Origin of the sequence: Nitratidesulfovibrio sp. HK-II (assembly GCF_003402415.2) — a bacterium.
GTDB lineage: Bacteria > Desulfobacterota > Desulfovibrionia > Desulfovibrionales > Desulfovibrionaceae > Cupidesulfovibrio.
Genome location: NZ_AP036014.1, coordinates 716,374 through 774,044 on the forward strand (window position 1 = coordinate 716,374; position 57,671 = coordinate 774,044).

The following is a 57,671-nucleotide window of genomic DNA, read 5'->3' on the forward strand; positions in this document are numbered from 1 at the left end:
TGGGAATGGGAAAGGAGAAGATGCGGCCGTGGAAGTCGCCGTCCAGCATCACTTCCAGGAAGGCGCGGTTCAGCATCTCCATTTCCGGCGCGTATTCGCCGTAGACGGAATCCTTGTATTCGCCGCCGATGATGATGGGCTCGGTGGCGATGTGCTTGGGCGGCACCAGGTCGAAGGTCAGGTTGGTGAACGGGCTCTGGCCGCCCCAGCGCGAGGTTGTGTTCAGGTTGAACACGAACTTCTGCATGGCCTGGCGCACCTGCTTGTAGGTCAGGCCGTCGTTGCGCACGAAGGGGGCGAGGTAGGTGTCCACGTTGTTGAAGGCCTGGGCTCCCGCCCATTCGTTCTGCAACGTGCCGAGAAAATTGATCATCTGGCCCATGGCGGTGTCCAGATGCTTGGCGGGCCCGGCGCTGGACCGGTTTTCCAGGTTGAACCCTTCCAGCAACAGGTCGCGCAGGCTCCAGCCGGCGCAGTAGCCCGCAAGGCCAAAGGACAGGTCGTGGATGTGGAAGTAGCCGTGGTCGTGGGCCTGGCGCACTTCTTCCGGGTACTTCTCCAGCGCGTACTTGGCCTGCAGGGTGCCGGAAAGGTGCAGCATCAGGCCCTGGAACGAGTGCGTCATGTTGGCGTTCTCGTTCACGCGCCAGTCGGCTTTGGTGAGGTAGTTGTCGATGGTCTCGGAAATGTCGAGGAAGGCGGCCTTCTGCTCGCGCAGGGTGCGGCGCGTTTCGCGGTAGATGATGTACCGCTTGGCCACGGCGTACAGGCGCGATTCCATCAGCACCTGTTCCACGGTGTCCTGCACCTGTTCCTGCTCGGGAATCTCGCAGTCCGCGAGCTTCAGCTCCACCCTGTGGGCGATGCGCTTGGAGAGCAGCGGGTCCTTAATGCCGTTTGCTTTCAGGGCCTTCAGGATGGCTTCCGCGATGCGGTCCGTGGACCACGTCTCCAGCCGTCCGTCGCGTTTCAGAATCTGCTTCGGCATGCTTCCTCCGGGGGGGCACGTAATCCTGTATCTTCAGGTCGAATCCGGCGGGAAGCTGGCGGCGGGCCGCTTCCACGTCGTCATCGGAAAGCACGGGAACGCGGGTGAGGCGAAACATGAACGCGTCGGGTTGCGCCTGGGCCAGCGCAAAGATGCGCGAAAGCGCGGCGCGGGCCTCGTCCGGGCTGGTGGTCCCGCCGGACAGGCGCGGGTAGAGGGCGAAGGGCCCCTTGACATCGATGGAGAAGGCGTCGGCCAGGCCGTCGCGCAGCAGCAGTTCCACCACGTCGGGGCGCAGGCCGTTGCTGTCCACCTTCACGGGCAGGCCGAAGCGGCGCAGATCGCGGAGCATGTCGGCGAAGCCCTCGACCATGGTCGCTTCCCCCCCGGTCACGACCACGCCGTCCAGCCAGTGGCGGCGGGCTTCGATGTACGCTTCGATGGCGGCGCGCGAAAGCACGGGCAGGGTGTCGGCATGCCAGGCCAGCTGCCAGTTGTGGCAGGTGGGGCAGCGCATGTTGCAGCCGCCCAGAAAGACGACGCAACTGCTGTAGCCGGGCCAGTCGCAGAGGCTCAGGCGCTCGAAGCCATGCACGTGGTTCCATGCGGAGGACATGACGGGAAGTATCCTTGTCCGGGCGGCGAGTGCCCGTGAACATGAATGGCCTTCATGATGACGCGATTGCGGCGTGCGCGGGCGTTTCGGGCCATCATGAAAGTGTCTAGGAAAAATTTAACCCATCGGGTTAGTTCGGTCCGAAGCCTACTGCACCCCTATTTTTTTGTATAGTGGGGTGTTTTGGAAAAGCCAGTCCTTAACCCGTTAGGGGGTGGAATACCGGGCTATTTTTTCCCGGTTTTGGACCTTTGCGTCGCTGTCTGCGAGCCGACATTTTTGTCTTTCCACAGTCTGCGCGCCGCACGTTCCGCATGTGGCGCGCGGATGGTCCGGCATCCCCTGTCGAGCCGCTGTCGCCCGTGAAGAAGGGGTGTGATTATAGGTGGATGGTTTGTTGAAGGCGTGCTGTGAAAAAACGTGCGCCGCCGGAGTGCGGCGGCGCTGTGCACAGCAAGGGGGATGCGGTGTGGACAGGCTGGCTGTGGAAAGCTGCCGTGCGTTCCCGCACGTGGCCGTGGCCTGGCCCCCTGTCCGGTCCTGTTCGACGCTGTCCGCCCTGTAAGGCCCTGTAAGGCCCTGTAAGGCAGGACCGGCGAACTATTCGAAGCAGAACTCCACGGTAAAATCTCCGTGCGGGGTGCCGAAGGGGATGGCGATGATGGGCGCCTTGGTGACGTGGCTGATGGTGTGTCCATCCCCCATGATCACCGAGGGGGTGGCCCCCTGGAAGGTCATGCCCATTTCGGCAAGGCCCGCGCGGGCCTGGCCGGAGATCATGTTGGTGACCTCGCCCACGGCGTCCTTGATGTCCTGCACGATGTCCTGGATGTCGTCGCCCAGCATGGCCTTGACCAGGGCAATGGCGCACTTCTTGGTGAAGGTCACCGAGATGGTGCCGTTCTTGTGCCCGGTGATGCCGATGACGGCAGACACGTCGCCCTTGGCCACGTTGTTCTTCTTCACGTACGGCACGCCAGCCGTGGGGGTGATGCCCGCCATGGTGGACAACACGTTGATGGTGGCCGCGATGAAGGGCTTTGCGACTTCGATGCCGGTGCTCATGGTATGGCTCCTTGGCGGTAGGGCGCGCCCCGCGCAGCGTGGTGTGCGGTGGCGGCGCATTGCACAGACTACTGGAAACGGCCGGGGGCCGTCCAGTGCCAAGGCATGAGATTCACGGCAAAAGCCGGAAAACGCGGCGGGTGCCGCAAGGTAGGTGGGCGGGCTGTAGCGTGGCGCGCGGTGGGTGCATCGCATGTGCGTGAAATGCATCGCAGCGATGCTGAAGGGGCAGCGCGCGCGCGGCCAGAGTGGCGCAATGCGGCATGTGCTGCCGAGTGGATGCGCCAAGGCGTGCCGGGCCAGCCCGGAAGCTGGTGAGTCAGCCGCACGGGCCGGGTGCGGTCGGGTGCGGTCGGACGCGACGGGGGAGCAGAGGGGCGCGACATGCGCCCCCGGATCTACTGCGGGGCTCGTGCGCCAGCTTCGGTGCGGGCGGCGTTCAGGTTGCCCTCAATGGTGGCATAGACGCGGTGCCCGGTGCCTACCTTGGCCTCCAGATGGGCCAGCGCGGCGGAAAAATGGGCCACGGCTTCTTCGGTGCGGCCGCGCAGACGGCAGACCAGCCCGAGATTGTTGCGGATCTTGGCCTCGAAGCCGGACAGTCCCAGGGACATGGCCTGGCGCAACGCCTGCGAGAGCAGGAAGTCCGCGTTGGCGAGGTTGCCTTCCGAAAGGGCCTGCATGCCCTGCCTGTTCAATGCGCCGATGCGGCTTGCTGCGCACATGGTCGTATCCTCGTAGTGGTCAGATGGCGTGATGCGCGGCCTGCGTGCCTGTATTTTGCCGCGCATCACGCTAGTCTGTATGTATCGGGGTACGCTGATCCGTCACGGGGGCGCCGCCGCGATCCCCGGCCGGGATGCGCCGGGCGGGTCGCATCCCTGTGCTTCGCGGGGTGGGCCGGGGGTCGCCAGCGGCGCCTCGTCGTGCCGAAATCTAGTTGGCGGGCTCCAGCGCCTGGCGCAGGGTGGAAACGCCGCAACTGTGCAGCATCTGCACGGGAATGCTGTTGGCCTTGGCGTGCTGCACCACCTCGCGCTTGGCGGCGTGGGATATCTTGTTGGTGAACACGATGACCAGGTCCGCCTGGCCGAGCTTGTCGGCGATGCGGTTTTCCTTGCCGGTGAACACCTTCAGGTCCACGCCGCTGGCAAGGGCGGCATTGATGTAGTCGCGCTTCAGTCTGTCCATTCCGCCGATCAGTGCTGCGCACATGGGAGGCTCCTTCCGACGAGTCTCGCGTCGTTTCGTCCTGTTTAATGAAAACGATTTTCATTGTCAATGATGCGGTGTGATGTTTGGTGCACATGGCCACGGGGGCGGGGGTGTTGTTCAGCTTTCCAGGGGTGCTGCAGGGCGGAAAAAGGAGCGTCTGGAATGGCGACGCGAACAGTCTGTGGCGTGCGGGGCCGCACGGTGGCGTGGCGAGGGAACGGCGAGGGCGGGCGAACGGCGCTGCCCGCGATTACTCGTGTCAGGTCGAACGCATGCGGGCCGCCCGTTCCGGCAAGAAGGGGCGGCCCGGGCGCTAGGCGGAAAAGGGGCAGGGGAGGGAGGCGCGGGGCTATTCCTCACGCCATTCGATACATTCCACCGGGCAGGTGGAGATGGCGTCTTCCACGCACTCCGCGGTGGTGTTCGGGTCGATGACCTCGGCGTATTCGCCCGCGCTGGACATTCTGAACGCCTCGGGGCAAAGTTCGACGCACGATTCGCACGCCATGCATTCGTCCTGATCGAGGTACAGGTATTTCGCCATGGTGGCCTCCTTGGGCTGTTTGCCACATGGTATAGCATGGCCGTAGCGTCGAGCACAACGGGCGGGGGGCGCGGCGTCCCTCGCGGCGGAGGCAACCCGGTGTCACCCAAAGGCGACGCGCGCCAGACGCGCGAATTTCTGGCGCGAGCCAAGGCATATTTCCATCGGCACGACGTGCCGCGCGCACTTGCGGCCACCGCAGCCGGCGTGCAGGGCATTGCGGACGGCGGCATCGTAGGGCGCGACCTGACGGAACTGCACGGCGCGCTGCGCGAGATGGTGCAGTTGCTTTCGCGCGACGAGGACGTGAAGGCCCGCGCCGCGGCCATTTCGCCGCGCGGCCTGGTCTTCGAGAAGGGGGCCGAAAAACAATTGCTGGGCACCCTGGCCCGCATCCTGCGCTCCATGCGCGACGAGCAGGAGCAGGAGTCCTACGAGCAGGCCATCGCCCGCAAGCAGCAGCTCGACAAGCTGCTGCTGCACGGCAGGCGGCTGCTGGAGCACAAGAAGGTGGCCGAGGCCGACGAGGCGTTCACCGAGGCCATGGGCCACTATCGTAACGAACACCGCCTGTTCCTGTTGATGGGCAAGGCCATGCTGGAGGCGGGCGAGCCCAAGCGGGCTCTGCGCCACCTGCGCAAGGCCATGGAAGTGGACCCGGACAAGGAACAGGCCAGGCGAGTGCACGACACGGCGCTGGCCCGCAGCAAGGGCGAACCCGACCCGGCCTGAGGCGCGGCAGGGCCGGACGGCACCCGGGAGGCCGACCCGGCGGGCGCGGGTTGCGCACGGCATGACGCCCTCATCCGCGAGACAGTTTTCGCGGATGAGGGCGTCATGCCGTTGGCGCGCGGGCTGCACCAACCCGTGCGCCCGTCAGGAGTGGGCACGGGCGGGTAGTTCCGGTAGCTGGACAGTCGCCAACCAACCGCCGCGTGGCGGCGCGAGGGGCAGCGAAACCCTTCTTGCGGCCGGAAGCCCGGCCTAGAGGTTCAGCAGGCGGGCCACCCGCTCCGGGTCCAGCGAGCGGTGCGCGTCGCTCGACGGGGCGGACAGCATGTCCATCACGGAGCTGTAGGCCTGGTCGGCCTCGGCGGTGGGAACGGCGACGGCGCTGGTCTGCACGCCCTGCGCGGCCTGTCCTGCCAGCCCGGCCTGTCCGACCTGTCCGGCGGTGTCGAGCGCGCTGCGCTTGGTTTCGGTGGTCTCGCGGGCGCGGGTCAGCAGCGCGTCGATGCGCGAGAAGGAATCCTGCGAAAGGGTGGTGATACCCGTGGTCCCCGTGGTCATGGCGGCCTCCTGGAAGTTTTTTCCGTCTGCCCGCGTCATTCTGCAAGGGCCGTGCAAACGGGCCATGGCGTCGGGATTCCGGCACGGGTGCGCCACCCTCGGGCATGAGGGCGCGCGCGGTCCGGCGGCGCACCCGCTCCGCCCCGCACATCTGCCGCGCGTCCAGTCACCCGCCTAGTCCCCCGCCCGTTCCTGCGGCCCGTTCCTGCCCCCCGTCGGTGTCGCCAGTGCGTGTCGTCCGTCGGTGTCGGTGATCCGGCTGTCCGGGATTGCGGTCCGGGCCGCTTTGGGGTAGGCGAAGCGGCGCGCCACGGTTGCGTTTCCGCCCGAACGCGCTACACTTGCATCCATGTGCGCCCCGTGTGCGTCCTCCTTGTCTCCGGCGCGTGCGGGCAGGCCCTTGCCAGCCCCTGGCCCCGGGCGTTCCGGGGCGGGGCGCGCCACCCTCGCCCTGTTCCTTCCGGAAGCGGCATGACCCAGAATTTCCTGCTGTTCGACATCGGCAACACCAACGTCAAGATCGGCATCGCGGTGGAAAGCGCGGTGCTGACCTCGTACGTGCTGCCCACCGACCCCGGCCAGACGGCCGACTCCATCGGCCTGCGCCTGCTGGAGGTGCTGCGCCACGCCGGGCTTGGTCCGGCCGACATTTCGGCCTGCGTGGCCAGTTCGGTGGTGCCCAGCGTCAATCCGCTGGTCCGCCGCGCCTGCGAACGCTACCTGTACCGCAAGCTGCTGTTCGCGCCCGGCGACGTGGCCATCCCGCTGGAAAACCGCTACGAGCGCCCGGCAGAGGTGGGGGCCGACCGGCTGGTGGCCGCCTATGCCGCCCGGCGGCTGTACCCCGGCCCCCGGTCGCTGGTTTCCGTGGATTTCGGCACCGCCACCACGTTTGACTGCGTGGAGGGCGGCGCGTATCTTGGCGGTTTGATATGTCCCGGCGTGCTTTCGTCCGCCGGGGCGTTGTCGTCGCGCACGGCCAAGCTGCCGCGCATCAGTCTGGAAGTGGCGGAGGATACGCCGGTCATCGGCCGTTCCACCACCACCAGCCTGAACCACGGGTTCATTTTCGGCTTCGCCGCCATGACCGAGGGCGTGCTGGCCCGCCTGGGCGACGTGCTGCCCGGCCCCACCGAGGTGGTGGCCACGGGCGGGTTCGCCCGGGACATCGCGCGGGTGAGCCGCTGTTTCGACCACGTAAGGCCCGACCTGCTGCTGGAAGGCCTGCGGTTGTTGTATCTTGAAAGCGGCACCCGCTAGGGCCACGCCATCGCCCCTCCATTCCGGGCCGGGGCGGGGCCGGGCGCGGGCCGCATCCGACAATAGACATTCCGACGACCGAAACCCGACGAACATGAAAGGACCAAGGAGATGCAGATGAGCACCATCGTATCCGTCTGGGCGAGGGAAATCCTTGACTCCCGCGGGAATCCCACCGTCGAGGTGGAAGTTTCCCTTGAATCGGGCCACACCGGCCGCGCCGCCGTGCCTTCCGGCGCCTCCACCGGCACCCGCGAAGCGCTGGAAATGCGCGACGGCGACAAGGGCCGTTACAAGGGCAAGGGCGTGGAGAAGGCCGTGGACAACGTGATGGGTGAAATCGCCGAGGCCACCGTGGGGCTCGACGCCCTGCGCCAGGTGCAGGTGGACAACACCCTGCTCGACCTCGACGGCACCGACAACAAGTCGCGCCTGGGGGCCAACGCCATGCTGGGCGTATCCCTGGCCACCGCGCGGGCCGCGTCCAGCTTCCTGGGGCTGCCGCTGTACCAGTACCTGGGCGGCGTCAATTCCAAGGTGCTGCCCGTGCCGCTGATGAACATCATCAACGGCGGCGCGCATGCGCCCAACAACCTGGACATTCAGGAATTCATGATCATGCCCATCGGCGCGGCCACCTTCCGCGACGCGCTGCGCATGGGCGCGGAGACCTTCCATACCCTGAAGGCGCTGCTGGCCGCCGACGGCCACGTGACCAGCGTGGGCGACGAGGGCGGCTTTGCCCCCAACCTGAAGAACCACGACGAGGCCTTCCGCTACATCATGAAGGCCATCGAGGAAGCGGGCTACATTCCCGGCGCGGAAATCGCGCTGGCCATCGACGCCGCCGCGTCCGAGTTCCACAAGGACGGCAAGTACGTGCTGGCGGGCGAGGGCAAGAACCTGTCCAATTCCGAGATGGTGGAATGGCTGGGCGAGTTCACCACGCGCTACCCGCTGATCTCCATCGAGGACGGCCTGGCCGAGTCCGACTGGGACGGCTGGCGCGAGCTGACCTACAAGCTGGGCGACACCATCCAGTTGGTGGGCGACGACATCTTCGTGACCAATCCGGACATCCTGGCCGAGGGCATTGACGAGGGCGTGGCCAACTCCATCCTCATCAAGCTGAACCAGATCGGCACGCTGACCGAGACCCTGGACACCATCGAGATGGCCAAGCAGGCCGCGTACACCACGGTGATTTCGCACCGTTCGGGCGAGACCGAGGACCACTTCATCTCCGACCTCGCCGTGGGCCTGAACGCCGGGCAGATCAAGACCGGCTCCCTGTGCCGCAGCGACCGGCTGGCCAAGTACAACCAGCTGCTGCGCATCGAGGAAGACCTGGACGACACGGGCATCTACTTCGGGCCCATGATGAGCGCGCACTTCGGCTTCGAGGAAGAAGGCGAGGACTAGCGCACGCTTGCGCGATGACGGGGAGGGGGTCTGCGAGGCTCCCTCCCTTTTGCTTTCGGGCGGGGGGAGAAAGGCGGGAGGAGGGAAGAGGGAAAGGCGGGGAGAGGCCCTGCCTGTGTCCCAACGCGGGGAATACGCGGCAAAACCCGCTATTCGGGTGCTGGCGGCGTCAGTGGCCATTTTCCCTTGGTCACGTACGGCAGAGCGCGTTGCGGTCGCCATCCGTAATGTTCGCAAGCTCACATAACGGCTGCCGCACGCTCCCTTCGGGAAAACGTCCCCTTCCTTGCCAGCCTCCGCATTTCGTAGTTTCACCCGTCTTTCCCGCACCCGCCGTCCGCGCGGAGGACCGCGCGGAGTATAAGGAAGAAAGGCAGTTCGACAGAAGAAAGACTGGTGGAGACAGGAAGGCACCGTGCTGCGGCGTGGCCCGTCACGGAGAGACGGCGGGCCTTGCGTGTGTGAGCCGGTCTGCCACTGCGATGCCTTTGTAAAGATATTTCAGTTTGAGCCCCACCCTTGAAAGGGGGACCGGGGGAGCGTGCTCCCCCGGCGGGGCACGGGGCAGAGCCCCGACTTCAAAACACTGCCTGCTCTCCCGCGGAGAAACAGGGCAGCGACACATGGCGGATGCGACCGGGACGCACAACAGTGCCGGGCAGCGGAATCAGACAGGCGGCGCGCACGCGCGCCGGATTTCGGGAGGTGGAGACATGGTGCTGCTTGACGGCAAGGCGACGGCTGCGGCCATTCGCGCGGAGCTGAAGGAAGAGGTGGCGGCGGGTCTTGCGGCGGCGGGCCGCGCGCCGGGCCTTGCGGTGATTCTGGTGGGCGACGACGGGGCCTCGCAGGTGTACGTGCGCAACAAGGAGCGCGGCTGCGCCGAGGCGGGCATCCGGTCCGAGGCGTTTCGCCTGCCTGCGGACACCGCGCAGGAGGCGCTGGAGGCGCTCATCGACGACCTGAACGGGCGCGAGGACATCGACGGCATCCTGCTGCAACTGCCGCTGCCCAAGGGGCTGAACAGCCAGCGTTGTCTGGAGCGCATCAGCCCGAAAAAGGATGTGGACGGCTTTCACCCCGAGAACATGGGGCGGCTGGCGCTGGGCCTGCCGGGCTTTCGCCCGTGCACTCCGGCGGGGGTGATGACCCTGCTGGAGCGGTACGACCTTTCGCCTTCGGGCAAGAAGGCCGTGGTGGTGGGGCGCAGCAACATCGTGGGCAAGCCGCTGGCGCTGATGCTGGGCGCGCCCGGCAAGTACGCCAACGCCACGGTGACGGTGTGCCATTCCGGCACGCCGAACCTTGCCGAGGAATGCCGCCGGGCCGATTTCCTGTTCGTGGCGGCGGGGCGGCCCTGCCTGATAACCTCGGACATGGTCAAGCCCGGCGCGGTGGTGGTGGACGTGGGCATTCACCGCACCGAAGAAGGGCTGGTGGGCGACTGCAAGTACGACGACATCAGCTGCATCGCCTCGGCCATGACGCCGGTGCCCGGCGGCGTGGGTCCCATGACCATCGCCCAGTTGCTCGTCAATACCGTGATCTCGTGGAAGGCCCGCACCGGCATGGCCGGGTAACGGGGATTCGGCGCGGGGGTGATGCCGGGGCAGACCGCCCGGCAGGCCCCGCATGCGCGAGGCTCTTTAGGGCCGCGTGGCACAGCCGCGCGGCCCTTTCGCATGCGCGGGCCACCGCCGCAGGGCAGTTCCTGCCGCCTCGCGCCCGTTTTCATGCGCCGACGTCTTTACATTCCGCAATGTTGCGAAATATTGCCCAACGCTGGCACGGCTCGTGCTTTGCGACCCTTCAGGGAAGAATCTTCCCTGGTCCCGCGTGCCCGCCTTCCGCCGGGAAGGCAGGCGAAACGCGGCACGGACCGGGGCATTCCACGCCCGAGGAGACACGCATGTTACGCGCCCTCTATTCCGGCGCCTCCGGCATGAAAACCCTGTCGCAGGGCATGCAGGCGGTGAGCAACAACCTCGCCAACGTCAATACCGTCGGGTTCAAGCAACAGCAGGCGCTGTTCGAGGACCTGCTCAGCCAGTACGCGGGCACGGGCAACTCCGCCACCACGTCCATCAGCCAGGTGGGCCTTGGCTCGAACCTGACCACCATCCGCACCGCGTATGGGCAGGGGCCGTATGAGTCGGGCACCGACATCACCGACCTGTCCATCAACGGCAAGGGGTTCTTTCAGGTTACCCTGGGCAGCGACGTCCACTACACGCGCGCGGGCAACTTCCGGTTCGACAAGGACGGCAACCTGGTGGACCCCAACGGCTACGTGCTCACCGGGCGGGCCATCACCGACGGCGTGGAGGGCGCGACGGGGCCAATCAGCCTGCCGCCGGGGGCAAACGGGCGCAACGTCATGGCTCCCAGGGCCACCACGTCCATCACGGCCCTGAACAACCTGGGTTCGGGCGACAAGTCGTCCGACGCGGCCAACCCCTACTTCTCGCTGCTTTCCAAGTGGAACGGCACGTCGGACACGCCCCTGGGCGATTCCGCCTACAACTACAAGCAGACCATCAAGATCTACGACGCATCGGGCACTGCGCACGACGTGAACGTGTATTTCGACGGCGCGGGGCAAAGCGGCGGCAACAAGTATTTCGAGTTCGTGGTGGCCATGAACCCGGCGCAGGACGGATCGGCCCTGGCGGGCACATCCGGCGCGGGGCTGCTGATGTCCGGCACGCTCACCTTCAATTCCGCCGGGCAGTTGGTGAACATGTCCGCCTACACGCCCACCGGCACGGACGCCACCAACCTCAGCAACTGGGCTCCGGCCTCGTTCGGGGCGGACGGCCTGCCGCAGTTCTCGGCCACCTTCGCCAGCGGCGGGGGCACGCAACTGATCAGCCTGGATCTCGGCCTGTCCTCGTCCACCGGCACGTGGACGGCGGGCGCGGCCACCCCGGCAGCGGTGGGGTCCAATGCCTCCGCCCTGATGGGCATGGGCGGGGCCACCCTGGCCTCGGCCAGCACCACGGCCTATGGGGGCAGTTCGTCCGAGCTGCGCTCGAAGCAGAATGGCTACGCGGAAGGATTTCTGGCCAGCCTGGACATCAGTTCGGACGGCACGGTCATCGGGCGCTACAGCAACGGCCAGAACGATGAACTGTACCGCGTCACCCTGTACCGCTTCACCAGCGAGGACGGCTTGCGCCGCGAGGGGATGAACCACTTTTCGGCCACCAAGGATTCCGGCGCGGCGGAAGAGGGCCTGCCCGACACCGAGAACTTCGGCACCGTGGCAGCCAAGACGCTGGAGCAGTCCAACGTGTCCATGGAGCGCGAGTTCGTGAACATGATCCTCTACCAGCGCGGTTTCCAGACCAACTCCAAGTCGATCATGACCGCCGACTCCATGATCCAGAAGGCGCTGGAACTGAAGCGCACGTAGGGGCCGAACGGCACTGGCATGAGAAAGGCCGCTCCTTTAGGGGGGCGGCCTTTTCGTTGCGGCAGGGGGGGGCGCGCGGCGCGCTAGCCCCCCGCGTCGGGTTCCGGCGCGGCGTCGCTGCGCCGGGTCGCGCCCTTGCCCTGCGACAGCAGCACGCCCACCAGCACCAGTGCGGAGGCCGCGTACTGCTGCGGGGTCAGTTCGTCGCCCAGCAGCACCCGGCCCATGAGCAGGGTGATCACCGGAATCAGGTTGATGAACGCCGAGGCCTGCCCGGCGGGCAGGCGGCTGACGCCGAAATTGTACAGCCCGTATGCCCCCAGCGAGATACATGTGCCAAGGTACACCACGGACAGCGTGGGCAGGATCGGAAAGGCGTCCGGCAGGTGCGTGGTGGGCAGGAACAGCAGCGGCAGAAAGAACGCGCTGCCCGCCAGGGACTGCACGGCGGTGATGAACAGCGGGGGGTAGGTGGCGGACAGCTTCTTGGCGTTGATGACGTACCCGGTGGCGCTGACCATGGCGCACAGTTCCAGCAGGTTGCCCAGCAGCGGATTGGGGGCGTTTTCGCTGCTGGCACCGCCCAGGCTCAACCAGACCACCCCGGCGATGGCCAGGCCGAAGCCGCACCACACCCGGCGGGCCAACCGTTCGCCCAGCATGAACCACGCGGCCACGGCCACGCACAGGGGCATCACCGATACGATCATGCCGGCCTGCGAGGCAGAGGTGTACCGCAGGGCATACGCCTCGAACACGAAATACAGGCAGGGCTCGCAAAGGGCCATGGCTCCCAGGCGCTTCCAGTCGCCCTTGCGGTAGCGCACGTGGCGGAAGTTGCGCCACAGGGCCAGGAACACCGCCGATGAAATGCCCATGCGCCCGAAGACAACCACCATGGGGTCATACCCTTCCAGGGCCACCTTCATGGCGATGAACGAACTGCTCCACAGCAGCATGGCCAACAACAGGGCCAGCGTGGCCGGGGAGGCGGTGGGGATGCGGGGTGCGGGCATGTGCGTTTCTGGGGACGAGGTGTGTGGGGCGGGCGGTGGGCGCACACTAGACGCGCGCCCCCCGCGTGTCCACTGGCACGGGTTGGAGCGGCGCTTCTTCGGGACGGGGGGGCGCAGGGCCGGGCAGGAAGGGAGGCGAAGACATGGAAAGGCACGCGCAGGCCCGCCACCGATGCGGGGAACGCGCGGCGAAACCCGCCATTCGCGCGCTGGCTGAAGTGTACCTGTGCGACCGTTTTCCGCAATGACGACGCCCCGGCGGCAGGTGCCGTCGGGGCGTCGGAAACGTCATGCGTGGCCGACAAGGCGGCGAGCACGAAAGAAGCCGGGGGCGCGGCGCAAGGTCCGCCAGGTGCTACGCCGGTTTGCGGCGCTTCTCCCACAGCTTCATGTCCTTCATCTTCTTGCGGCGCTCGCGCTGCAGCGACTTGCAAACCAGCGGCATGTCCTTGCGGTAGCCGTACTTGTCCCGGTAGCTGTCGGGCGTGAGGTCGTGCGAGGCCAGATGCTTGCGGGTCAGGATCTTGAAGGTCTTTCCACATTCCAGGCAGGTGATGGACTTTTCCTTCAGCGCCTTCGTGGCGTCGGGCAGGGGAGCCTCTGGGGCGGCCTGTTCATCGGCGGGACCGCCCTCGCTGATCTGGCGGATGGCCTGCGCGAGTTTCTGCACCATGGAGCTGATCTCTTCCTCGGCCATGGTGCGAACGCTGGCCTGCGCCTTCACGATGTCGAGGGCCTGCTTGAGATATTCTTCCATTTCGGTACTCCTTTGTGGTGGCGGAGGCGCAACATGGCCGATGGGGCCACGGCGGCCGACATCGTCGCACTCCGTATGCGGGGCGTGGCGCACGCCGCTGCATGGGCCGCCGTGAAACCGGGGTACATCATGCGCGGTCAAGGCCGCAATGCGCATGTGCACTGCATTAGCACCTCTTGTGGCGTAATTCCATTATTTTCTTGCATGCAACAAGATGTACCGGCGGGTGCATGGCCGAATGAAAAAACGCAACACCGCTCCCGACATGGCCAGGGAGCGGTGAAACGGCTGTGCGCGGTCCGCAGGTGGGCTGCACGCGCAGTGCATGTGCATGCGGAAAAAGGCGGGGCGTCCTGTGTGACGCCGGATGTGCGGTTGCGCACTCCGGCCGGGCGTCATGAACGGCCGGGCTTCGGCGTATCCCAGGCGTTGCGTTTGATGCGCAGGAAGTCGTCGCCTTCGCCGGGGTACACCCTGCGGTCGGCGGCGGGGGTGGGCGCGGTTACGGGCGGCCAGTGGCCGGGCACGGGGTCCGGGCCCTCCATGGCGGCGGGCGCGGGGTGGGTGTCGGTCATGCGGGGGGCGGCGCGCACGTCCACGCCGGGCGCCGGGGCGGAAAATTCTATGGCAAGGCCGTTGGGGTCGAAACTGTACAGCGAATGGATGAAGCCGTGGTTCACCAGTTCGGAACACCAGAATCCGGCGGCTTCCAGCCTGTCCTTCAGTTCCCACAGGTCGTCGTCCGAGGCCACGCCCACGGACACATGGTCGAACACCACGGCCCCGCGCACGGGCGCGCCGTGGTCCTTTTCCTCCACCGGGGTCACGCCGTCCCACTCGAAGAAGGCGATCATGTCGGTGGGCGATACCTCGAAAAAATACTGGCGGTATCCGGGGTGGCCAAGCCCCGCCACGATGCGCATGCCGAGCAGGTCGCGCCAGAAGCGCACGGTGGTCTCCATGTCGCCGGTGACCATGGCGAGGTGGTTGAAGCCGGTGTAGCGGGGCATTGGTGCTCCTGACGCGGTTGAACGGCGTGCGGGTGGGCTAGGGGGCGGGCAGCGCATCCAGCGCCCGCAGGATGATGTCCAGCGGGGGGCGCTTGTTGATGTCCGAGACGTGAATGTGCCGGATGACGCCCTGCCTGTCGATGACGAACAGGGCGCGCTCCGCCATGCCGTCGCCGCGCAGCACCCCGTAGGACGCGGCCACGGCCCCGTGCGGCCAGAAGTCGGACAGCACCGGAAACCACAGCCCGGCAGGGTCGCCGGGTGCGGCGGCGGAAGACGCCCGCGCCTTGCCTGGCGGCGGTGAGGCCTGCGGGCCGCTGCTGCCTGCGTCATGCCCGGTGTCGGCGCCGGGTGAGTTCTCGACCATTTCGCGGGTCCAGGCGTACAGCGAGGGCAGGTTGTCGGTGGTGATGCCCAGCAGCACCGCGCCGCGCCGTTCGAATTCCTCGCGGGCGATGTTGTAGCCAGGCCACTGCCCGGAACAGACCGGCGTGAACGCGGCGGGCACAAACGAAAGGACCACCGCGCGCTTGCCGCGGTAGTCGGACAGCCGGACCATGCCATCGCCAGGGCTGCCGCCCTGCACGGCCAAAGCGGCCGGAGAGGGCAGCGCGGGCAGGGCGAAGTCGGGCGCGGGGTCGCCCACGGCCACCTTCAGCGCGCTGTCCACGGGCTTGCGGGGCGCTTCCTGATACAGCAGATCCTGGAGCCCCGCTGCGGGGCAGGCGGCAGGCGCAGCCCCCAGCAGGGCGAGAAGGGCCAACGCGAACAGCAGGGCGCGCGGCAGCGTCCCGGTGATGATCCGGGTGACGGCCAGTGTCCGGATGGCAGCCTGAGCCAGGGTGATGGCCAGCCCTCGGACCGGGCGTGGCCCGGTGCTGGTCGGCGCGGTGAATTCTTTTCCGTTCATGTCGGCTACCTCGCGTGGGTCCGTCTTGTTCGGCTGCATCGGGTGGTCTGGCGGTGTCAGTTGGCGCGCTTCGCGATGGCGGCAAGCTCGTCCAGGAAGGACTGTGGCGAGGCCATGCGCCCGGTGCGCGAAAACAGCGTGGCCGGTGCCGTGCGGTTTTTCAGCGAAACCAGGAAGAAATGCGGCGTTCCGGGTTCGCCCACCTGTTCATGCACGGCCAGGTCCGGGTCGGCGAACAGGGGAATGGTCACCCCGTAACGCTCGCGGAACAGGTCCACCTCCATGCGGGTGTTGCCCGCGCCCACCCCGATGACGGCGATGCGGTCCTTCAGCGGGGACGCGGCCAGCAGTTCGGCGAAGCGGTTCATGTGCGGGGCCTCGCGCTGGCAGTGCGGGCAGTACATGCTGAAAATCTCGATGAGCACCAGCGGTGCCTTGCCCGCGTTCTTCATGCCGGGCGGGCGGATGTCCGAAAGTTTCCACGGCCCCTGGCCGGAAAGGCCCAGCGCGGCCAACTGGTCGGGCGACGCGGCGTTTTCCAGGGGGATGTCCGGAAAAGGGGTGCTGGCTGGTACCGGCTCCGCCAGCGTGGGCGTGGCGCAGGCGGGCAGCAGCGCCAGCAGGGCGGCCAGCAGGATGATGCGCAATAGCGTGGCGGGCTGGGGGGCGGTGTCACGGCAGGGAACAGTGGCTGGCCGGGCGGCGGGCTGGAACGCTTGCGGGGCGTGGTGCGGGTGCATGGCGGTCTCCGGTGCTTGCGGTGCGTACTGCCATAAATCATACAACAGGAATCCGGTTTGCGCAAAGGTGCGGCCCATTGCATCCGGTCCTGCACCGTGCGCAGGGGGCCGCAAACATTGGCATGCCCCCACGGCGGTGCTAGTACATCCGGCAGGAGGCGCACATGACCACCCCTCGTGACAGTTCCGCGGGCGATGCCGCCACGGCGTCCGGCATGCCCGCCGGAGCGCGTACCGACCAGCGCAAGGCGTATCTTTACGGCATCGCCACGGTGGCCATCTGGTCCACGGTGGCCACGGCCTTCAAGCTGGCCCTGCGCCAGTTGGACCCGTTGCAGTTGCTGCTGGTGTCCACAGGGGTTTCGCTGCTGGTGCTGGCCGCCATCCTGCTGTGCCGTCACGGCGCGCGGGGGGTTGCCCGCGAACTGGCTGCCGTGCCCCGGCGAGAGCTGCTGCGCGCCGGGTTGCTGGGCGTGCTGAACCCCTTCGTCTACTACATCGTGCTGTTCAAGGCGTATGCCCTGCTGCCCGCGCAGGTGGCCCAGCCGGTGAACTACACCTGGGCCATCACCCTGACGCTGCTGTCCGTGCCGCTGCTGGGGCACAGGGTGACCCGGCGCGAGTTGCTGGCCGTGGCGGTGAGCTATGCGGGGGTGGTGGTCATCGCCACGCGGGGCGACGTGGCCGCGCTGGCCGGGGGCAACGTGGGGGGCGTGGCGCTGGCGCTGGTGAGCACGGTGATCTGGGCGCTCTACTGGATCGGCAATGCGCGCAGCCCGCTGGAGCCGGTGCTGGGGCTGTTCTGCAATTTCGCGGCGGGGCTGCCGCTGGTGCTGGCGGCCACGTGCATTTTTTCGACGTTGCCGTTCCGGGCGGAGTTGGGGCAGGGGCTTGCCGCCGCCGCGTACGTGGGCGCGTTCGAGATGGGCATTGCCTTCGTGTTCTGGCTGAAGGCCATGCGGTTGACGGAGTCGGCGGCGCGCATCGGCAACCTGATCTTCTTTTCGCCGTTTCTGTCGCTGGTGTTCATTGCGCTGCTGCTGGGCGAGCGGATATTGCCCACCACGCTGGCGGGGTTGGTGCTCATCGTGGCGGGCAACCTGCTGCAACGCCGGGGGTAGCGCCGGGCGGATTGAGAAGGCAGGGGGAGGCGGCGCAGGCCCTGCAACGCCGGGAAGGCGACGCAAAAACAGCCTTTTTCCCGCTGGCGTCGTCAGTGCGCGTTTCGCCTTGGTCGAGTATGCATATACACTCCCTGCGGCGAAACGCGCCCTTCCTCGCCAGCGGAAAAAACTCTTATTTTCACGCCGCCCTCCCGACACCAGCCCCCCGTGCGCGCAAGGTCGCGCACGGGTTTAAAGGAAGGGGATCGGGATAGCATCGGGGTGTAGGGAAAGGGAACAGGGCAGGATTGGGAAACCCCTGCCGGGGATACCACTTGCCTTTTGGGTGGCGGGCAACGACAACGCCCCGTGCGTAGAAGCATATGCCGCCGGACTTTGGCGGCGGCATATGCGTCGCAACGGGGGCGTCGGGAAGTCTCCCGAGTGGCGGTGTGGCTGCGGGAGCTTCGCGCACATGCGCATTCCGCCGGACAGATCGCCCGAAGGCGCTGTGCGCCGCAGGGAAGCTGACCGGCGAGAGAATGCGGTGCATGAGGACACGGGGTTCCAAGGGGCGGAGCCCCTGGAACGCGGGGGTACAGGGGGTGTTCGTTGCAACCCCCCCTGTCCGCCGGAGGCATAACGAAATCGAGCGTGTTCAAAGGGGCTGGCGTGTCTTCGTAGAAGCCGCATCCAACAAGGCACTACGCCGTTCCACCTCCACCCATCGGCGCGTCGCGCCTACCCCTCCAACCCCATTCCCTTCTCCATCACCCGCCCGGACAGCGTGGTCTCGTACCCGCCCATTTCTTCCACCCGTTTCAGGAATTGCCTGTCCCGCAGCAGCGCCAGCACGGCCTGCACCCGCGCGTCCTCCATGTGCCCGACGGGGATGACCAGGTCGTACCGCTCGCGCGCCAGCGGCACGAAGTCCAGCCCCAGCGCCCGCGCGGCGGCGTGGATGCCCAGGCCGCAGTCGGCCGCGCCGGTCAGCACGTTCACGGCCACGGCCATGTGGGTGTGCTCTTCCTTGTCGTACCCTTGCACCCGCGAGGGGGCGATGCCCGCCTGCCCCAGATGCCAGTCGAGCAGGATGCGCGTGCCCGCGCCGCGCTGGCGGTTGATGAACCGCACGTCGCTGCGCGCCAGGTCTTCCACGCCGTGGATATGCTTGGGGTTGCCCTTGCCCACGATGAGACCCTGATGCCGGATGGCCAGATTCACCACCCGCACCTCCATGTCGGGCAGGTACTTGGCCAGGAACGGGAAGTTGAAGTCACCGGTTTCCGGGTCGAACAGGTGCGCCCCCGCGAAATGGCACGAGCCGCCGCGCAGCGCGGTGATGCCGCCCATGCTGCCCACGTGGGTGGAGACGAGCCGGAACGGCCGCTCGCCGCCCATCAGTTCGTCGGCCAGCAGGTCCAGGGTGTTGTCGTGGCTGCCCACGCAGACCAGAATGGAGTCCAGCACCGCCTCGGGCACGGTCAGCCGTGCGCGCAGCACGTCGTGCTCGGCCGCGCCCTCGGACAGGGCGGGCACGCGGGCCACGGCCTGGGCGCGCGACAGGGTGGTGATGTTGCCCGCGCCGCGCCCCAGCGGCGTGCCCACCAGGCGGTTGCCCACGCGTCCCACGGCCAGGCGCACGAATTCCTCCACCCCCAGCTTGGAGGGCACCTTGCGCGTCAGGTGCACGTCGGCGGATGGGCGGTCGGCGGGCACGGTGCGGCCCATCCAGGCCACCAGCGGGGCCACCAACTCGTCGAAGCAGACCACCGCGCTGACGGGGTAGCCGGGCGCGCCCACCACCAGCCGCCCGCGACATTCGCCAAGCAGCGAAGGCTTGCCGGGCATGGCCTGGATGCCGTGCACCAGCACCCGCCCTTCCGATTCGATGATCTGGCGGGTGAAATCCTTGCTGCCGGCGGACGAGCCCGCGCACAGCACGGTGACGTGCAAGCCGTCCTCCAGGCTGCGGGCCAGCGCCGCGCGCAGGGCCTCCGGGTTGTCCGGCACCGGGGGGATGCGCTCCACCATGCAGCCCATGTCGCGGGCCATGGCCGACAGCACCTGCGAGTTGGATTCCACCACCTGCCCCGCGCCCGGTTCCGGCCGGGTGGTGAAATCGAGCACCTCGTCGCCGGTGGGGATGATGCGCATGCGCACCCGTTCCCACACCTTCACCTCCCAGATGCCGCCGGAGAGCAGCGCGCCCACGTCGCAGGCGGCCAGCCGGTGGTTGCGCGGGAACAGCAGTTCGGTGGCCACGATGTCCTCGCCGATGCGCCGCACATGCTGCCACGGAAAGGCCGGGGCCTCGATTTCCACGGTGTCCGCGTCCAGTTGGGCCACGTGCTCGATCATCACCACGGCGTCGCACCCTTCGGGCATGGGGTGCCCGGTGTTGACCGGGTGGTAGGTTTCGCCCCGGCGCAGGGCCACGGGGCTGCCCTCGCGCGCGGCAAAGGTGTCGGCCGCGCGCACGGCAATGCCGTCCATGGCCGCGCTGTGCATGGTGGGCGAGGAATAGCGCGCGTACACCGCCTCGGACAGCACCCGTCCGGCGGCCTCGTGCGAGCCCACGGTTTCGGCGTGGACCAGCGCGGCGCGGTCCAGCGCGGCGCGGGCGCGGTCCACGGCCTCCGCGATGGGCAGGGTTTCGAGGTAGATGTTGCGGGTGGACACGGTGGCGGAGGTATCGGGATGGGACATGGCGTGCCTCTTGGTGCTGACGGTGTGCGCGCGGTGCGGTGAGGTGCGGTGTGGTGCCAACTGGTTACGGGCGGTTACGGTTCCATATCCTGCCGGTGGCGGCGGTACAAGCCGCGGAACTGATCATAGGACAGTCCCAGCAGTTCGGCCGCCACGCGGCGGTTGTGCCGGGCGCGGGCCAGGGCGGCGCGCAGGGCGGAAAGCTCCAGTTGGCGCACGGCCTCTGGCAGGGGCACGCTGGGCAGGAGTGATTCCGGATGCGGCGCGCCGGTGTGGACGGGGAGGAGACTGCCCGGCGCGGCGGCTGGCGGCGTGGCTTCGCGCGGGGGAAAGGCCGCGCCATCGGGCGGTACGGTGCCGGGACCGCGCCTTGGCCCGGCACCGTCCGCCATGGCCCCCGTGGAGGGTGGGGGCTGCGCGGCCGGGGCGGGATGGGGGACTGCCGGTCCCGTCCGCCACGGCCGCGCGAAAGGATCAAGGTCGAAATGCTCGATGCGCGGGGCGCGGCCCGTCGGTCTCGTGCTGCCTCGCCGTACATCGCCCGCCCGCATGCCGCCGCCAGCCAGCCGGGCCACGGCCCGTTCCACCGCGTTGCGCAGTTCGCGCACGTTGCCCGGCCAGGGGTGGGCCAGCAGTTGGGCCAAGGCGGCGGGGGCCAGGCCCGGCGTTTCCGGCAGGTCCAGTTCCGCCGCCATGCTGGCCGCGAAGTGGCGGGCCAGCAGCGCCACGTCGTCGCCGCGCTCGCGCAGGGGCGGCGCGGCCAGCACCTCGAAGCTCAGGCGGTCCAGCAGGTCGGCGCGAAAGCGCCCCTGCGCCACCATGGCGGGCAGGTCTGCGTTGGTGGCGGCCACCACGCGCACGTCCACCCGCACAGGTTGCGTGCCGCCCACCCGTTCCAGCATGCCGTATTCCACCACGCGCAGCAGCTTGTCCTGCACCCCGGCGGGGATGTTGCCCACCTCGTCCAGGAACAGCGTGCCGCCGTCGGCCCGCTCGAAACGCCCGGCCCGGCGCGCCCCGGCCCCGGTGAAGGCCCCGGCCTCGTGGCCGAACAACTCGGCCTCGGCCAGGCTGGGGGCCAGCGCCGCGCAATCCAGCACCACCAGCGGCCCCTGCCAGCGCGGGGAAAGATAGTGCAGCCGCGCGGCGGCCAGTTCCTTGCCGGTGCCGCGCTCGCCGACCAGCAGCACGGGCCGTTCCACGCGCGCCACGCGCGAAAGCGCCTCCTGAAAGGCGAGAAAGGCGTCCGACTGACCGATGGCCTCGGCCAGCGCGGGCGACGCGGCGGCAGTGCGCGTGCGATCGTGCATGGGAAGTTCAACCATATTTTGGTGATTTTCGCCAGCAATTGGTGTAAATGCATTTTTGCGGGCGGTGCGCGCCGCCCGGCATGTTGAGGTCATTCCCAGTGATTGCTCATGGTTGCCTCCTGCGGGTGGGCTGGCACGGTTGCTGCTTTCCCGCAGGCACCAAGGCACGACGCACCGCAGGAGGCGATCATGGGTATCTTTTCGCGATTCAAGGACATCGTCAGTTCCAACATCAGCGCCATGCTGGACAAGGCCGAGGACCCGGAAAAGCTGGTCCGGCTGATGATCCGCGAGATGGAGGAAACGCTGGTGGAACTGAAGGCCGGGTGCGCCGCCAGCATGGCCGAGGCGCGCCGGGTGCGCCGCGAACTGGACGGCGTGCTGGACCAGGTGGACCGCTGGGACCGCCGGGCCGAACTGGCCGTGGCCTCCGGCCGCGAAGACCTTGCGCGCGAGGCGCTGCTGGAACGCCGCCGCGAGAACGAACGCGCCGACGCGCTGCGCCGCGAACTGGACGAGATCGACGCGCTGGTGGCCCGCACGCAGGGCGACATGGACGTGCTGGACGAGAAGCTGGCCGCGGCGCGCGAGAAGCAGCGCATGCTGGTGCAGCGCCACGTGCACGCCCGGGTGCGCCGCCAGGCCCGCGAGGACGTGCGCCGCGCCGCCTCGCTGGAGGTGATGCACCGGTTCGAGGAACTGGAGCGCCGCGTGGAGCACATGGAGGCCGAGGCCGACGCCGTGCGCATGCCCTCGGGCGGCCGCAATGGTCTGGATGCCGCCTTCGCGGACCTGGAAACGCACGACGAATTGGAGCGCGAACTGGCCGCCCTGCGCGCCCGCGTGGGCGAGCGCAAGGCAGGTGCCGGCAAGGGCGAAGACGCCCCGCGCCACGGCGAAGTTTCCGGCGCTGCGGAGTAACCGCCTTGCGCCCGCAGGTTGCAGAGGCTAGGCTGGATGCCCGCGCGGCATCGCCTTTGCGGAAACCGGTTGTGCGCCGACCCGCATTGGGCCGCGCTGCCCGCGCCACTTGCGCCGCGCGTGTTGACGTCCGCGATTCCATCCGGGCTTGCCACCCCGCTGTCCGCGCCATGGGCCACGCCCCGGCGCACGGCAGCACGACAGTTCGAGGCCACGCATGCATGAGCCGTACATGTTCGAGGAAATGTTCGCCGTCATGGCGCAATTGGGGCCGGTCATGATGTTCTGGTTCATGGTGCTGCCCGCGCTGGTGGCCGTGCTGTTGCTGGCCATCCTGTACCGCCTGCTGCGCACCCGCGAGGGGGCCACCCCGGCCCACGACGACGAGGCCCGGATGATCCAGGAGATGTACCGGGCCATGGGCCGCATGGAGGAGCGGGTGGAGGCGCTGGAAACGCTGCTGCTCGACCCCGACGGCACGGCGGGGCGTGGCCGGTCCGGTGAGCGCGCCGCGCCGCGCGGGCCGGGGAGGGAATGACCATGAGCGAATACGGCGACAGGTTCGACGGGCGCTCCGGCCGGGGCCGGAGCGGGCGGCATTGCCCGAACGGGCATGACCGGCATGACCGGCAGGACCGTGACGGGCGCGGATTCGACCGTGACGGCGGGTGTCGGGCCGGGTGGCAGGGCGATGGTTTTCGCCGCGACGGCACCCATCAGGAAGACGCCTGGGACGGCCTGCGCGGCGGGCGCGATGCCGGACCGCGCACCCTGTACCGCGCCCGTGACGGCAAGCTGATGGGGGTGTGTAAAGGGCTTGCGCAACATTTCGGAATGTCGGTATTCATGGTGCGCGCGCTGTTCGTGGCGGCGGCCCTGTTCACCGGGTTCTGGCCCGTGGTGGGGCTGTACGTGCTGGCCGGGCTGGTGATGAAGCCGCGCCCGGTGCTGCAACCGGCCGACGCGGGCGAGCGTGACTTCTACGGCAGCTACGTGTCCTCGCGGGCCGAGGCGCTGCGCAGGCTGAAGGAGAAGTTCGACCGGCTGGAAGGCCGCATCCGCCGCATGGAGGATGTGGTCACGAGACGGGATTTCGACTGGGACCGCAGGTTTGGCGCACAGCGATAGCGCCGGGCGCGGGAAAGGCGGAAACGCGAGAGGCGTTGCCGCGCAGGACTCCGCGCGGGCCGGACGGTTCCGGACACCATAGTCCTTCGGGATGGAGAGGCGTCTCCGGACGGGGGCGAGGACGAACGTTCTCGCTCCCGTCGTATTTTTGGGGCGAATGGGTGCTGTGCCTTGTTGGACACGGCCTCTACGAAGGCAGTCGTGCGCTGTTGGCCACGCTCGATCTCGTTATGCCTCCGGCGGGCAAGGGGCCGCAGAGCGGCGGCCCCTTGCATCCCCGCGCTCCGGGGGGCGCTGCCCCCCTGGTCCCCCCCAACGTATCCTGCGCCGCATTCTGACGCCGGGCAGCTTCCCTGCGGCGCTGGCGCGCCTCGGGCGATCTGCCCGTCTGAATGCGATGCGCACAAGGCTCCCGGCGCATTGGCGTAGCTGCGGTGCCTTTATTCCCATTCATCCCGCACCGCATTCCTGTGCCGGGCAGCTTCCCTTCGGCGCAAGGCGCCTTCGGGTGATCTGCCCGGCGGAATGCGCATGTGCGCAAGGCTCTCGTCGGTCTGGCCGAGCGAGTGTCCCCTTTCCACACATTGTTTGCGGTACGCATCCGCGACGCCGAAGCTTCCGCCTCGCGAGCCCTCGGCGGTGATCTTCGGCTGCGGACGCGTATCGCCGCACACAGGTAGCCCTCACCTCAACGAGACGAGTTGTGCTTTCGACAGTGGCAGGTTCTCTTTACTGCACGAATTCGGCACGGGTGGCATCTAACGCCGTGACTCGCCGGTCAAAGGAACGTGACACGCGTCGCAACGAGGTCGGTGGAATGGCTCAGAAAGTGAAGCCAAGGCTGCGGGAGAGAGGGGCACATCGCATTCCCATCGCCAGATCACCCGAAGGCGCGAAGCGCCGCAGGGAAGCTGCCCGGCGTCAGAATGCGGCGCAGGATACGCCGGGGTTCCAAGTGGCGGAGCCCCTGGAGCGCTGGGATGCAAGGGGCCATCGCTCAATGGCCCCTTGCCCGCCGGAGGCATAGCGAAATCGAGCGAGTTCAACCGCGCGCGACTGTCTTCGTGGAAGCCGCGTCCAACAGGGCGCGCCACCGCTCCCCACCCGCCGGAGGCATAGCGAAATCGAGCGTGTTCAAAAGGGCTGGCGTGCCTTCGTAGAAAACGTGTTCAACGAGGCACGCCAGCCGTTACTTCTTATGCAGGGCACGTCCGACAGGGCATTACACCCGCTCCGCCACCAGATTCCCCATGCTCACGGTGCCCACCAGCGTCTTGCCTTCCTCCATGATGTCGCCGGTGCGGTACCCTTCGCGCAGCACGCCGCTGACGGCCTGCTCGATGGCCACGGCTTCCTTCTCCAGGCCGAAGGTGTAGCGCAGCATCATGGCCACGGACAGAATGGTGGCCACGGGGTTGGCCTTGTTCTGCCCGGCGATGTCCGGGGCGGAACCGTGGATGGGCTCGAAGATGCCGGGGCCGCTGGCCCCCAGCGAGGCCGAGGGCAGCATGCCGATGGACCCGGTGATCACCGCCGCCTCGTCGGACAGGATGTCACCGAACAGGTTCTCGGTGACGATGACGTCGAACTGGGCGGGCCAGCGCACCAGCTGCATGGCCGCGTTGTCCACGTACATGTGGGTCAGCTCCACGTCGGGGTATTCCTTGGCCACCTCGATAACCACGGCGCGCCACAGGCGCGACACGGCCAGCACGTTGGCCTTGTCCACCGAGCAGACCTTCTTGCTGCGCTTGCGGGCCGCCTCGAAGGCCACGCGGGCGATGCGGCGCACTTCTTCTTCATTGTAGATCATGGTGTTGTAACTGGTGCGCAGGCCGTCGCGCAGTTCTTCCTCGCACACCGGCTCGCCGAAGTAGACGCCGCCGGTCAGCTCGCGCACCACCATCACGTCCAGGCCCTGCGCGGCGATGTCGGCGCGCAGCAGGCAGGCCCCGGCCAGTTCGGGCAGCAGGGTGGCCGGGCGCAGGTTGGCGAACAGCCCCAGCGCCTTGCGGATGCCCAGCAGCCCCTTTTCCGGGCGGATGGCGGTGGGCAGCGTGTCCCACTTGGGGCCGCCCACGGCGCCCAGCAGCACGGCGTCGGCCGCCTTGCACGCGGCCACGGTGTCGTCCGGCAGGGGCCCGCCCGTGGCGTCGATGGCCGCGCCGCCGATGAGCGCGTTGGTGTAGCTGACGGTGTGGCCGAACTTCTTCGCCACCTTGTCCAGTACCTTCACGGCCTGTTCCACGATTTCCGGGCCGATGCCGTCGCCCGGCATCAGGCAGATCTTCATGTCCATCTGGATATCCCTTTTCGATGACCGATGCGCGCTATGGGTGGTGCGGCGGCGGGACGGTGGTCCGGCCCGCCGCCGGAATGGTCAGGATTGGCTTCTTTCGCTTCCGCCTTTTCCCTCGCGCCTGCAAAACCGGCATTCGAGGGATTTTGTTCTCCGGCGAGGAAGAGGCGTCTTTCGCGGAGGGAGCGTACTCTTATCGTACGTGACCGGAGCGAAAGACGCATCTGACGAAGCCGGAGGGCAAAAGACCCGAATGCTAGCCTATACGCTCCTTGACGTAGGGGACGAGTCCGCCCTTATCCAGCAACTCCCGCATCGACGCGGGCAGCGGCGGGCAGGTGATGGTGGCCCCGGTGGTGCGGTTGGTGATCAGCCCCTTGGCCGCGTCCACCTCCACGGTGTCGCCATCGGCGATCTTGTCCACCTCTTCGCCCACTTCCAGCAGCAACAGCCCCATGTTGAAGGCGTTGCGGTAGAAGATGCGCGCGAAGCTGTGCGCGATGACCACGGGCATGCCCGCGCCCAGGATGGCGATGGGCGCGTGCTCGCGCGACGAACCGCAACCGAAGTTGCGCCCCGCCACCATCACGTCGCCGGGCTTCACCCGCTTCACCCAGCCTTCTTCAAGGCCAGCCATGCAGTTTTCACCCAGCTTCTTGGTGTCGGTGGTCACCAGGAAGCGCGCGGGGATGATGGCGTCGGTATCGATATGCTCGCCCACCTTGTGGGCGGTGCCGGTGTAACTCATGGTGCGTAAACCTCCGTAAATGGCGTGTAACGGTCCCTGGCCGACAGGGGGCGACAGGGGCCTACAGGCTGCCGGGGTGGGCGATGACGCCCGCCACGGCGGACGCGGCGGCCACGGCCGGGCTTGCCAGATAGACTTCGGACTCCAGGCTGCCCATGCGCCCGCGGAAGTTGCGGTTGGTGGTGGCGATGGCGCGCTCGCCGTCGGCCAGGATGCCCATGTGCCCGCCAAGGCACGGCCCGCAGGTGGCTGGGCCCACGATGCAGCCCGATTCCATGAAGGTCTCGATCAGCCCTTCCTTCAGTGCCTCCTTCCACACGCCGGGGGTGGCGGGCAGCACGATGCAGCGCACGCCCTTGGCCACCTTGCGGCCCTTCAGCACTTCCGCCGCCTCGCGCATGTCGCTGATGCGGCCGTTGGTGCACGAGCCGATGACCACCTGGTCCAAGGTCACGCCCTGCACCTCGCCCACGGGCTTCACGTTTTCCGGCAGGTGCGGGCAGGCAACCACCGGGTCCATGCCGGACACGTCGAAGGTCAGCTCGCGTTCGTAGATGGCACCGGGGTCGGCGGACAGGGGTGCGTCCTTGCGGCCGCGCGCGGCGGTGTAGGCCAGGGTCTTGGCGTCGGCGGCGAACAGGCCCACCTTGCCGCCCGCCTCGATGGCCATGTTGGCGATGGTCATGCGGCCTTCCACGGACAGGGCCTCGATGGCCGCGCCGTCGAATTCCAGCGCGCGGTACAGCGCGCCGTCCACGCCGATCTCGCCGATGAGGCGCAGGATCAGGTCTTTCGCGCCCACCCACTTGGGCAGGGCGCCGGTGAAGGTGGCCCGGATGGTGGGCGGCACCTTGAACCACGTTTCACCCAGGGCCATGGCCCCGGCAACGTCGGTGGACCCAAGGCCGGTCGCAAAAGCGCCTAAGCCTCCGTACGTGCAGGTGTGGCTGTCGGCCCCCACCACCACGTCGCCGGGGCCGACCAGCCCCAGTTCGGGCAACAGGGCGTGCTCCACGCCGCAGTCGCCGCCCTCGTAGTAGTGGGTGACGCCCATTTCCCTGGCGAATTCGCGGGTCAGCTTCACCTGCTGCGCCGAATCGATGTCCTTCTGCGGGGTGAAGTGGTCCATGACCAGCGCCACCTTGTCGCGATCGAACACCTTTTTCGCCCCCATGGCCCGGAAGGACTTGATGGCGAGCGGAGCGGTGATGTCGTTTGCCAGAGCCAGCGAGACGCGACAGCGGACGATCTGCCCAGCGGCCGTGATCGCCTCGTCGGTGTGCGCCTGCAGGATCTTCTGCGCAAGCGTGTGTGCCATCTAGATGCCCTCCTTCTCTTGCTCTTCTTCTTTCTTTGCCAGGCGGTTCAGCGCGTTCACGTACGCGCGGGCGCTGGCCAGTATGATGTCGGGGTCGGACCCGCGTCCGACCGCGCTGCTGCCGTTCTGCCGCAGGCGTACGGTAACCTCGCCCTGGGCGTCGGTGCCGCCCGTGATGGCGGTGACCGAGTAGCGTTCAAGGGTGGGGGTGCGGCCCACGATGTCGCCGATGACGTTGAATACCGCGTCGATGGGCCCAACGCCGAACCCGGCGGAGCGCTTCACCTCGCCCATGACGTCCATGACCACGGCGGCCGTGGGCGGCATGCCGGTGTCGCTGCACTGCACGGAAAGGTTCACCAGCCGGTACTGGTCGGGCAGGCGGTAGACCTCTTCAAGCACCAGGGCTTCGATGTCCTCGTCATAAATCTGCTTCTTCTTGTCCGCCAGCTTCTTTACCGCCTCGAACACGGTGACCAGCTGGTCTTCCTCCAGCCGGTAGCCAAGCTCCTCCAGCTTGTTCTTCACGGCGTTGCGGCCGGAATGCTTGCCGATGACAAGGTCGGTCTTGGTCTTGCCGATGGATTCCGGCGTCATGATTTCGTACGTTTCGCGGTTCTTGAGCATGCCGTCCTGATGGATGCCCGATTCGTGCGCGAAGGCGTTGGCGCCCACGATGGCCTTGTTGGGCGGGATGGGCTGGCCGATGATCATGGACAGCAGGCGGCAGGTGGGAAAGAGCTGCTCGGTCACCACGCCGCAATCCAGCTGGTAGAAGTCGCGCCGGGTGTGCAGGGCCATGACGATTTCCTCGAGCGAGGCGTTGCCCGCCCGTTCGCCGATGCCGCTGATGGTCACTTCCGCCTGGCGCGCGCCCGCCTTCAGCGCGGCCAGGGTGTTGGCCACGCCAAGGCCGAGGTCGTTATGGCAGTGCACGCTGAACACTGCCTTGTGGCTGTTCGGCGTGTTCTCGATGACGTACTTGATGAGCCGCCCGAATTCCTCGGGCTGGGCGTAGCCCACGGTATCCGGCACGTTGATGGTGGTGGCCCCGGCGTTGATCACCGCCTCGAACACCCGCACCAGGAAGTCGGGGTTGGAGCGCGATGCATCCTCGGCCGAAAATTCCACGTTGCTGGTGTATTTGGCCGCGTGGCGCACGGCGGCCACGGCCATCTCCACCACCTGGTCCGGTTCCTTGCGCAGCTTGTACTGCATGTGCACCGGCGAGGTGGCCAGAAAGGTGTGGATGCGCGGGTTCTCGCCAACCTTCACGGCGTCCCAGGCGCGGTCGATGTCGGCGGGCATGGCGCGGCACAGGCCCGCCACTTCCACGCCCTTCACGGCGCGGGCGATGGCCTGCACGGCCTCGAAGTCGCCCTGGCTGGAGGCGGGGAACCCGGCTTCCATGATGTCCACGCCAAGGATTTCCAACTGGCGGGCCAGGCGGATCTTTTCCTTGAGGTTCATGGTGGCGCCGGGCGACTGTTCGCCGTCGCGCAGGGTGGTGTCGAAAATGCGGATGCGACCGGATTCGATGGTCATGGTTCGTGCTCCTCTGGCTGCGGTCCGCGCCCGTTGTGGTTGGGGGCGGGACCATGGCGCTGATGCGCGGTCGTCACGAGCGGCGTGTGCGCCTGACGGATTGCTGCATCTGTTCGTTAGCTGCGCGCCGGCCCGGGAGACGGGACTCTGGCTGAGAGGAGGGTACACGTCCGCCCGGGAACGGCGGGCGTTCCTGATACGGAGGTACGGGGCGCTGCTACGACAACCCTAGGATAGGCTGCGTAGTAGCTTGTGATTGCGGCGGGGAATGATGACGAAGGTGTACACGGGACCAGAGATGAGGTAGCCCGCGAACACCAGGAAACCCAAGAGCTTGGGTTCGGAGGAGACGAGTACGAACAGCAGGATGGCGGTAACCATCGAGCTGAACGGATGGGCCTTGATGAGCCCGTATTCCTTGAAGGAGGCGTAGCGCACGCGGCTCACCATGAGGAAGGCGAGCACGAAGGCGAGCGCAAGGCAGAAGCGCGGGAAAAAGCCCGCGAACTGGTCGGGCACGTAGGGGCTGAACAGCACCAGCGTGGCCACGGCGCAACCGGCCGCCGGAATGGGCAGGCCGATGAAGAACTTCTTGGAGGTGGTGGCGGTGGAGATGTTGAACCGGGCAAGGCGCAACGCCCCGCACACCGCGAACAGGAAGGCGGCGGCGATGCCGAGGCGGCCGTACTGGTGCAGCTGCCACTGGTACATCATGAAGCCGGGGGCCACGCCGAAGGCCACCAGATCGCACAGCGAGTCGTACTGGACGCCGAATTCGCTGGCGGTGTTGGTGAGGCGGGCCACCTTGCCGTCCAGGCCGTCCATGAGGGCGCTGAACAGAATGGCCATGGCGCAGTCTTCGTACCGCCCGGAAACGGCCCACAACATCGCCAGGAAGCCTGCGAAAAGGCTTGCCGTGGTGAAGAGGTTCGGGAGGATGTACACTCCCTTGTGGATCGGGCGGGCGGGCTGTTCCATGGCCTTGCGGCTGTCCTGTGCCTTCTTGCGGTAAGTGAATCCAGATGGTTAGGCGTTGCGGCGCGCCACAATGGTCTGCCCGGCAAACACCTGTTCACCCACGTTCACGGCCGGAGAATAGTCGTCCGGCAGGTAAAGGTCAACCCGCGAGCCGAAGCGGATCATGCCGAACCGCTCGCCGCGGGCCAGCGAATCGCCCTCGTCGGTGCGGCACACGATGCGCCGGGCGATGAGCCCCGCGATCTGCACGAAGGTCCACGACGAGCCGTCGTCGCCGGTCATGCGGTAGGCGCAGCGCTCGTTGTCGGTGGAGGCCTTGTCCCACGCCGCGTTCAGGAGCTTGCCGGGATGATAGGCGATGTCGGTCACGGTGCCCGCCACCGGGGCGCGGTTCACGTGCACGCTGAACACGTTCATGAAGATGCACACCGTGGTGCGCGGCTGGCCGGTGAAGGGGTCGGGCATGGTCTGCACGCGCACCACCTTGCCGTCTGCGGGGCTGATGCCAAGGCCGTCGGCGGTGGGGGTGACCCGTTCCGGGTCGCGGAAGAAGTGGCAGCAGAACCAGGTCAGCAGCATGAACACGAAGCTGCCGGTGGCGCAGCCGAGCATGGCGAGGGAAAGCGTGACGAGGGCGCACAGGCCGATGGCCGGGACGCCTTCGGGGGTGATGCCGATGGAGGCTTTGCGCATGTGGGGTGCCGTTGGTTGCGGTGGTGGCCATGGCGCGCGGCGCGGACCGTGCGCGGGCAATGTGGCGGGAGTGTAGGCAAAAGCCGCCGCGCTGGCAACCGGGCAGGGGCGGGCAGGGCTGGAGGCGGGCGGACGGCGGGAACGGGGGCGCGGGGGGACCCGATCCGGACTGCCCGGCCCGTGCGACCCGTGCGGCCCGTGCGGGAATTATTCGGGCTGTTCCGGGGCGGTGGCATCGGCGGCGGCGCGGTGAACGGCGCACCGCCGGGCCTCCAGCATGCGCGCCGCACGGCGCAGCGCAAGGGGAGCCACGGCCAGCAGGCACAGGGCAAGCCCGGTGCGCAACGAGATGATGTCGCCAAGATGGCGGATGCGGCCAAGCTCCGCCCCGGCGTGCACGTAGATGGCGTTCAGCGGCAGCATGCCGAACAGCGAGACCGTGGCGAAGGTGGAAGGCCGCATGGCGGTTACCCCGAACAGCAGGTTCACCAGCCAGTAGGGCATCACCGCCACGCAGCGCAGCCCCAGCAGGCACAGCGCGCCGGGGGAGGCAAGGCCGGACAGGGCGGGGCCGGACGGGGCGGGTCCGGACGGGGCGGGGCCGCACGGGGGGCCGCCCGGCAGCCCTTGGGCCATGGCCGCGTCGATGCGGGCAAGCTGGCCGGGCCACAGGCGGCGCACCGTATCGCGCAGCAGGTGCCGGGCGCAGAGAAAGGCCACGCAGGCCCCGGCGGTGCTGGCCGCGCTGACGGCGGCCAGGGCCACGCCGAATCCGAACACCGCCCCGCCGGTCAGGGTCAGGAACACCGCGCCGGGGATGGAGCACGAGGTCATCAGCACATAGCCCGCCACGTACGCGGCCACGCTGGCCAGGGGATGGCGGGCGTGCAGGGCCAGCAGCCGGTCGCGCAGGGCCAGCGCCTGGTCGGGCCCCACGGCCGGAAAGTGGCCGGTAAGCGCCAGCGCCGCCAGCAGGATGGCCAGCGCCAGGGCGGCCAGCACGGCGGGGGGCAGGGGCAGGCGGCGAGTTGGAGCGGCAGGGCCACTCGGTTTCAAGACGGCAGGCCCGCCCCGTGCCGGGTCGCGGGGGGGGTGGGCCGGGGGGGCGATGGGACGGGGAGTGCGCACGGGCGGGCCTGCCTGCCGGAGGATGGACGACCCTTCGCGAGGAGAAAAAGGCCGCCACGCGCAGCATGGGGCCTGCGCGTGGCGGAATGATGATGGCCGGGTGACGGAACACGGTCGGGTATAGTCGGGCACCGTCCGGTGTGGTCGGCGGCGCTATTCCGGCCAGCCGTCTGGCCAGCCTTCCGGCAGGTTCACCTGCGGGGCCAGCGCGGCCAGGTCGGCGCGGAAGGCTGCCCGGTCGGTGAACAGCCGGGCGTGGATGCCCAGCGCCGTGGCCCGGCCGATGTGCCCGGCGTTGTCGTCGAAGAACGCCGCGCGCGCGGGGTCCACGCCCATGATGGTCGCGGCGTGGGTGAAGAAGCCGGGGTCGCGCTTGTTCAGCCCCTCGCGGAACGAATTGAACACCCGGTCGAAGTGGCGGTACACGCCGTGCGCCGCGTCGATTTCCTCCAGCCAGTTGGTGTGGTCGCTGAGGATGGCCGTGCGCAGCCCGGCGGCGCGCACCGCGTCGGCGGCGCGCAGCATGTCCGGCCGCACGGTGAAGCGGGTCATGATTTCGGCGCGCAGGGCGGCGTCGCTGCCGGTCATGCCGGTGGCCGCGCGCACCGCGTTCCACCACGCGGCCTCGTCGGTGCGGCCGTTGACGTAGCCGGTGGCGTAGCACAGGTCGGTGGCCGTGCGCATGGTGGCTTCGGGGTCCAGGCCCTGGGCCCGGCCGAGGGCCCTCAGGCCCTCGATGAATCCTTCCTCGGCCAGCACGCCGCTGAAGTCGAAGAAGATGACGTCGATGATGGGGGCGGCATTGCCGCGCGAGTGTGTCATGGGCTATCCTTGGTGTCTGCGGGGCCTCGCTGCCGACATGCGGCGCGGTGATGTTCCCCGTTTCTGCAAGCCGCCGGGCTCCCGGATGGGGCCGGATGGGGAGCGGATGGGGCGCGGGCGGCAACCCGTTCAGGATAACCACGCGGAGGCAAAGCGCAATGGAAGAATCCTCGCGGCCGACACCGGCCGGGCATTCCGGGCTGTCGCACGATGCGGGCCAACTTCCCCTCTCCGGTTCCGACGACCGGCTGCGGGTGGGCATCAGTTCGTGCCTTTTGGGCAACAAGGTTCGCTTCGACGGCGGGCACAAGCATGACCCGTACATCACCGGCACCCTGGGCCAGTACATGGACTTCGTGCCCGTGTGCCCAGAGGTGGAATGCGGCATGCCCATCCCGCGCGAGGCGTTGCGGCTGGTGGGCGACCCGGCCAACCCCCGGCTGGTCACGGTGAAGGGCTACGAGGACTGGACGGAGCGCATGTGCGCCTTTGCCCTGCGCCGGGTGGAACAACTGGCCGCCGAGCGGCTGGACGGGTTCATCTTCAAGCGGGCCTCGCCCTCCAGCGGCATGGAGCGGGTGAAGGTGTACGCCGACCACGACCCCCGCGACGTTCCGGAAGGCGCGGGCCGCATCAATCTGGGCCCGCCGCAGGAAAAGGGCGTGGGTCTCTTTGCCCGGGCGTTCATGGACCGCTTTCCCCTGCTGCCAACGGAAGAGGAAGGCCGCCTGAACGACCCGCGTCTGCGCGAGAACTTCATCGAGCGGCTGTTCGTCATGCGCCGCTGGCGTGCGCTGGCCGAGGCCGGGATGACGCGCGGCGGGCTGGTGGACTTTCATACCCGGCACAAGCTGCTGCTCATGTCGCACTCGGTGGAGCACTACCGCTCGCTGGGCAGGCTGGTGGCCCATGCGGCCGCCCACGCGCCCGAAGACCTGGCCCGCGACTACCTGACCGGGCTCATGGACGGGCTGCGCCTGCCCGCCACCACGGCCAAGCACGCCAACGTGCTGCAACACTGCATGGGCTATTTCAAGCGGGTGCTGACGCCGGACGAAAAGCTGGAAATGCTGGAGGTCATCCAGCGCTACCGCAAGTTGCAGGTGCCGCTGGTGGTGCCGGTGACCCTGCTGAACCACTACGTGCGCAAGTACGGCGAACCGTACCTGGCCGGGCAGTTCTACCTGAACCCGCACCCGGTGGAGCTGAAGCTGCGCAACCATGCGTGAGCGCTTTCGCACCTGGCCCGGCTGGTGTGTGAAGCCGGGCGATGCTGTGTGTAGTGCCTTTACGCTTTGGAATAATAGGTAATATTTCTTTGGATGCGCAGTGCTGCATGGATGCGTCCCGCACGAAGCGGCACGTCGCCCCTATGCGTCGACACGTATGTGCAGGGCGGTTATGGTGCCCCCAAACCGTGAGGAGGCACGCATGATCAGACGCTGGTTGATGAAAATATTTCCGAAACTGCTCGACGTGGGCTTCGTGCTGGGGTTGATCGGGGCGGTGGCGTTCGCTGTGGGCGCCGGAATACTGGACAAGAAGGGCGAAGGATTCGCGTACCTTCCGTTCTTTTCGTTGCTGTTCGTCGGGTTGTCGGGGGTGGTCATCTCTTTCGGACCGCTCTACCTGCTGCTTGAGGTGCGCGACCTGGTCCGGGAATTCGTGCGGCAGGAAAGCAGCCGCAACCGCGAGCACACCGAATCCTGACGGGTGGCCATGGCGGCGGACGCCGTGGCGTACCGCGCACATTGCGACGATGAGCGGACGGGTTGCCAGGCCGCCCGTCCGCTTCGCCGTTCCGAAAGACGCCGCGCCCGATGGCGACCGCCAGGCGGATACGGGCAGGGCGGCCCCGCCACGGCCCCAATTCTCCGCTTCCTCCCGCATCGACTCCCATCGCCCCGGGTTCCTCCGTCCCCCGCATCGCCCGCCATGCCGCGCGACCCCCGTGCCCCATCCGGTCCCGCCTCCCCATCTTGCCATCCGCCGTCCCGATGACGATATATCCGGGGCAAGACCCTGTCCGGTTGCCGCCGGTGCGTTCCGGCCCGCCCTGCGGGCGGCTGCCCGGCGTAGTGCGTCCCGAGCCCGTTCGTTCCCGTTCACCCTCGTCCGTCCCGGTTCGTGCATCTGCCATCCCGCCGCGCCCGCGCCGCCTCTTTCCCCTCTCCGTTCCGTCCGTTCCATCCGCGCCCGCGCGCCACGCACGCATCCCCTACGATTCCCACGGAGGTCGCCCCATGGACCCGGTAACCCATCTCGCCAGCGGCGCGCTTGTCGCCATGACCCTGCCCGGAACCCGGCGCAGCCGCTGGTTCATGCCCTTTGCCCTGATCTGCGCGGTGCTGCCCGACGTGGACGTGTTCTTCGGCTCCACGCCGCTGGCCTACCTTACGGTGCACCGCGGCATCACCCATTCCTTCCTGGGCGGAGCTGGCATGGCCCTGCTGATGGCGCTGTTGTTCCTGCCGCTGCTGCGGCGCGCGCCCCAAGGCCCGCCAGAAGCCGGTTCCGGCCCGCCCGGCGGCGTGCATGCGTGGGGCTATGCCCGGTACGCCCTGGCCGCCTATGCGTTGATACTGCTGCACATCTTTCTGGATTGCATCACCACCTACGGCACGCAGGTGTTCCTGCCCTTTTCGGACTACCGGGTGGCGCTGCCCGCCGTGTTCATCATCGACCCGGTGATGACCATCGCCATGCTGGCGTTCATCGTGGCGGCCATGGGCCGGACGCACCGGCGCGCCTTCGCGGCGGCGGGCCTTGCCTGGACGCTGCTGTGGCCCGGCGCGTCGCTGGCCGTGCAGCGCCACGTGCACGATACCGTGGCCGCCCGGCTGGCCGCCCAGCCCATGCCCCCGCAGTCCGTCGCGGTGATCCCCGAGGCGCTGGCCCCGTTCAACTGGAAGGTGGTGACCGACGATGGCCGCCGTTACGGCATGGCCCGCTATCAGTTGCTGCACCCCGATGCCCCGCTGGCCTTCGAGCTGTTCGAGAAGGCGGACCCGGTGCTGTACCGCCGCCTTTCCGAGGCAGAGGAGCTGTTCCGCGTCTACGGCCGCTTCGCCATGTTCATGACCCAGGAAACCCGGCAGGAGAACGGCGCGCCCGTGGTGGCCTACCGCGACCTGCGCTTTGCCTCCACGGTGCCCTTCATGCGCATGCTGCGCGGCGAGGGCGTGCCCTTTCAGCTGTTCGCCCGCCTTTCGGCCGACGGGCAACTGGAGGGCTTCCGCTTCGTGCAGGGGCGCAGCGCTGGCGGGCCTGGCGCGGAGGGCGGCTGGGTGCCGGTGGTGCGGTAGGCGCGGCATGACGTTGCGCACCTGCCGATGAAATACGCCTACCCCCCTTGTCACGCCGTGGTGGAGACGATATTAATGGAATATTGGGGAAAAGGGCGCTGACGCTGCTGCGGCAAAGGCCGCGACGATCGGCGTGTCCCTTTTCCGCAGTGCCGGAAAGGCATGGCGGCAGAGTGTCGGGCATGCGCACAACATACCGGCAGAAATCATGTTTCGCACACGGTGTCGTCGCATCGGGGTTCCGGGGCGCGGTGGAGGCTCCGCAGCACACGACATGCCCCGCACGGCCCAGGAATGCCATGTCCGACGGAGGTCCACGTGAACAAGAGCGAACTGGTACGAGCGCTTGCCGAAGAGCATGAACTGCCTGTAGAGGACGCCACCACGGTGGTGAACACCTTCTTCGACTGCGTGCGCGACGCGTTGCTGGAAGGGGACCGCGTGGAGATACGCGGCTTCGGTTCGTTCAAGATCAAGGGGTACCGGGGCTACAAGGGCCGCAACCCCAAGACCGGCGATTCCGTGGCGGTGCCGCCCAAGCGGCTGCCCGTGTTCCGTGCCGGGAAGGAACTGAAGGACATCCTGAACCCGTAACGGACAGGGTTTCCGGGCTTCATCGCGTTTCCGTGTGATGGTTGGGCGGCGCGTGGTGCGCCGCCGCGGGCGGTTGCGCTGCCGGTCGGGGGGCTGGCCGCGCGAGCGCTCGCGTTTGGTTTGGGGCCGGACGGGGCCAGGACATTCATGACGTATCGGGATGCGTGCCGCCCGCGTGGCGGCACAGGGGGGAGAGATGGACGAGGGCACGGACGACACACTCTACGGGCGCGGGGCATGCCCCATACCGGCCGTCATGCCGCGCGAACTGGCGGAGGAACGGCTGCGCCATCTGCACCTGCGCATCGGCGAGGGCATCGTGGCGCGGCGTCCGGCCATCATCGCCACGGTGCTCGGCTCGTGCGTGTCCGTCACGTTCTTTCACCGGCCCAGCGGCCTTGCGGGCATCTTTCACGCCATGCTGCCCACGGCCGAAGGCAGCCGCGACTACGACTGCAATCCCTGCAAGTACGTGGATACCGCCGTGGAGGCGGTGCTTGGCCACTTCACCCGCAAGGGCGTGCCCATCATCGAGATAGAGACCAAGCTGTTTGGCGGCGCGTTCAGCATGAACACCGAGGAAAAGTCGCAGGTGCGTTCGCTGGTGGACGTGGGCGGCCGCAACGTGCAGGTTGCCCGCGAGTTGCTGCGCACCAAGGGGCTGGTATTGTCCAGCGAGCACGTGATGGGCGAGCGCGGCCGCAAGCTGCTGTTCCACGCGGGCACCGGCGAGGTGTGGGTGAAGCTGCTGCGCCGCAGCCTGGCCGAACAGGCACGGGGCGCGGGGCGCAACGGCAGGGGAGCCAGGCCAGAACCGTCGGCGTGGTCGTATGACGCCCAGCCGGACCCGTGGACCGACCCCTTCGGGGTTGGCGAATCGGGCGGCTCGGGCGAGCGGGGCGGCCAGTCCGGCTGATGCCGCCGGGGCGCCATTTGGCCGCGCGCCCGCGCACGCTGGCCTTGCCACCGGAAATGGGCTACGAGCGGGGCAGGAACCCCATCCCCATGCACCCGCACGCCGGACGCTCCGCCGCATGAAGATCGTCTTCTGCATCGACGACAACCCCCGCTATCTGCTGATGATGCGTGCCGCCGTGCGTTCGCTGCGGCGTCTGCACGCCGACGCGCGCTGCGTGTGCGTGTACGGCGGTGCCAGCCCGGCGGTCATGGACGGGGTGCTGGCGGAGGGTGTGCAGCTTGTGCGGCACACCCCGGTCATCGGCGTGCATAACGCCCCGCGCGAATTCCACCGCTGCATCGGCGCGTTTCTGAAGCTGGAACTGGCCCTGCTGCCGGAACTGGCCGACGACGAGTACGTGCTGTACTGCGATTCCGACGTCTACTTCCATCAGCCCATTCTGGGCGATGCCGACGGCGCGGAGCACATCCGCCCGCCATACATGGCCATGGCACGCGAGGCCACCGCCCCCTTCCACCACGCCCACGAGCAGTTGGACTACGAATGGCGCGGCCGCCGCTACGTGGTGCCGCTGCCGTTTCCCATCTGGACCTTCAGCAGTGGGGTGGTGGTGTTCAACCTTGCCCGGCTGCGCAAGCACGACCACGTGCACAACTTTCTGGCCTTCTGCGTGCAGAACCTGCACCGCATCGGCAACCTGGACCAGTCGCTGCTGAACTACTTCTTCGGCAAGCGCATGACCAAGCTGGACCCTTCGTGGAACTGTCCGCCCTACCGGGCCGACGCGCTGGAGCGGGCGCGCATCGTGCACTTTCACGGGCCGAAGCCGTGGGACACCAGGCCGGCGCTGTGGAAGGACCTGCGCATCAACCACTACATGGAATTCCGCCGCCGCTGGCTGGAACTGCTGACCCCGGAAGAGCGCGAACTGGCCGCCGCGTGGGAGGCGGCGGGGTAGCATCCCACAGGGGACCTGCACGCGCGGAGCCGCATCATGCCGACCAGGCACGAAGTCGTCGCCCGGCAGGTCAGGCGATTCCCCCGATTTCAGGCTGCCCGTCCCGGTGCCTGGCCGCACGCCCCGGCGTCAGGTTGCATCTTCAAACGTCCCCCCCTGGCGTCTCGCCGTCCTGCCCGAACTTGCCGTCATTCGGGCAGGTGCCGGTACCACACGTTCATGCTTTCCAGCCCGCCGCCGATGTTGGTGTTGTTGTGCAGGGTGCCCGCCAGGGTGTACCCCGCCCGCGCGAACACCACGTTCATGGCGTGGCTTTCGGCACGGGCGATGGTGTAGGCGGTAAGGATGTCCATGCGGCGTACCCGCTCTTCCATGTGCCGCAACAGGCGCAGGGCGGCTCCCCGTCCGCGCGTCTCGGGCCGGGTGGCAAAGTCGGTCATCTCGGCGCAGCGCCACGCCATGTCCACCTCCGCCGAGGCGGCGGCCAGCAGATCGCCCCCTCCGGTCGGTCCGCAATCATGCCCGGGCAGGGCACCGTCGTCCGCAATGCCGTGGAACAGCACCCCTTCGGCCATGGATCGGGCAAGGTACGCCGGGTCGTGTACGGGAAAGGGATAGGTGGCGAAGGTGCCCGCGTACAGGCGGGCCAGCGCGGGGGCGTGGTTCGGACCCAATTCGACCACCCGCCACGTGTCCGGCTGCGTCCCCGGCGTTCCGCTGGCGGCGTCGGAAGGCGTACCGCCGTGCCGGGCGCAAGCCGCGCCTTGTTCCAGCCCGGCTCTCTTGGCATTGGCCAGGGCCAGCACCTCGCACAGCAGTCCGGGGCGGCGCGGCACGGCACGCGCGTCCCACAGGTGTCGTCCCATGAAGCATCCGGCCGTACGCCCACGGCACATTCCCGGCACGTAGGCCTCCACGGCAAAGCCTCGCTCCAGAAAACGATGCGCCGCGTGCTCCGGAACCCGCGCGAACAGCCGGGTGTAGCCGTGGCGTGCCGCCAGTTCCTCCATCCGGTCGATGACGCAGGCCATGCCGGAGAGGTCGGACTCATCCAGTTGCATCAGATAGACCCGGTCATTGAGCGGCCCGTGCTGGAGCAGCGAGCGCCCGTGGCGGATCACCTCGTCGGGCCGCGCCCTGTCCGGAACAGCCGTGTCCGGTGCCGCTCTGTCCGGGTGTGCCCGGACGGAATCCGCCGCATCACGATGCATCACGCCTGCGCTCCATGCGTTCGTTGTCGGACGGGGTCAGGCTGCGGGTGTCGTCCCAGTCGGAGAGCAGCTTTTCCACGCCTACGGCATGACCGGGCACGTCCCCGGCGTGCAGTTGCAGGGCGCAGTCGCCGCACCGCAGGTCACAGCGGGTCGGGGTGTAGTCGTCCGGTTCGTGATAGGTGGTGATGACCCCTTCGTAGTTGCGCAGCACCACCTTGCCCGCGCCCCAGGCCACCACGTAGTTGGGCATGACCGGTATCTTGCCGCCCCCGCCGGGGGCGTCCACAACGTAGGTGGGCACGGAAAAGCCGCTGCAATGGCCGCGCAGGCTTTCCATGATCTCTATGCCCTTGCCCACCGGGGTGCGGAAATGGGCCAGCCCTTCGGAAAGGTCGCACTGGTACAGGTAGTAGGGGCGCACCCGGTTGCGCACCAGCTTCAGGTTCAGGGCGCGGATAATCCGGGGGCAGTCGTTCACCCCGGCCAGCAGCACGGTCTGGTTGCCGAGCGGGATGCCCGCGTCGGCCAGGCGGCGCAGGGCGCGGCTGGCGTCGGGGGTGATTTCTCGCGGGTGATTGAAGTGGGTGTTCAGCCACAACGGGTGATGGGTGCGCAGCATGTCCACGAGGTCGCTGGTGATGCGGAAGGGTAGCACCACCGGCATGCGGGTGCCGATGCGCACCACCTCCACATGGTCGATGGATTCCACTTCGGTCAGCAGCCAGTCGAGCATGTCGTCGGACAGCATCAGCGGGTCGCCGCCGGACAGCAGCACGTCGCGCACCTGCGGGGTGTTGCGGATGTACTCCAGCCCCTGTTCCAGGTCGCCGCGCGAGGGAATGGAGTCCACGTCGCCCACCTTGCGTTTGCGGGTGCAGTGGCGGCAGTACATGGAGCAGGTGTTGCTGACGTGGAACAGCACCCGGTCCGGGTAGCGGTGGGTGATGCCGGGTGCCGGACTGTCGCTGTCCTCGTGCAAGGGGTCGGCCATGTCGTGGGGCCCCACCACCAGCTCGCCGGACGAGGGGAAGGATTGCAGGAACACCGGGTCGGTTGCGTGGTGTTCCGTGTCGATGAGCGACAGGTAGTAGGGCGTCACCGACATGGGAAAGCGTTCCAGCGTGCGTTGGTGCAACTGCCGCTGCTCGGGCGTGAAGCGTATGCCCAGAGCGCGCTCGAAATCGGCCACGTTGCGCACGGCGTTGCGGATGTGCCAGCGCCAGTCGTGCCAGCGCGGGTCGTCGGTCATGTCGGCAAGCTGGGTCGCCGGGGCGGTTCGCAGAGTGCCGGGGTGGTGGTGTAACGCGGGTATGTTCAAGGAAGCCTCCTTTGCCAGGGGTGAATGAGCCGGATGCGCCCGATGTGCCCCGCCCGGAGTACGTGAGTCCATGGCCTGCTGCGGATGCGCCCGATGCATGGGGCCGGGCCGGGGCGTGACGGGCGGGCCGGGTGCAAGGCCGGGTGCTAAAAGGGCCAGCTAAAGGATCTGCCCCAGAAAGCGGCGGGTGCGTTCCATGGCGGGTTCGTCGAATATCTGCTCGGGCGGCCCCATCTCCACGATGGCCCCTTCGTCCATGTAGGCAACAACGTCCGCCACCTCCCGCGCGAAGCCCATTTCGTGGGTCACCACCATCATGGTGGTGCCTTCGTCGGCCAGCCCGCGCATGACGGCCAGCACCTCGCCCACCAGTTCCGGGTCCAGGGCCGATGTGGGTTCGTCGAACAGCATCACCTCGGGCTGCATGGCCAGCGCGCGGGCAATGGCCACGCGCTGCTTCTGCCCGCCGGAAAGGGTTGCGGGATAGGCGTCGGCCTTGTCGGCCAGCCCCACGCGGTCCAGTAGTCCCAGCGCCATGTCGGTGGCCTGTGCCGGGGGCATGCCGCGCACCTGGGTTGGACCCTCCATGACGTTGCCAAGTGCGGTCATGTGCGGGAACAGGTGAAAGTGCTGGAACACCATGCCCACGCGGGCACGCAGGGCGTTGATGTAGCGTTCGTCGCCGCGCACGGGTTCGCCCGAGATGCGGATATCGCCTTCGTCATGGGTTTCCAGGCGGTTCACGCAGCGCAGCAGGGTGCTTTTGCCGGAGCCGCTGGCGCCGATCAGCACCACCACGTCGGACGGCATGACCTGCAGGTCCACGCCGCGCAGTACGTGGGTGTCGCCGAACCACTTGTGCAGCCCCTGAATGTCGATGACGGGCGTTGTGCCGGTTATGCTCGATGGGTCTGATGTGGCGGTATCGTTCATGGTGCCTCCTTTCGGGGCCTGCGCCGTGTCGTGTGCGAGGGGGGCGGATGCGGCATCGCCGGATGCCGCCTCAGGCCCCGGACACGCCAAGACGCGCCTCCAGCCTGCCCAGCAGCCAGCTGAACAGGGCAGTGTAGAACAGGTAGAACATGGCGGCCACGGCCAGCATTTCCATCATCAGGAAGTTGGACGAGGCCAGCTGTTGCGCCTTCAGCAAGAGTTCGTTGATGGTGATGGTGCTGGCCAGCGACGAATCCTTGAGGGCAATGATGAACTGGTTGCCCAGCGCGGGAATGGCCCGCCGCAGCGCCTGCGGCAGCACGATGCGCACCATGGCCCGGTGCCGGGTCATGCCCAGGCTGCGGGCGGCCTCCATCTGCCCGGCGGCAATGGAGATTATGGACCCCCGGAAGATTTCGGCCACGTAAGCCCCGTTATGGATGCCCAGCGCCAGCACGGCAGAGGTCAGCGCGCTGAAGCCCGCCAGTCCGCGCAGGCCGAAGTAGATGAACAGCAGTTGCAGCAGCAGCGGCGTGCCCCGGATAAGGTAGATGTAGGCGCGCATGGGCAGTTGCAGCCACCACCGGCCGGACAGGCGCAGCAGTGCGGCGGCCAGCCCCAGTGCCGTGCCCAGCAGGATGCCCAGCACGGTGATTTCGATGGTCATCCACGCGGCGGGCAGGAAGTAGGGCAGGTAATGGGCCACTGCGTTCAGGTCGAAGTTCATGGTTCCTGCCTCCCGTATCCGGCGGTTGCGGCATCAGGGATGGTGGGGATGGGGCGAGCGGGGCGGGGAACGCGGGCCGCGGCGTCGCGCCGGGGGTGACGCCAGCCATGGTGATGGTCATGGGGCCGACCGTCCCGTCGGACGCCACGGCGCGCGCGCTCCGCCCGGCCTACCGTTTGGTGATGTCGCTGTGCAGCCATTTTTCGCTGAGCTTCGTCAGGGTTCCATCGGCGTGCATGGCGGCAAGGATGCGGTCCACTTCTGCCCGCAGGGTGTCGTCGCCCTTGCGGAAGGCCACGGCGATGTCCTCGCTGCGCAGCGGCGAACCCAGCGCCACCACGTCGAACTTGCCGCCCTGCATGGCGGTGACGCCCACCACGCGGTCGGTGATCACCCCGTCCACCACGCCGGTGGAAAGTTCCATCAGGGTCTGGTTGTCGTCCTTGTACAGGCGCACCTCACCCGCGCCGAGGGCCTTGGCGTCGTCGGCGAAGGTGGTGCCGGTGACCACCCCGATGGTCTTGCCAGCAAGGCCGGCGGGCGTGGCGAACGGCGCGCCCTTGCGCACCATGAGTTGCGCGCCCGAGTAGTAGTAGGGCGTGGAGAAATCGACGACCTTGCCGCGCTCTGCCGTCACGGCCATGCTGCCCAGAATGCCGTCGTACGCGCCGGAGCGCAGCCCCTCGATGATGCCGCTCCAATCCGTGGTGACCGGGGCCGAGGTGACGCCAAGGCGTTTGGCCACCTCGGCGGCCACGTCCACGTCGAAGCCGGTAAGGGTGTTGGTGGTGTCGTAGAAGTTGAAGGGCGGATAGCCGCCGCTCATGGCGAAGCTGATCTTTCCTGCCTTTTTTACCCGTTCCAGCCCGGTGGGCGGGGGGCTGGAACAGGCCGTGAGGGCCAGCACCAGCAGGGCCAGCAGCGAGATCAGGGAGAACAGTCGCGGCAGCGGCGATGGGCCGGGCCGCAGGAGCGCCGCCTGGGTGGGAATGTTCATGAATGCTCCTTTGTTGATGGTGATTGGATGGTTGGAGCGGAAATGGCGTGTGTGATGCACGCAGTGCCGCATTGATGGCGTGGTAATGACGATGGCATGGACTGCATAGCCGCGACGCACGTTTGCCGGATGGTCACCGATGCTTGGTTGCAGCGTGCGTATTTGTGGGAATTTTTTCTGAGTGCTGCGGCGTGAATGGAGAACAGTGTCGCATCATGTCGCAATGCTGGCATGGTGCGACATGATGGGCAAGAGGGGGATATGGGTTACGTGTCGGGTATGGCGGCGTACCCGATGGGGAGGGTGCTTTCGCTGCTGCGGGGGCATGTGCGACGGAAGGCCGGGGGGATTTAGCCGGACGGAGCGGACGGGGAAGGGGCGTGGGCCGGAGCGGGACAGGCGGGACAGGGCGGGCGGGGTGTGGCGCAGCGGGCGCACCGGTCCTGGTGGGCGTGCCCGCTTTGTCAGTCTTGCCAGTCTTGCCGGTTTGGTCAGTCTGGCCAGTCGGGGCGGGCGCAACAGACGCCAGGTAAGGGAGGGGCAGCGGCGTGAGGGACCCGGCCTCAAAGCAGCGACGGCCCCTGTTGCAAGTGGGTTTGCAGCGACGTGGTGCTGCCGCGCAGTCCCAGCTTTTTGCGGATGTTCTTGCGGTGGGTCTGGGCTGTTTCGAACGAGATGCCCAGCAGGTCGGCTATTTCCTTCCCGCTGCGGCCAAGCTGGATCAGGCGGCACACTTCCAGTTCGCGCGGGGTCAGGCCCAGCAGTGCGGGGTCGTTTCCGCCGTCCGCCCCGCCCGGTCCATTTGACCCGTCCGGCTCGCCCACCATCCCCGCCAGTTGTTCGGCGAGCAGGTTGCGGTAGCCTTCGCGTACCTCTGCGGTTTCGGCGCGGGCAATCTTGTCCAGCGCGGGCAGCATGCGCCGCTTCATGCGGGTGTGCAGGGTGCGCAGCATTTCCTGCCGTTCTTCTTCCACGGACCGCAAGACCTGGCGCAGGGCGATATTCATTTCCTTTACCTCGGCCATGCGGTCGCGCAGCGAATCCTGCAATTCCACGCGTTCGGACAGGTCGTGCAGGATAAGCTGGAACAGGCTGCCGCCCTGAAAGGCGATGCGGCGCAGGGTGGCCTCTGCCGGAAAGGTGGCGCCTTCGGCGTCGCGGGCGGCAAGCGTGCGTGTCCACTGCCCGTTGGGACGCAACGCGCGCATGGCCTTGCGCACCATGGGGCGTGCCCGCCGCGCCAGCAACGCGTCCACGGCGGTGCCCGCGAATTCCGCCCCGTCTGTTTCGTCTGGTCTGGCTGATCCGGCTGGTCTGGTTGGTGCTGGTCCGTCTGGCCCTGCGGGTCCTGTTGGCGTGTCCCCGGCGTGCCTGCGCAGGGCGGCCGGGTTGGCGGCAATGATCACGCCCGCCTCGTTCATCAGGAAGGTGGCGTCCTTGGCGGTGTCGAACAGCGCGTTGAACAGGGTGACCGAATCAGCCCAGGCCGAGATGTGGTCGTGCAGGCGCTGTTCGTAGCGCCGGTAGAGCGCGTGCATGGAGTGGTTGTCCGTGGCCACGACCACCAGCCCGCCCCGGGGGGCGATGGCCGGGGGCAGGGGCATGATGCGCAGCAGAAAGGTGCGCCCGGCGCGGTGGATTTCGTGGATGGACAACGGGGGGTAGCGGCGCAGGGCGTCGTCCGTCGAGCGGCCGCCAAGTCCCAGGGCCTTCCAGAACGACTGGCCGGGACGAGGCGTGCTGCCCGCGCAGGCAATGGGATGCCCGCGTACTTCCATGATGATGCCGCGCGCATCGGTGAACAGGATAAGGTCTTTCCATGCATCGACGACATGCCCAGGCGTGGCAGGGGCTATATGGCGCGACGTGGATGGAGATTTTCGGGTAGTGCTGTGCATTGTGCAGTGTGGTACTACCGGATGTGAAGTTTTGCAAGTTGCGATGATGCGGTGGCGTTGCGTGGCTGTATTGCTTCAAAACAGATATTGTTATGGCATTGCGGTGTGTTGCTTGTGGGGCGGGGGCTGCTGATGCCTGCCCCGCGCTCTGTTTCCTTCTTCCTCATTCTCATCGCCCGCCCGCCTTCCCTGCTGCCATCGGTGCGCAAGCCTGCTATGTTGGCAGCGCATGGCCTCCATGGCCGCTTCCACACCGTTCGCCGCCCCGCAGCCCGGCCCGCCGCCGGATGAAGGAGTTTCGCATGTCGTCCCAGCCGACCGTCTCAACCGCGGGCTCTTCTGCCGCCAGCCCTGCCGCCGTCCATACCCCCGAAAGCCTGCGCGCGCTGTTTCCCGTGGCCGGGCAGCCCCTGCCGGAAGCCGCCCACGCCTTTGCGCCCATAGAGCAGCGCACCTGCCTCATCGGCGGCAAGCTGGAGGAATGGCCCGGCGAGATGCAGCAGGTGTTCTCGCCCATCGGCGAGATTGACGGGACTGGCGGCACGGGCGGCTTCACCCCGCGCCTGCTGGGCCGCTGCCCCATCCTTGACGAGGCCGCCTCCCTGCGCGCCGTGGACGCCGCCGACCGCGCCTGGGCCGACGGCATGGGCGCATGGCCCACCATGGGCGTGGCCGAGCGCATCCGCCACGTGGAGGATTTTGCCCGGCGCATGGCGGCGCGGCGCACCGAGGTGGTGCGCATCATGATGTGGGAAATCTGCAAGTCGTGGCAGGACGCCAGCGGCGAATTCGACCGCACCATGGAGTACCTGCGCGACACCATCGACGCGCTGAAGGATCTGGACCGCGCCTCGTCGCGCTTCGTCATCGAGAAAGGCATCTACGCGCAGATACGCCGCGCGCCGTTGGGGCCGGTGCTGTGCATGGGGCCGTACAACTACCCGCTGAACGAAACCTTCTGCACGCTGATGCCCGCGCTGATCATGGGCAACCCGGTCATCGTGAAAACGCCGCGCCTGGGGCGGCTGCTGTATTCGCCGCTGATGGAAGCCTTCCGCGACGCCTTTCCCGCCGGGGTGGTGAACATCCTGCATGGCGACCGGCGCATCGTGAAGCCCATCATGGCGTCGGGCCGCATCAACGTGCTGGCGTTCATCGGGTCCAGCACGGCGGCGGACGCGCTGCGCCTTGCCCACCCGCACCCGCACCGGCTGCGCTGCGTGCTGGGGCTGGACGCCAAGAACGCGGGCATCGTGCTGGACTGCGCGGACATGGACCTGACCGTGGCCGAGGCGCTGCAAGGCTCGTTCTCGTTCAACGGGCAGCGCTGCACCGCGCTGAAGATGCTGTTCGTGCATGAAAAACGGCTGGAGGAGTTTCTGGCCCGCATGGACGAGGGCATCCGCAAGCTGCGCATCGGCATGCCGTGGGACGAGGGGGTGCGCATCACCCCGCTGCCGGTGCCCGGCAAGTCGGCCTATCTGGACGACCTGGTGCGGGACGCCGCCGCCCACGGCGGCAAGGTGGCCAACAGCGGCGGCGGCACCCACGCCGAAACCCTGTACCACCCCACGGTGGTCTGCCCGGCCACGCCGCAGATGCGCGTGTACCACGAGGAGCAGTTTGGCCCGGTGATACCCGTCATCCCCTTCACGGACATAGAAACGCCGGTGCGCTACGTGGTGGGGTCGCAGTACGGGCAGCAGCTGAGCATTTTCGGCAACGACCCGGACGACGTGGCCCGGCTGATCGACCCCATGGTCAACCAGGTGTGCCGGGTGAACATCAACAGCCAGTGCCAGCGCGGGCCGGACACCTTTCCCTTTACCGGCCGCAAGGATTCCGCCGAGGGCACCCTTTCGGTCAGCGATGCGCTGCGCTGCTTCTCCATCCGCACGCTGGTGGCGGCCAAGGGCAGCGACGCCAACAAGGAGATTCTGACCAGCATCATCCGGGACAGGCGGTCGAACTTTTTATCGAACGATTTTATACTGTAAGGCAAGAGAAGCTGCAGAAACAGAAAAGTCCGCTGATTTCGGCGGACTTTTCTGTTTCTCTTGAAAATATTATGGTATAAAGGTTTGTCGATGGTGGTGAGCGATTAAAGAAAGGGGGAATGGCCACTATAGTTGTGTGCACTATGGTTGTGTTTGGATAGCTGTGTGGATGTGTTGAAGTTTTGTTGATGGTGGTTTTTGTGGTGTTTTGGTGATTTTAGGCGATATGTTTTTATTCTGTGCAATGACACAGGGGTGTGATGAAATGTATAGAATAGCATGCGGTATTGTTGCCGGACTGTTTTGCTTACTGTCGGTGCATGATGCAGCAGCATTGAGCGTTACAAAAAAATCTATGATTGGGGTTGCGCAGGCGTATGGCTTTTTGGTGAGTCAAGATGCATATCTTGATGCGGTGGCTGAAAAATTTCCAGACATGCAAAAAGATGCAAAGATTGCAGCGTTAGAATTTGAAGTCACATTTCCAGAGGTGAAAAAGAATATCGAGAGTGAGCTTGATAACATGGGGGGGAGTGAGGGGCTGAGGGCGAGGTCTATCGACGCCAAAAGGCAAATACGTGATGCTGTATTCAGTGGGAACTTTTCAAGAAGCGATGCGCAAGCGTTCATAGAAGAGGTTAAGGGTAGGGCGAATGGCAACATATACAGCCCCGTGTTGGAGTATATGCTTGCCGTGCAGTATGCAAAAAACCCTGTGGGTGAATTTGTGGATGGTTTCAAGCAGGCGTATAACACAAAAGATCATGCCAAGGCTCATGGAACAAGATTGCGGATGAATTTGCCGATATCGTGGGCTGCTTTTGACGGTGACAGGCCTCATATTGTGCAGAAATGGGTGAGTGAAAACGGTGATGGATTGAATATGATTACGCTTGTAATCAAGAATGCAGATGGTTTTAGCCCAGAAAAGCATGAAATAGAGAGCTTTGTTGAATCCGGAAGAATAAAGGATGCCCTCGAGGAAGGCGCGCGATATATTTCGGCAGGAACATTTACTATAGAAGGTATTCCAGGCTTCTGGGTGATGCAAGATGTCCGGATGGAACGTGCGGGGATGACGTATATGCAACGGATGTTGGAGTATCAATTTTTTCCCTACGGGAATTTCGTCCAGCTGACGTGCCACGCTGGTGGCGTTGAGAATGCGCGGGGTATACAAGCAGAGTTTGAAAAAATCGCGCCGCTGTGCAGGGCAGTTTTGAACAGTTTCGTACTCGAAAATCCGGATGAGTAGGCGTGGTACGGAGGATGGCGCAGGGGCGGGCTGTTATTCGCCTTCCCCCTTCCCATCCTCCAACGGCAAGTCCAGCTGCCAGATGTCCTCGTCGTAGTCCTTGCTGACGATGAATCCGACCGACCGTGCCAGTTCGGCCATGGACTTGTTGTCGCCAAGGGCAGCGCCCACAATGCGCTTGGTGCCGCGCGCCTTGCAGTAGCGGATGATCTTCTGCATCAGCAGCTTGCCCAGGCCCTGCCGTTTCAGGTCGGACCGCACGGCCACGGCGAATTCCGCCTCGCTGTTGTCGGTGCTCACCATGGCCCGCACCACGCCCAGCGTGCGCGTCACCCCTTCGTTGTCCGGCCCCTTGGCGATGAATGCCATTTCGCGGTCGTAGTCGATCTGGGTCAGCTTCACCATCTCGGCGCGGGGCAGCTTGGCCACGTTGCCGAAGAAGCGGAACCGCTTGTCTTCAGCCGATAGACTCTCCACGAATTCCCAGTGCTCCGGCTCGTCTTCCGGGCGGATGGGCAAAAGGTCCACGTGCCGCCCGTCGCGCAGGGTCACGCATTCCTCAAGCTCGCGCGGGTAGGGGCGGATGGCCAGCTGGTCCGTGCCGGTGGTGGTGGACCAGGCAATGCGCATGTGCGCATCCAGCGCCACCACGCCGTCGCCGTCCACGAACAGCGGGTCTATCTCCATCTCGAAGATTTCGGGAATGTCGATGATCAGCTGCGACACCTTGCACAGCAGCAGGCGCACGGCGTCCAGATTCACGTGGGCCTTGTGGCCGCTGCCGCGCAGCAGGCGGTACACCCGCGTGCGCGACACCAGTTCCTGCGCAAGGCCCATGTTTAGCGGCGGCAGGGCGGTCTGGCGGTCGGCCAGCACCTCTGCCATGGACCCGCCCTGGCCAAAGCGGATGATGGGGCCGAACACCGGGTCGGTGGCGGTTTCCACGGCCAGTTCGTGCGCCTCGGCCAGACGGCACATGCGCTGCACGGCATAGCCTTCCATGCGCGCGCCGGGCACCTGGTCGCACACGTTGTTGGCGGTGGACAGGGCGGCGTCCATCACTTCTTCGTCGCTGGAAAGATTGAGGGCAACGCCCCCGGCCAGCGAGGTGCGCGGCACGTCGGGCGATTCCACCTTCAGCGCCACGGGGTAGCCGATCTCGGCGGCGGCGGCCACGGCCTCGCGCGGGGTCTTCACATGGCGCGTCTCGGCCACGGGTATGCCATAGGCGGTGAGCACGGCGTGGGCCTCTGCCGGGGTCAGCAGCATGCGCTTGGCCTCCAGCGCGTCGTTCACCACCATGCGCGCCGCCGTCACGTCGGGGTTGAAGGCCTCGGGCAGCGAGGGCGGCGTTTCCATCAGGGTGTCCTGGTTGCGCCGGTACTCCACCATGTTCAGGAAGGCGCGCACCGCGTTGTCCGGCGTGAAGTGGCTGGGCACCCCGGCGGCGGCGAACTTGCGGCGGGCCTCCGCCGCGTCGTCTATGCCCAGCCAGCTTGTCAGCACCGGCTTGCGCCCGCGCCGGGCCACTTCTATGACCGCGCCCGCCACCTCGTCGCTGGGCACGGAAAAGGTGGGCACGTGCATCGCCAGCACGGCGTCCACGCCCCTGTCGTCCAGCAATATCTGTAGCGCCTTGGCGTACATGGCCCCGTCGGCGGAGCTGCGCACGATCAGCGGGTTCCAGTACGACCAGTCGCGCCCCAGCTCGTTGTCCAGCGCCTGGCAGGTCTGGTCGGAAAGTTCGGACAGCTTGCCGCGCCCCTGCAACAGGGCGTCGGTGGCCAGAAAGCCGGGGCTGCCGCCGTTGGTCAGGATGGCCAGCCGGTCGCCCTTCAGGGGCTTGGCCAGGGCCAGCGTTTCCACCGTGTCGAACATGGCGTCGATGTCGGCCACCCGCAGCATGCCCGCCCGGCGAAAGGCGGCGTCGTACACCTCGTCCGCGCCCAGCAGCATGCCGGAATGCGCGGCCGCAGCCATGGCCGCCGCCTCTGACCGGCCCGCCTTTATCACCAGCACCGGCTTGTTGCGGGCCAGCGCGCGCGCGGCCGACATGAAGCGCCGGGCGCTGTCGATGGTCTCTATGTACAGCAGCACGGCGCGGGTGTTCACGTCGCTGTTCAGGTAGTCCAGCACGTCGTGAAAGTGCACGTCGTAGCGGTCGCCCAGGGCGATGAAGTGCGAAAAGCCGATGCCCTTGGACGTGGCCCAGTCCAGAACGGACGTGAACAGCGAGTCGGACTGCGAGAGGAAGGCCACCTTGCCGGGCAGCGCCTCTCGCGGGGCAAGGCTGGCGTTCACCCCCACCGATGGCGTGATGAACCCCAGGCAGTTCGGCCCCAGCACCCGCACGCCCCAGCGCCGCGCGGCCTGCAACAGGGCGGCCTTTTGCACTTCGCGCCGTTCGCGGTCAAAGCGGAAGAACCCCCGGCTCATGATCACGGCGGCGCGGGTGCCGCGCTTGCCCAGCTCTTCTATGTAGCCGGGAATGGTTTCGGGCGGGGAGCAGATGATGGCGAGGTCGGGCGTCAGCGGCAGGGTGTCGATGGCGGTGTGGCCAGGCATGCCCGCCACGGCCTCGCCCGTTTCGTTCACCGGCAGCACCGGCCCCAGAAAGGTGCCGGACATCAGGTTGTTCATGATGATGCAGCCCGGCTCGCCCGGCGTGGACGTGGCCCCGATGACGGCCACGGAATTGGGCTTGAACATCTGCTCAAGGGACGATTGCGTGGACACCGTGCGAACCCCCTTCCGTCGTGCCGCCGCGTGCGGGCAGGTGCGGGCGCGCCGGGCGGATGCCCGGCGACGTGGCGGTGCGCGTTGGCGGCGGCAGTGCGGGCGGAAAGAGCAGGGCCGCGCGGTGTGCGGTCATGCCGCCGCGCCGCTCCGGCGTGCCGTCCCCGTCCGGTGACGGGCCGTCATGCGCCGTTCATGGGGCGCACCATTCAGGGCATTCTTTCCGTCCACCGGCAAAAAGTCAATTTCACCGGCGCGGGATGACCGTTCACCGAAAAGGGGGTGGCGCGCCCTTTCGCATGGTCACTGCACGGGGCTAGACAAGGGCCGTGGGCCACGCCCCGCCGCAAGAACGGGCAGGGCCGCCACGAAAAGACCGGAACACCGGCATACCGCCAAACGAACGGGAGGCACCGGCCATGAGCCAGAACAAGTCCGACAAGATCGAAAGCATGATGGACGAAAAGCGCCACTTCGCGCCGCCCGCCGCGCCTTCCGGTGATCGCCGCCGCCCGCACGTGAACGGCATGGACGAATACCTCGCCCACCGCGAACGCGCCGACAAGGACCCCGAAGGCTTCTGGGGCGACCGGGCAAAGCAGCTGCTGGACTGGTTCACCCCGTGGGACAAGGTGATGGACGCGGACATGCACGCCCCGCGCATCGAATGGTTCACGGGCGCGAAGCTGAACGTGGCGTACAACTGCCTGGACCGCCATCTGGTCAACGGCCGCCGCAACAAGGCCGCCATCATCTGGCAGGGCGAGCCGGAAGACGACGTGCGCGTGCTGACCTACCAGATGCTCTACGACGAGGTGTGCCGGTTTTCGTCCGTGCTGCGCAACCTTGGCGTGCAGAAGGGCGACCGCGTTGCGCTGTACATGCCCATGATTCCCGAGCTGGCCGTGGCCATGCTGGCCTGCGCGCGCATCGGGGCGGTGCATTCCATAGTTTTCGCCGGGTTCTCGGCCGTCAGCCTGCAGAACCGCATCCAGGACTGCGAGGCCAGGGTGGTGGTCACGGCGGACGCCGTGCTGCGCGCGGGCCGGTCCATCCCGCTCAAGGTCAACGTGGACGAGGCCCTGAAGGACTGCCCCAGCGTGGAAAAGGTGGTGGTGGTCGACCGCGCGCACTCGGGCTGCGCCATGCGCGAAGGCCGCGACCTGTGGTGGCACGAGGTGATGGCCGACCGCACCCTTGATTCCGCCTGCCCGTGCGCCAAGATGGACAGCGAGGACATGCTGTTCATCCTGTACACCAGCGGTTCCACCGGCAAGCCCAAGGGCGTGGTGCACACCACCGGCGGCTACCTTACCTACGCGGCCCACACCACCCAGTGGGTGTTCGACCTGCATGACGACGACGTGTACTGGTGCACCGCCGACATCGGCTGGATCACCGGGCACAGCTACATCGTGTACGGCCCGCTGGCCCTTGGCGGCACCACGCTGATGTTCGAGGGCGTGCCCTCGTGGCCGGGGCCGGACCGGTTCTGGCACATCGTGGAAAAGTTCCGGGTCAACATCTTCTACACCGCGCCCACGGTCATCCGCGCCCTGATGCGCGAAGGCGCGCACTGGACGCAGAAGCACGACCTGTCCTCGCTGCGCATTCTTGGTTCGGTGGGCGAACCCATCAACCCCGAAGCGTGGATGTGGTACCACGAGCACATCGGCCATAACCGCCTGCCCATCGTGGACACCTGGTGGCAGACCGAGACCGGCGGCATCATGATTTCCGCGCTGCCCTACGCCACCACGCTCAAGCCCGGCTCGGCCACCATGCCCCTGCCCGGCGTGGACGCGGCGGTGGTGAAGCCCGACGGCACCCCCTGCGGCCCCAACGAGGGCGGGCACCTGGTCATCCGCAAGCCGTGGCCCGGCATGCTGCGCGGGGTGTTCGGGTCGCCCGAGCGGTACAAGTCCACCTACTTTGAACGCTTCCCCGGCATGTACGAATCGGGCGACGGCGCGCGCACCGACGAGGAAGGCTACACCTGGGTCATGGGGCGGCTGGACGACGTCATCAACGTTTCCGGGCACCGCATGGGCACGGCGGAAGTGGAATCGGCACTGGTTTCGCACCCCTCGGTGGCCGAGGCCGCCGTGGTGGGCATGCCCCACGCCATCAAGGGCGAGGCCATCTACGCCTACGTCACCCTGGCGGCGGGCACCGAAGAGACCGAGGAACTGCGCGCGGCCCTGCGCACCTGGGTGCGCAAGGAAATCGGCCCCATCGCCACGCCGGAAGTCATCCAGTTCGCCGAAGGGCTGCCCAAGACCCGCAGCGGCAAGATCATGCGGCGCATCCTGCGCAAGATCGCCTCGGGCGCGGGTTCCGACTTCGGCGACACCTCTACCCTGGCCGACCCGGGGGTGGTGCAGGATCTCATCGAGGGGCGCGTGCAACTTACCGGACATTAGTCATAGCAAGGCAGGGCGGCCCGTTTGGCGGCGGACCGCCCTGCCCGCCGGCAACCACACCCGCGCCGGACGTGCGGCGATGTCCGGCGCGGGTGGCCGGCCACTGGACAACCGGCCTTGGTTCAGCATCACAAAACGTTCTCTCCCCCCTTCCCGCAAAGGAGGCGGACCGGGCACCCGGTCCGCCTCCGCCGTTTTCGGGGCGCGCAACGCCCTGCCGCCGCGCGCGGGGCAGGCGGGCCGCCTTCTCCTATGGGGTCACCAGCCCGCGTGCCCGCAAGTCGCGGTCCATGTATTCCACTATCTTGCGGCGCGCCATGCCGCGCAAAAAGGGCCACGCGGCGGCCATGAACAGCCGCGCGGGCCAGCAGGTCTTGCGGCCCAGGCGGGCCACCATGGTGTTCAGGCGCGGCTGCATGGCCCTGCCGATGGCGGCAAGCTCGTCGGCGGGCAGCCTGGGCCAGGCGGGCAGGGGAATCTCGGCGCTCACGGAGGGCATCAGCGGGATGATGGGCACATGGTCCCTGGCCCCGCCGGTGGTCCGGGCCACCAGGTGGCCGCCCAGCGCGCCCTTGGCCGCATAGAGCGACCGGCTGGGCTCGAACCGGCTGTTGGCGAGGGGCAGGGTGAAGTGCATGCGCAGGAACTGCTGTGCGTTGCGTCGGCCAAGCTGGTAGTCGTGCTCGCGAAAGGCCAGCGACAGGAAACCGGCGAAGGCCCCCAGCCCCGCCCCGGCAAGGGCGTCGTCGCCGTAGACGGTTCCGCGCGCGTTGCTGCCGGTTGGGGCCACGAGATACCGGGAATAGATGGCCGAGTCGGCGGCAAGGGCCAGTTCCTCGGGCTTGAAGCGGCATTGCTGCTTCATGGCGGACAGCAGGGGGGCCACCACCTCCGTCACGTCGGGGCGCAGCTGGCACTGCCGTTGATAGACCTGCGCATCGAAGGGCGAGGGAAAGGGATCCACCAGCACCACGGCGGAATGGGCCGCTTCGCCCGTGCGCGGCAGGCGCGTGCAGATGTCGTCCGCCAGTGCGCGCCGGGCCAGCTCGAAGGGTTCGTTGTTGGCCATGCCCCCGTCCACCGCCGGAAAGCGCAGCGTGTCGCCGGTGGGCAGCTGGGTGGGGGCGCGCACCGGCGTACAGCGTCCGTCCTGGTCGAGGCCGGGCCACATGCGCGCTTCGTAGACCTCGCGCGAGGTGTACAGGAAGCGCGGCGCAAGCCCCACGGGAAAGGCGGAACTGGCCAGCGCCCACGTGACCAGGGTGTTCCACCCGGTGGGGCCGTGCGGGTCCACGTGGGTAACGCCCGGCTTGTCCGGTGGGGCAAGCGAGAACTGGAACGTGCCGTGGTCGCCATGCTGGAACATGTCGTGCCCGGATTCCGGGCCGGACCCCTGCATGGCGATGCGGTAGGGCACGCCGGGCAGGTTGGTGACGCACAGGATGACGCGCAGCGTCTCGGACAGCCATGGGGGCGGCGAGAAGCGCGGGTCCCACGGGGAGCCGAAGGCCTCGTCCGCGATGGCGTCCAGCCGGTGGGAATTGAGCAGCGAGGGAATGGCGTCGCCGGGGTCCTGCATGTCCGACAGGCCCAGGAAACCGCGCGAGGTGCCGTCGTCGTGCCGCAGGTCCAGGCTGTCCACCCACACCTGTCGCAGCAGGGACGGGGTGTGCCCGCCCGCGGTGCGCCTGCCCCGGATCACCGCCGCCGGAAACAGCCCGGCGGCCACGGCCCCGGCCGAGGTGCCGGACACGGCGTCGATGCGCACGTCGTGGTCGGGCACGGGGTCGCCGCGCGCCTTGGCCGCGTACCAGGCGTCCAGCGCCTCGATGATGAAGTCGATGACCCCGGCGGAATAGGGGCCGCCGGATACGGCCCCGGCCGACGTGAGCGCGATGTGGAACGGCTCTGCCATGGGTGCCCCCGGTGGATCGGAGGTTGCGGACGGCCGGTTGACCGCCCCGATGCGGTGCGGCGGGCATGGCCCGTCACCTGCTGCGAACGGCGACGGAGGGAGATGGCGTGGCGGAAGGTGGCGGCGCGGCGGGGGGGGGGAGAGGGCGGTGGCGGCGCGGAGGGGGTGTGGAAGGAGATGCAGGGATGTTCGCACATGCCGCCCCCCGTGGGAAGGAAATTGTGCGCGGCGCGGCATGGTCGCAAAGGGAAACTAGCCCGGTTGCCGCACGCGCCGGAAAGGTGCTATGTTGTCGTATGGTTCCGGGCCTCGTCCGGGATTGCCCCTTTGGCCGTGCCACCCCGTTTCGCGACACCACCAGGAGGTTTCCATGCCCGCATTGCCCCCGCGTTCCGTCCGTAGCGTGGCCCGGCCCCGCCCGGCGCTGCTGTTGCTGGTTCTGTTGCTTGCGTTGTTGCTGGCGGGGTGCGCGTGCAGGCAGCCCCCCGCGCAGGGGGATGCCAAGGCGGCCGCGCCAGCGGCGGAAAGCGCGCCGCTCCTGCTGGAACACCCCACCACCGGGGGCATGCTCTACGCGCGTGAGCCGGAACTGCTGCGGCGGTACACGAAATTCCAGATGGAGCATGTGGTGCTGCGCGAGGAGCATCCCGAAACCTTCCGGGGCGCGTCCCTGGACGAGAAGGCCAACATGGTCTTCATGACCCGCGACATCTTCGTGGATGGGCTGCGGCGCGGCGGGTGGGAGGTGACCGACCAGCCCGGCCCCGGCGTGGCCCGGCTGCGGCTGATGATCTTCGGCATGCAGCCCACCGAGGTGGCCCCCAGCAACGGGACCTACGACACGCCATTCGGACGCATCGACCTGACCCGGCTGGACGACGCGGGCAAGGCGGCGCTGATGGGCAACATCACCCTGGGCGGCGAACTGACCGATTCCGAGACCGGGTCGCGGCTGCTGAGCTTCGTGGAGCGGTGTTCCGTCACCGGGCTTGATCCCTTGCGGGCCTTTGGCCGGTGGGACGCCGCGCGCAGCGGCGTGGAGGCCAGCGCGGCAACGTTGGTGCGCGGTTGGAACCGCCTGCACGGAAAGTAGCCCCCTTCGATTGCGAGCGGAAACGTCACCAGTCACGCGGCATTGCCTCGTGGCTGGTTCTTTTCGGGGGGGCACTGCGGAGGCGTGGTGGGTCGGCGTGCCAGCCTACCCCTGGCAGGTGGGCGGGGCCGCTTCGGCAGGGGTTTCCGGCAGGGGCAGGCGCAGGGTGACCGTGGTGTCGCCGGGGCGGCTGTCCACGTCGATGAACCCGCCAAGGGCGGTGACAACGCCCACGGCCACGGACAGGCCAAGGCCCATGCCGCGCCCCACCGGCCGGGTGGAGAAGAAGGGCTCGAACACGTGGGGCAGCACCTCTGGGGCGATGCCGTGCCCGGTGTCGTGGAAGGCGATGCACAGTTCGCCGCCGGGAACGGGGGCGGCTGCGTCGCCGGGCGGGGGCAGATCCACCCGCACGGTGACGGCAAGCTCGCGCTGCGTC

At 67.5% G+C, this 57,671-nt stretch carries 50 protein-coding genes (2 of these 50 only partly in view); 19 read left to right on the forward strand and 31 right to left on the reverse strand.

Translation table 11 applies throughout. The features are described from left to right. The 6 genes from RVX_RS02765 to RVX_RS02790 all read right to left on the reverse strand — a co-directional run. Positions 1-988: the start of a ribonucleoside triphosphate reductase gene (locus RVX_RS02765; RefSeq protein ID WP_116307774.1), read on the reverse strand. It extends 1,058 nt beyond the left edge of the window; 988 of the gene's 2,046 nt are visible here — the first part of the coding sequence; the start codon lies at positions 986-988; the stop codon falls past the left edge of the window. Continuing rightward, entirely contained in the window at positions 888-1,604 is a 717-nt protein-coding gene (locus tag RVX_RS02770) for a radical SAM protein (protein WP_116307775.1), read from the reverse strand. Before RVX_RS02770 ends, RVX_RS02765 begins: the two co-directional genes overlap by 101 nt. Positions 1,605-2,204: 600 nt before the next feature. Then, positions 2,205-2,669, reverse strand: coding sequence for a chemotaxis protein CheX (locus tag RVX_RS02775; RefSeq protein WP_116307776.1), 465 nt, complete (start codon positions 2,667-2,669; stop codon positions 2,205-2,207). Between the two features lie 398 nt (positions 2,670-3,067). Further along, on the reverse strand, positions 3,068-3,394 hold the full coding sequence (locus RVX_RS02780; RefSeq protein WP_043609158.1) for a tetratricopeptide repeat protein: 327 nt from the start codon (positions 3,392-3,394) through the stop codon (positions 3,068-3,070). 211 nt (positions 3,395-3,605) lie between these two features. Further along, complete coding sequence (locus RVX_RS02785) at positions 3,606-3,884, reverse strand: DUF2325 domain-containing protein (protein ID WP_116307777.1); 279 nt, start codon at positions 3,882-3,884, stop codon at positions 3,606-3,608. Between the two features lie 349 nt (positions 3,885-4,233). Beyond that, positions 4,234-4,428 carry a ferredoxin gene (locus tag RVX_RS02790; RefSeq protein ID WP_012612933.1) on the reverse strand — a complete coding sequence of 65 codons (195 nt, stop codon included), beginning with the start codon at positions 4,426-4,428 and terminating at the stop codon, positions 4,234-4,236. A gap of 99 nt (positions 4,429-4,527) precedes the next feature. Here RVX_RS02790 and RVX_RS02795 point away from each other — a divergent pair, with 99 nt between their 5' ends. Continuing rightward, positions 4,528-5,160: a tetratricopeptide repeat protein gene (locus RVX_RS02795; RefSeq protein WP_116307778.1), complete on the forward strand. Its 633-nt coding sequence runs from the start codon at positions 4,528-4,530 to the stop codon at positions 5,158-5,160. 252 nt (positions 5,161-5,412) lie between these two features. Here the strand turns inward: RVX_RS02795 and RVX_RS02800 are convergent, their stop codons facing one another. Continuing rightward, positions 5,413-5,718: a hypothetical protein gene (locus RVX_RS02800; protein WP_116307779.1), complete on the reverse strand. Its 306-nt coding sequence runs from the start codon at positions 5,716-5,718 to the stop codon at positions 5,413-5,415. Between the two features lie 471 nt (positions 5,719-6,189). Between RVX_RS02800 and RVX_RS02805 the strand changes: the two genes are divergently transcribed. From RVX_RS02805 to RVX_RS02820, 4 genes are all read left to right on the forward strand, one after another. Beyond that, a complete protein-coding gene (locus RVX_RS02805) occupies positions 6,190-6,978 on the forward strand; it encodes a type III pantothenate kinase (protein ID WP_116307780.1) in 789 nt (262 codons plus the stop codon). 117 nt (positions 6,979-7,095) lie between these two features. Next, positions 7,096-8,400: a phosphopyruvate hydratase gene (gene eno / locus RVX_RS02810; protein ID WP_116307781.1), complete on the forward strand. Its 1,305-nt coding sequence runs from the start codon at positions 7,096-7,098 to the stop codon at positions 8,398-8,400. A 713-nt stretch (positions 8,401-9,113) separates the two neighbouring features. Further along, positions 9,114-9,980, forward strand: a complete 867-nt coding sequence (folD, locus tag RVX_RS02815; protein WP_116307782.1) for a bifunctional methylenetetrahydrofolate dehydrogenase/methenyltetrahydrofolate cyclohydrolase FolD — start codon at positions 9,114-9,116, stop codon at positions 9,978-9,980. Positions 9,981-10,309: 329 nt separating this feature from the next. Beyond that, complete coding sequence (locus RVX_RS02820) at positions 10,310-11,815, forward strand: flagellar hook protein FlgE (protein WP_116307783.1); 1,506 nt, start codon at positions 10,310-10,312, stop codon at positions 11,813-11,815. Between the two features lie 83 nt (positions 11,816-11,898). Here the strand turns inward: RVX_RS02820 and RVX_RS02825 are convergent, their stop codons facing one another. The 5 genes from RVX_RS02825 to RVX_RS02845 all read right to left on the reverse strand — a co-directional run bounded on the left by RVX_RS02825 (position 11,899) and on the right by RVX_RS02845 (position 16,248). Further along, the gene (locus RVX_RS02825; protein ID WP_116307784.1) at positions 11,899-12,831 is read right to left on the reverse strand and encodes a DMT family transporter; all 933 of its coding nucleotides are present in this window, start codon (positions 12,829-12,831) and stop codon (positions 11,899-11,901) included. A 355-nt stretch (positions 12,832-13,186) separates the two neighbouring features. Beyond that, complete coding sequence (locus RVX_RS02830) at positions 13,187-13,588, reverse strand: MucR family transcriptional regulator (protein ID WP_116307785.1); 402 nt, start codon at positions 13,586-13,588, stop codon at positions 13,187-13,189. A gap of 395 nt (positions 13,589-13,983) precedes the next feature. Next, positions 13,984-14,598, reverse strand: a complete 615-nt coding sequence (locus RVX_RS02835) for a VOC family protein (RefSeq protein WP_116307786.1) — start codon at positions 14,596-14,598, stop codon at positions 13,984-13,986. 37 nt (positions 14,599-14,635) lie between these two features. Then, positions 14,636-15,508: a redoxin domain-containing protein gene (locus RVX_RS02840; RefSeq protein WP_116308238.1), complete on the reverse strand. Its 873-nt coding sequence runs from the start codon at positions 15,506-15,508 to the stop codon at positions 14,636-14,638. A gap of 56 nt (positions 15,509-15,564) precedes the next feature. Next, complete coding sequence (locus tag RVX_RS02845; RefSeq protein ID WP_116308239.1) at positions 15,565-16,248, reverse strand: peroxiredoxin family protein; 684 nt, start codon at positions 16,246-16,248, stop codon at positions 15,565-15,567. Between the two features lie 164 nt (positions 16,249-16,412). On the opposite strand from RVX_RS02845, the gene RVX_RS02850 reads away from it, so the two are divergent. Further along, complete coding sequence (locus RVX_RS02850) at positions 16,413-17,369, forward strand: DMT family transporter (protein ID WP_230404852.1); 957 nt, start codon at positions 16,413-16,415, stop codon at positions 17,367-17,369. Positions 17,370-18,092: 723 nt separating this feature from the next. Here RVX_RS02850 and RVX_RS02855 read toward each other — a convergent pair. Together RVX_RS02855 and pspF are read right to left on the reverse strand one after the other, a co-directional pair. Then, the gene (locus RVX_RS02855; RefSeq protein ID WP_116308240.1) at positions 18,093-20,060 is read right to left on the reverse strand and encodes a molybdopterin biosynthesis protein; all 1,968 of its coding nucleotides are present in this window, start codon (positions 20,058-20,060) and stop codon (positions 18,093-18,095) included. A gap of 74 nt (positions 20,061-20,134) precedes the next feature. Further along, positions 20,135-21,370 carry a phage shock protein operon transcriptional activator gene (pspF, locus tag RVX_RS02860; RefSeq protein ID WP_116308263.1) on the reverse strand — a complete coding sequence of 412 codons (1,236 nt, stop codon included), beginning with the start codon at positions 21,368-21,370 and terminating at the stop codon, positions 20,135-20,137. 189 nt (positions 21,371-21,559) lie between these two features. Here pspF and pspA point away from each other — a divergent pair, with 189 nt between their 5' ends. From pspA to pspC, 3 genes are all read left to right on the forward strand, one after another. Further along, complete coding sequence (gene pspA, locus RVX_RS02865) at positions 21,560-22,291, forward strand: phage shock protein PspA (RefSeq protein ID WP_116308241.1); 732 nt, start codon at positions 21,560-21,562, stop codon at positions 22,289-22,291. 217 nt (positions 22,292-22,508) lie between these two features. Beyond that, complete coding sequence (gene pspB, locus RVX_RS02870) at positions 22,509-22,829, forward strand: envelope stress response membrane protein PspB (RefSeq protein ID WP_116308242.1); 321 nt, start codon at positions 22,509-22,511, stop codon at positions 22,827-22,829. 2 nt (positions 22,830-22,831) lie between these two features. Further along, a complete protein-coding gene (gene pspC, locus RVX_RS02875; protein ID WP_216362362.1) occupies positions 22,832-23,419 on the forward strand; it encodes an envelope stress response membrane protein PspC in 588 nt (195 codons plus the stop codon). Positions 23,420-24,641: 1,222 nt separating this feature from the next. On the opposite strand, the gene leuB is transcribed toward pspC, so the two are convergent. From leuB to RVX_RS02915, 8 genes are all read right to left on the reverse strand, one after another. Next, on the reverse strand, positions 24,642-25,718 hold the full coding sequence (gene leuB, locus RVX_RS02880; protein WP_007524715.1) for a 3-isopropylmalate dehydrogenase: 1,077 nt from the start codon (positions 25,716-25,718) through the stop codon (positions 24,642-24,644). Positions 25,719-25,974: 256 nt separating this feature from the next. Continuing rightward, entirely contained in the window at positions 25,975-26,466 is a 492-nt protein-coding gene (locus RVX_RS02885) for a 3-isopropylmalate dehydratase small subunit (RefSeq protein ID WP_116308243.1), read from the reverse strand. Between the two features lie 61 nt (positions 26,467-26,527). Next, a complete protein-coding gene (gene leuC, locus RVX_RS02890) occupies positions 26,528-27,784 on the reverse strand; it encodes a 3-isopropylmalate dehydratase large subunit (RefSeq protein WP_116308244.1) in 1,257 nt (418 codons plus the stop codon). Further along, a complete protein-coding gene (locus tag RVX_RS02895) occupies positions 27,785-29,329 on the reverse strand; it encodes a 2-isopropylmalate synthase (RefSeq protein ID WP_116308245.1) in 1,545 nt (514 codons plus the stop codon). Between the two features lie 228 nt (positions 29,330-29,557). Continuing rightward, entirely contained in the window at positions 29,558-30,307 is a 750-nt protein-coding gene (pssA, locus tag RVX_RS02900; RefSeq protein ID WP_116308246.1) for a CDP-diacylglycerol--serine O-phosphatidyltransferase, read from the reverse strand. 48 nt (positions 30,308-30,355) lie between these two features. Further along, positions 30,356-31,000, reverse strand: a complete 645-nt coding sequence (locus tag RVX_RS02905) for a phosphatidylserine decarboxylase family protein (protein ID WP_116308247.1) — start codon at positions 30,998-31,000, stop codon at positions 30,356-30,358. 207 nt (positions 31,001-31,207) lie between these two features. Beyond that, on the reverse strand, positions 31,208-32,056 hold the full coding sequence (locus RVX_RS02910) for a TVP38/TMEM64 family protein (RefSeq protein WP_116308248.1): 849 nt from the start codon (positions 32,054-32,056) through the stop codon (positions 31,208-31,210). 225 nt (positions 32,057-32,281) lie between these two features. Next, complete coding sequence (locus RVX_RS02915) at positions 32,282-32,950, reverse strand: HAD family hydrolase (protein WP_116308249.1); 669 nt, start codon at positions 32,948-32,950, stop codon at positions 32,282-32,284. 95 nt (positions 32,951-33,045) lie between these two features. Between RVX_RS02915 and RVX_RS02920 the strand changes: the two genes are divergently transcribed. The 6 genes from RVX_RS02920 to RVX_RS02945 all read left to right on the forward strand — a co-directional run bounded on the left by RVX_RS02920 (position 33,046) and on the right by RVX_RS02945 (position 38,726). Continuing rightward, a complete protein-coding gene (locus tag RVX_RS02920) occupies positions 33,046-34,179 on the forward strand; it encodes a YbgA family protein (RefSeq protein ID WP_116308250.1) in 1,134 nt (377 codons plus the stop codon). A 202-nt stretch (positions 34,180-34,381) separates the two neighbouring features. Then, positions 34,382-34,660, forward strand: a complete 279-nt coding sequence (locus tag RVX_RS02925) for a hypothetical protein (protein ID WP_116308251.1) — start codon at positions 34,382-34,384, stop codon at positions 34,658-34,660. Between the two features lie 533 nt (positions 34,661-35,193). After that, entirely contained in the window at positions 35,194-36,255 is a 1,062-nt protein-coding gene (locus RVX_RS02930) for a metal-dependent hydrolase (protein ID WP_116308252.1), read from the forward strand. Between the two features lie 318 nt (positions 36,256-36,573). Continuing rightward, positions 36,574-36,849, forward strand: a complete 276-nt coding sequence (locus RVX_RS02935) for an HU family DNA-binding protein (protein WP_007524696.1) — start codon at positions 36,574-36,576, stop codon at positions 36,847-36,849. A gap of 196 nt (positions 36,850-37,045) precedes the next feature. Then, a complete protein-coding gene (locus RVX_RS02940) occupies positions 37,046-37,765 on the forward strand; it encodes a chemotaxis protein CheD (RefSeq protein WP_230404853.1) in 720 nt (239 codons plus the stop codon). 118 nt (positions 37,766-37,883) lie between these two features. Next, on the forward strand, positions 37,884-38,726 hold the full coding sequence (locus RVX_RS02945; RefSeq protein WP_116308253.1) for a glycosyltransferase: 843 nt from the start codon (positions 37,884-37,886) through the stop codon (positions 38,724-38,726). Between the two features lie 188 nt (positions 38,727-38,914). Here the strand turns inward: RVX_RS02945 and ablB are convergent, their stop codons facing one another. The 6 genes from ablB to RVX_RS02975 form a co-directional block, all read right to left on the reverse strand. Then, entirely contained in the window at positions 38,915-39,937 is a 1,023-nt protein-coding gene (ablB, locus tag RVX_RS02950) for a putative beta-lysine N-acetyltransferase (protein ID WP_116308254.1), read from the reverse strand. Continuing rightward, positions 39,927-41,189, reverse strand: coding sequence for a lysine 2,3-aminomutase (gene ablA / locus RVX_RS02955; RefSeq protein ID WP_116308255.1), 1,263 nt, complete (start codon positions 41,187-41,189; stop codon positions 39,927-39,929). Before ablA ends, ablB begins: the two co-directional genes overlap by 11 nt. Positions 41,190-41,417: 228 nt before the next feature. Further along, the gene (locus RVX_RS02960; protein ID WP_116308256.1) at positions 41,418-42,191 is read right to left on the reverse strand and encodes an amino acid ABC transporter ATP-binding protein; all 774 of its coding nucleotides are present in this window, start codon (positions 42,189-42,191) and stop codon (positions 41,418-41,420) included. A 70-nt stretch (positions 42,192-42,261) separates the two neighbouring features. Then, positions 42,262-42,918, reverse strand: coding sequence for an amino acid ABC transporter permease (locus tag RVX_RS02965; RefSeq protein ID WP_116308257.1), 657 nt, complete (start codon positions 42,916-42,918; stop codon positions 42,262-42,264). Positions 42,919-43,087: 169 nt separating this feature from the next. Then, the gene (locus RVX_RS02970; protein ID WP_116308258.1) at positions 43,088-43,915 is read right to left on the reverse strand and encodes an ABC transporter substrate-binding protein; all 828 of its coding nucleotides are present in this window, start codon (positions 43,913-43,915) and stop codon (positions 43,088-43,090) included. Between the two features lie 563 nt (positions 43,916-44,478). Beyond that, a complete protein-coding gene (locus tag RVX_RS02975) occupies positions 44,479-45,813 on the reverse strand; it encodes a LuxR C-terminal-related transcriptional regulator (protein WP_116308259.1) in 1,335 nt (444 codons plus the stop codon). Positions 45,814-46,115: 302 nt separating this feature from the next. Here RVX_RS02975 and RVX_RS02980 point away from each other — a divergent pair, with 302 nt between their 5' ends. Then, positions 46,116-47,810, forward strand: coding sequence for an NADP-dependent glyceraldehyde-3-phosphate dehydrogenase (locus RVX_RS02980; RefSeq protein ID WP_116308260.1), 1,695 nt, complete (start codon positions 46,116-46,118; stop codon positions 47,808-47,810). Positions 47,811-48,075: 265 nt separating this feature from the next. Continuing rightward, positions 48,076-49,065: a hypothetical protein gene (locus RVX_RS02985; protein WP_147307553.1), complete on the forward strand. Its 990-nt coding sequence runs from the start codon at positions 48,076-48,078 to the stop codon at positions 49,063-49,065. A 33-nt stretch (positions 49,066-49,098) separates the two neighbouring features. On the opposite strand, the gene RVX_RS02990 is transcribed toward RVX_RS02985, so the two are convergent. Next, positions 49,099-51,801 (reverse strand): GNAT family N-acetyltransferase, encoded by a 2,703-nt coding sequence (locus RVX_RS02990; RefSeq protein WP_420192408.1) that lies wholly within the window; start codon positions 51,799-51,801, stop codon positions 49,099-49,101. Between the two features lie 419 nt (positions 51,802-52,220). Here RVX_RS02990 and acs point away from each other — a divergent pair, with 419 nt between their 5' ends. Next, positions 52,221-54,224 (forward strand): acetate--CoA ligase, encoded by a 2,004-nt coding sequence (gene acs / locus RVX_RS02995; RefSeq protein WP_007524681.1) that lies wholly within the window; start codon positions 52,221-52,223, stop codon positions 54,222-54,224. 250 nt (positions 54,225-54,474) lie between these two features. Here acs and RVX_RS03000 read toward each other — a convergent pair whose 3' ends face one another. Further along, positions 54,475-56,139, reverse strand: a complete 1,665-nt coding sequence (locus RVX_RS03000; RefSeq protein WP_420192383.1) for a patatin-like phospholipase family protein — start codon at positions 56,137-56,139, stop codon at positions 54,475-54,477. Positions 56,140-56,509: 370 nt separating this feature from the next. Here RVX_RS03000 and RVX_RS03005 point away from each other — a divergent pair, with 370 nt between their 5' ends. Further along, positions 56,510-57,232, forward strand: coding sequence for a DUF3313 domain-containing protein (locus RVX_RS03005; RefSeq protein WP_420192382.1), 723 nt, complete (start codon positions 56,510-56,512; stop codon positions 57,230-57,232). A gap of 105 nt (positions 57,233-57,337) precedes the next feature. Here RVX_RS03005 and RVX_RS03010 read toward each other — a convergent pair whose 3' ends face one another. Next, positions 57,338-57,671, reverse strand: the 3' end of a protein-coding gene (locus RVX_RS03010; protein WP_420192381.1) for a sensor histidine kinase. Its footprint extends 842 nt past the window's final position; 334 of the gene's 1,176 nt are visible here — the last part of the coding sequence; its start codon lies beyond the right edge, outside the window — the gene reads right to left on this strand; its stop codon occupies positions 57,338-57,340.

Coding starts and splice junctions, on each gene's coding strand:
- eno (WP_116307781.1), top strand. CDS start 7,096: ATGAGCACCATCGTATCCGTCTGGGCGAGGGAAATCCTTGACTCCCGC.
- RVX_RS02835 (WP_116307786.1), bottom strand. CDS start 14,598: ATGCCCCGCTACACCGGCTTCAACCACCTCGCCATGGTCACCGGCGAC.
- RVX_RS02840 (WP_116308238.1), bottom strand. CDS start 15,508: ATGAACGGAAAAGAATTCACCGCGCCGACCAGCACCGGGCCACGCCCG.
- pspA (WP_116308241.1), top strand. CDS start 21,560: ATGGGTATCTTTTCGCGATTCAAGGACATCGTCAGTTCCAACATCAGC.
- RVX_RS02845 (WP_116308239.1), bottom strand. CDS start 16,248: ATGCACCCGCACCACGCCCCGCAAGCGTTCCAGCCCGCCGCCCGGCCA.
- RVX_RS02775 (WP_116307776.1), bottom strand. CDS start 2,669: ATGAGCACCGGCATCGAAGTCGCAAAGCCCTTCATCGCGGCCACCATC.
- RVX_RS02785 (WP_116307777.1), bottom strand. CDS start 3,884: ATGTGCGCAGCACTGATCGGCGGAATGGACAGACTGAAGCGCGACTAC.
- RVX_RS02960 (WP_116308256.1), bottom strand. CDS start 42,191: ATGAACGATACCGCCACATCAGACCCATCGAGCATAACCGGCACAACG.
- RVX_RS02915 (WP_116308249.1), bottom strand. CDS start 32,950: ATGACACACTCGCGCGGCAATGCCGCCCCCATCATCGACGTCATCTTC.
- RVX_RS02905 (WP_116308247.1), bottom strand. CDS start 31,000: ATGCGCAAAGCCTCCATCGGCATCACCCCCGAAGGCGTCCCGGCCATC.
- RVX_RS02830 (WP_116307785.1), bottom strand. CDS start 13,588: ATGGAAGAATATCTCAAGCAGGCCCTCGACATCGTGAAGGCGCAGGCC.
- RVX_RS03000 (WP_420192383.1), bottom strand. CDS start 56,139: ATGGCAGAGCCGTTCCACATCGCGCTCACGTCGGCCGGGGCCGTATCC.
- leuB (WP_007524715.1), bottom strand. CDS start 25,718: ATGGACATGAAGATCTGCCTGATGCCGGGCGACGGCATCGGCCCGGAA.
- RVX_RS02925 (WP_116308251.1), top strand. CDS start 34,382: ATGATCAGACGCTGGTTGATGAAAATATTTCCGAAACTGCTCGACGTG.
- acs (WP_007524681.1), top strand. CDS start 52,221: ATGAGCCAGAACAAGTCCGACAAGATCGAAAGCATGATGGACGAAAAG.
- pssA (WP_116308246.1), bottom strand. CDS start 30,307: ATGGAACAGCCCGCCCGCCCGATCCACAAGGGAGTGTACATCCTCCCG.
- leuC (WP_116308244.1), bottom strand. CDS start 27,784: ATGGCACACACGCTTGCGCAGAAGATCCTGCAGGCGCACACCGACGAG.
- RVX_RS02930 (WP_116308252.1), top strand. CDS start 35,194: ATGGACCCGGTAACCCATCTCGCCAGCGGCGCGCTTGTCGCCATGACC.
- RVX_RS02800 (WP_116307779.1), bottom strand. CDS start 5,718: ATGACCACGGGGACCACGGGTATCACCACCCTTTCGCAGGATTCCTTC.
- RVX_RS02895 (WP_116308245.1), bottom strand. CDS start 29,329: ATGACCATCGAATCCGGTCGCATCCGCATTTTCGACACCACCCTGCGC.
- RVX_RS02970 (WP_116308258.1), bottom strand. CDS start 43,915: ATGAACATTCCCACCCAGGCGGCGCTCCTGCGGCCCGGCCCATCGCCG.
- RVX_RS02965 (WP_116308257.1), bottom strand. CDS start 42,918: ATGAACTTCGACCTGAACGCAGTGGCCCATTACCTGCCCTACTTCCTG.
- RVX_RS02920 (WP_116308250.1), top strand. CDS start 33,046: ATGGGGAGCGGATGGGGCGCGGGCGGCAACCCGTTCAGGATAACCACG.
- pspC (WP_216362362.1), top strand. CDS start 22,832: ATGAGCGAATACGGCGACAGGTTCGACGGGCGCTCCGGCCGGGGCCGG.
- RVX_RS02885 (WP_116308243.1), bottom strand. CDS start 26,466: ATGAGTTACACCGGCACCGCCCACAAGGTGGGCGAGCATATCGATACC.
- RVX_RS02975 (WP_116308259.1), bottom strand. CDS start 45,813: ATGCACAGCACTACCCGAAAATCTCCATCCACGTCGCGCCATATAGCC.
- RVX_RS02940 (WP_230404853.1), top strand. CDS start 37,046: ATGGACGAGGGCACGGACGACACACTCTACGGGCGCGGGGCATGCCCC.
- ablA (WP_116308255.1), bottom strand. CDS start 41,189: ATGACCGACGACCCGCGCTGGCACGACTGGCGCTGGCACATCCGCAAC.
- RVX_RS02850 (WP_230404852.1), top strand. CDS start 16,413: ATGACCACCCCTCGTGACAGTTCCGCGGGCGATGCCGCCACGGCGTCC.
- RVX_RS02825 (WP_116307784.1), bottom strand. CDS start 12,831: ATGCCCGCACCCCGCATCCCCACCGCCTCCCCGGCCACGCTGGCCCTG.
- RVX_RS02820 (WP_116307783.1), top strand. CDS start 10,310: ATGTTACGCGCCCTCTATTCCGGCGCCTCCGGCATGAAAACCCTGTCG.
- RVX_RS02805 (WP_116307780.1), top strand. CDS start 6,190: ATGACCCAGAATTTCCTGCTGTTCGACATCGGCAACACCAACGTCAAG.
- RVX_RS02780 (WP_043609158.1), bottom strand. CDS start 3,394: ATGTGCGCAGCAAGCCGCATCGGCGCATTGAACAGGCAGGGCATGCAG.
- RVX_RS02985 (WP_147307553.1), top strand. CDS start 48,076: ATGTATAGAATAGCATGCGGTATTGTTGCCGGACTGTTTTGCTTACTG.
- ablB (WP_116308254.1), bottom strand. CDS start 39,937: ATGCATCGTGATGCGGCGGATTCCGTCCGGGCACACCCGGACAGAGCG.
- folD (WP_116307782.1), top strand. CDS start 9,114: ATGGTGCTGCTTGACGGCAAGGCGACGGCTGCGGCCATTCGCGCGGAG.
- RVX_RS02980 (WP_116308260.1), top strand. CDS start 46,116: ATGTCGTCCCAGCCGACCGTCTCAACCGCGGGCTCTTCTGCCGCCAGC.
- RVX_RS02855 (WP_116308240.1), bottom strand. CDS start 20,060: ATGTCCCATCCCGATACCTCCGCCACCGTGTCCACCCGCAACATCTAC.
- RVX_RS02770 (WP_116307775.1), bottom strand. CDS start 1,604: ATGTCCTCCGCATGGAACCACGTGCATGGCTTCGAGCGCCTGAGCCTC.
- RVX_RS03005 (WP_420192382.1), top strand. CDS start 56,510: ATGCCCGCATTGCCCCCGCGTTCCGTCCGTAGCGTGGCCCGGCCCCGC.
- RVX_RS02790 (WP_012612933.1), bottom strand. CDS start 4,428: ATGGCGAAATACCTGTACCTCGATCAGGACGAATGCATGGCGTGCGAA.
- RVX_RS02945 (WP_116308253.1), top strand. CDS start 37,884: ATGAAGATCGTCTTCTGCATCGACGACAACCCCCGCTATCTGCTGATG.
- pspB (WP_116308242.1), top strand. CDS start 22,509: ATGCATGAGCCGTACATGTTCGAGGAAATGTTCGCCGTCATGGCGCAA.
- pspF (WP_116308263.1), bottom strand. CDS start 21,370: ATGCACGATCGCACGCGCACTGCCGCCGCGTCGCCCGCGCTGGCCGAG.